This is a genomic window from Saccharopolyspora taberi, from assembly GCF_039534165.1.
In the GTDB taxonomy this organism is placed as follows: Bacteria; Actinomycetota; Actinomycetes; order Mycobacteriales; family Pseudonocardiaceae; genus Saccharopolyspora_D; species Saccharopolyspora_D taberi.
The window spans coordinates 713,663-769,629 of the sequence record NZ_BAAAUX010000014.1; the positions used below are offsets into that span (position 1 = coordinate 713,663).

The window sequence follows — 55,967 nt, forward strand, 5'->3', positions numbered from 1 at the left end:
GGCCGACCGCCATCCCGAGACCAAGCCCGTCGGCGGGCCTTCGGATGTGCTCCCTCGCGATGCACGCCACCGCGACGATCCCGGCGAGCTTGACCGTCTCCTCGCTCGTCGGCGCCACCCAGGCGGCCGACCAGTCGACGGCGTGCGCCCGGCCGCTGATCTTGATCACCACCGAGCCCAGCACCTCGTTGGCCACCGAGGCGACGCTCACCGCGGCCAGCCCGCCCCACACCAGCCCGGCCCAGCGGGCGGTGGCCGGCGGCCGGTCCGGACCCTGCACCAGGGCGAGGACGACCACCATCACCGGCCCGAGGACAACAACCCCGCCCAGCGCGGGAAGCACCGCGCCGGGAGCTATGAACCCGGCGAAGACCTGGGACAGCACGGTCACCAAGCCACCGAGGAACACCATCACCGCGTACACCCAGAAGACCAGCCTGCGCGGCTGCCAGAAAGCGCGGTTCACCGGTACACCTCGACCGAGCCGACGACGTCCTCCAGCAGCTGCCGGGCGTGCGCGCCCTTGGCCTGCACGGACAACGCGACCGAATCCCTGCCCACCACCGCGACTTCCGTCCTCGACGACCCCTCCCCCAGCACTCCGCGCTTCCCGGAAAAGCCGGTGGGAGTCGCGATCGGGCCGGTGCCGGTGAGCCGGTCCGTCCACTCCTCGAAGGACAGCCGCCGGATCTCCCGGTCGAAGTACACGGCGCGGTCCTCCACGTCCTGGTTCAGAATCACGGTGACCTTCTCGTCCCCGTGCGTCGCGCTGACCTTGTTCCGCTCCAGCACGTCGGGATCGAGCACCCAGCCCGCGGGCAACCGCAACCGCGCCTTCCAGTCCTCCGGCGACACCATCAGTTCGTGCACTCCGTCCCGGGAGACAGTGCTGCCCTCGGCAGGCAACTGGCGGTCGACCAGCAGCGGAACGACCAGCACCACGGCCACGAGGAGGACCACGAACAGCGCCGCGCCCTTGGTCCGGACTTTGCCGGAACGGGCCTGAGGTAACAAGAATCTCTCCAGAGTCCGAAAAGGACAGAGCGGGCCGGCGGGATCCGGCCGGGCCGGCGGGGACTGGGCGGGTCAGCCGGGCCTGGGCGGGTCAGCGGGACTGGAGCGCGTCCAGCGCGACCGCCTGGGCGAGCACCAGCCTGCGGTCCAGGGATCCGTCCTCGATCCGGACCAGGTAGTGGTCCCGGAAGCGGGTCTTCTTGTCCACGGTGCCGAGCGTGGCGCCGTCGCGGACGAAGTCGAAGTGGTACTTCAGCGGGAACGGCAGGTCGCCCACCCACGGGATGACGTCCCAGACCCGCCGGAACAGCGCGAGACCCATGCTGCGCTCGGTGATGCTGATGGAAGGCTGGCCCGGCTGGTCGAACTGCCAGGTGGAGCGCAGCAGCGACTTGCCGAACTTCTTGCCGAACACGCCGACCTGCTGGCCGTCGGGGGTCACCACGTCGTAGGCGCTGGCGAGGTCGATCACCTTGCGGGCCTTGAAAGACGCGAGCACGGACCGCTTGTCCTCGTCGGCGTAGAGGGTCACGTGTTCCTTGAACGTCATGCGCTTCTGCTCGACGAAGGCCACGAGCGCACCTGGCTGACCCGCGCCGTCATCGGCGAAGATCCTGTACCGGTTCACCATCATGGTGACCTTCTGGTGCACGTGGAACTGTTGCTGCGCCTGCAATTCCTGGATGTTCACTCGAACCCTCACGCGTGTTTCCGGCACCCCCGGCGCCGCGCCCCTCAAGTCGGCGCCCATCGTACTGACGTTTGACTCCTCCGCGGGTCGATTGCAACAAAGTTCCCTATCGTTCCCCGAGCAAGCTATATTGGGATCGATGAGTGATGAAATGTACTCCGTCGAGCAGGTCGCCGAGCGGCTCGGCCTGCACGTGCGCACCGTGCGCGGCTACATCCGCACCGGCCGGCTCAAGGCGGTGCGGATCGGCAAGCAGTACCGGATCGCCCGCGCCGACCTCGACGAGCTGACCGGGCGTACCGCGCCGCCGCCCGCCGCCTCCGCCGTGGAGGTGTCGAGCATCGTGCAGATCGACGGTGTCGACCGCGCCGCCGCCGACCGGCTGGGCACGCTGGTGCTCAGCGGCGTGAACACCGGCCGCGACGCGGCGCACCCGCTGCGAGTCCAGACCGTCCACGACGCGGTCCGGAACCGGCTCAAGATCGTGGTCCTCGGCGGCGCGGCCGACACCGCGGCGGTGCTGAACATGCTCGACTCGGTGCTGGCGGGCGACAACGGCCTGCTCGGCGGGGAGGGCGGCGATGCCTGACGTGATCGAGGAGCGCGCCGGAGTGCCGGTGCTGGTGTGCGATCCGGCGGGCCCGCCGGTGGCCACCGAGCAGGACGCGCTGGACCTGATCGGCGCGACCTACCTCGGCGCCGAGGTCGTGGCGCTGCCCGCGAACCGGCTCGACGAGCGGTTCTTCTCGCTGGGCACCCGGTTCGCGGGCGAGGTCATGCAGAAGTTCGTCAACTACCGGGTGCGCCTGGCCGTCATCGGCGACATCTCCGGCCACCTCGCGGCGAGTTCCGCCCTGCGGGCCCTGGTCCACGAGTCGAACCGGGCAGGGCACGTGTGGTTCCTCCCCGATCTCGCCGCCCTGGACGACCGCCTGCGCTCGTGACGGCCACCCGCGCCGTCCGACAGCAAGTGGCCCGCCGAGCCTGGGGCTCGACGGGCCACTTCGGTCTGATCCGGGCTCAGCCCACGGTCGCCTCGACCTTCTCCGGTTCCACGGGCGCAGGCGTGCGCTGGAGGAACAGCGACACGACGAACGCCAGCACCCCGATGCCGCCCGCGACGACGAACGCCGTGCGCAGACCCGCCGCGTCGGGCGAGGGCAGCGCACCGGTGCTGCTCAGGGAAGCGATGGTGACGAACACGGCGGTGCCGAACGCACCCGCGACCTGCTGGAGCGTGGCCATGATCGCGCTGCCGTGCGAGTACAGCTGGTCCGGCAGCGAGCTCAGCGCCGAGGTCATCAGCGGCGCCATCATCATCCCCAGCCCGCCCATGAGCAGGACGTGGATGACCACCACGGCGGCCAGCGGCGAGCCCGGCCCGAGCACCGCGAACAGCGACAGCGAGACCGCCATGGCCGCCGCGCCCGGGATCACCAGCGGGCGCGCGCCGTAGCGGTCGAACAGCCGTCCGACCGGCCGCCCGAGCAGGCCGAGGACCAGACCGCCGGGCAGCACGGCCAGGCCGGTGGCGAACGTGCTGGCGTGCAGCACGGTCTGCAGGTACAGCGGCAGCAGGATCGCACCCGCGCCCAGCAGGCACATGAACAGCAGGGCGGTCATGATCAGCGACACGACGAACGAGCGGTGGTTGAACGGCCGCAGGTCGAGCAGCGCGCGGTCCTGGCGCTGGAGGCTGACCTGGCGCAGCACGAAGCCGGCGGTGGCCGCGACGCCGACCGCGATCGGGATCCACGGCGAGACCGCGTGCTCCGCGCCGCCCGACTCACCGATGGACGACAGGCCGTAGAGGATGCCGCCGAAGCCGATGGCCGACAGCGGCACCGAGATCAGGTCCAGCGGCACCGAACGGGTCTCGGTGTCCAGCCGCATCCACACCGCGCCGACGACCAGCGCCACCACGGCCAGCGGAAGCACGATCCAGAACATCCAGCGCCAGCCCAGCGAGGCCAGCACCGCACCGCCGATGGTCGGCCCCACCGCGGGCGCCACCGCGATGACGATGGTGATCGTGCCCATCGTCGCGCCGCGCTTGGCCGGCGGCACCAGGCGCATCACCGAGGTCATCAGCAGCGGCATCATGACCGCGGTGCCGCACGCCTGGACCACCCGCCCGGCCAGCAGCACCTCGAAGCCCGGTGCGAGCCCGCTGAGCAGCGTGCCCGCGCCGAACAGCGTCAGCGAGGCCATGAAGACCTGCCGCGGGGTGAAGCGTTCCAGCAGGTAACCGGTGGTGGGGATGACCACGGCCATGGTCAGCAGGAAGCCGCTGGTCAGCCACTGCACGGTGGTGGTCGGGACCTCGAGGTCGATGCTGAGGTCGCGTAACGCGACGCTCAGGATCGTCTCGTTGAGGATCATCACGAACGCCGAGACGACCAGCACCCAGATCAGCACCGGGGCTCCCGGTGGTGCCTCGTCGCGGTCGGGGCCCGTGGCCTCGGTGGTGGAGTCGATCATGGTTTGGAGCACACCTCGCAGCTGTACGTCGGCGCGTCCGCCGACCCGGCCCCCGGCGGGAGCCGTCTGGTTGAGCAGAAGATCAATGGATCCGGGTCTGCGCGGCGGCGCCGCCACCGGCCCGCCTCGGCGACCGGCCCGGTCCACGCGGGCCGTTCGCTTCCGAGCAGCGGTCGGCGGGCGCTTCGGCGGCCGGGCGCCAATCCCGGGCCGAGCGCGCAGGGGACGTCGATGTCCTGGCCGAGCACCTCCACCGCGGATCGTCCGTACTTCCAGCACCCCGGCACGTGGCCCGGGCCCTGGCAGGCCGGCCGATCACGTCCGGGTCGGAGGCCGACTGCGCCGAGCGGTCGTCCGCCCGGCTGCCTGCCCCCTGCCGGACGGTGTAGCACTGGACCCCGACAAACTGGGGTCCTGGCAAGACTCGGGACCCGTCAGAAACCGGGAACCGACGAGGTCAGCGCTCGGCCTCGACCAGAGTAGCCGAACGCGGGCGGCCACCGCCCGCTGTTTTCCACATGTTCCGGCGCCGGCGGCGGAACGCGTCAGCTGATCGACTCCCCGCCGTCGATCGTCAGATTCGCGCCGTTCATCGACCCGTTGCGCAGCAGGAACTCCACCGCGTCCACGACGTCGCCGAGGGTGACCAGCCGCCCGGTGGGCACCCTGGCCCGGGTGGCGCCGAGCACGTCCTGCCGGTCCGCCCAGTGCGGGCTGTCGCCGATGAGCCCGGGGTGCACGGCGTTGACGCGGATCGGCGCGAGCTCGGCCGCCAGCGAGCGGACCAGCGCCCCGACACCTCCGGTGACGGTGGTCATCGTGGTCGATCCCGGCCGGGGCCGGTCCCGGGCGAGGCCGCCGACCAGCACGATCGAGGCGTCCGCGCGCATCCGGGCGGCCAGCGCGTGCACCACCTCGACGTAGCCGACCAGCTTCATCGTGACCAGCCGGGACGCCGAGGCGATGTCGAACTCGCGCACCGTGTTGGGGTCCCGCTCGACCGCTGTGACCACCAGGTGACGCACAGTGCCCACTGTGGACAACGCGTCAGCGATGCCCGCGGGCCGCGCCAGATCCACCGCCAGCCCCCGCGCCGTTGCGCCGATCGACGCAGCCGCCGCGTCCGCCCGGCCGGCGTCACGGCCGCACACCACGACCTCCTCGCCGCGCTCGGCGAGGGCGGCAGCGACCCGCAGCCCCAGCCCCGCGGTACCGCCCACGACGACGGAACACCCGTTCCCCTCGGACACGACACCCCCAAAAAGACCTATGTGGACAGTGACTTCCAGGCGCGGGCACTGCGCCGTTCGGCCGAACCACGCGCGGAACGGACCGACGCGGCGGCCAAGTCTGGCACGGTCCAGCCCGAATCCGGCCGACCCGGGTTCGAAGGGGAAAACCGATCGCGCAGCGATGCGCATGGGGGGACGCATGTCGGAGACGGACAAGTCGAAGGCGGTCTGGGTCGAGGCGGTCGAGGACGGCGTGAACATCCGGACCCAGCCCAGCACCGACGCCACGATCGTCGCGCAGATGCAGCGGGGAGACCGCATCATCGCCACCGGCGACGCGGTGGACGGCGGCGCCTACGGTCCGGTCTGCGGTCAGGGCGGCGGCAACTGGTGGCTGCCCGTCGACCACTTCGGGACGATCCGCTACGTGACGTGGGTCTGCGTCCGCGACGTCGTCTAGGGCATGATCCGCCCGCGCTCCCGCGTCCGGCGCGGGAGCGCGGGCACCCGCCGGATGATCATCGGCGACCGGTGACCTGGCCGCGAACGCCTGCCTCTACCATTCCGCGGGTGACCGCCTACGACGATCTCGATCCGTTCGACCACCTCGACGCCTCGTCCCTGCCGGAACGCCAGCAGCGGATCCTGGTCGCGATCCGGGACTGGGTGGTCAGACACGGGTACGCGCCGAGCACGCGGCAGATCGGCGACGCCGTCGGCCTGCGGTCCTCGTCGTCGGTGTCCAAGCACCTGGCCAGCCTGGAGGCGAAGGGCTTCCTGCACCGCAGCCCCACCGTGTCGCGGCCGATCGACGTGCGCGCGTTCCTGCGCTCGGCGGCGCCGGAACCGGCCGCCGACTCGGTGCCCGTGCCCGTGGTCGGCGACATCGCCGCGGGCACCCCCATCGCCGCCGACGAGCACGTCGACGACGTGCTGACGCTGCCGCGCGGGATCACCGGCCGCGGCAACGTCTTCGGCCTGCGGGTCCGCGGCGACTCGATGGTCGACGCGGCGATCTGCGACGGCGACATCGTCGTGGTGCGCCAGCAGTCCGAGGCCCACTCCGGTCAGATCGTGGCCGCGATGATCGACGACGAGGCCACCGTCAAGGTCTACCGCCGCCGCAACGGCCACGTCTTCCTCGAACCGCGCAACCCGGACTACGAGGTCATCGACGGCGACCACGCCGTCGTGCTCGGCACCGTCGTCTCGGTGCTGCGCAGCGTCTGAGCCCGGTCAGCCGTTCGGGTATTCGCGGAGCACGGTCCGGTTCCGGGCCCAATACTTGCCTGCGGCCGCGGTTCCGGCTGCCACACCCCGGACGATCTCGCGGCACGCCGACCGTCGCGCCGGTGGACCACCGGCCTGGAACCGTACCGCGGAGATGATCCTCAATGGAGCTGACCGTCCTCGGCTGTTCGGGAAGCGCTCCGGCACCGCAGTCCCCGTCGTCGGGATACCTGCTGCGCTCCGGTGACAGCCTGATCGCGATCGACCTCGGAAACGGCACCATGGGGCCGCTGCAACGCTTCGCCGACCCGTTCGACCTCGACGCGCTGCTGCTGACCCACCTGCACCCGGACCACTGCGCCGACACCTCGCCGCTGGTGGTTTACCTGCGCTTCCGGCCGAACCCGCCTTACGACATCAAGCAGCGGCGGCTCCCGGTGTACGCACCGCCCGAAGCGCCGAGCCGGCTTGCCGCGATCTTCGCGCCCAGCAAGGAAGAACTCGCCGAGACCGATCTGTCGGACACCTTCGAGTTCCGGCCCCCGCCGGTCGAGCCGGTGCGCATCGGCGCGTTCGACATCCGCGCGATTCCGGTCGACCACCTCTGCCCGACCTGGGGCCTGCGGATCGAGGCGGAGGGGCGGGTCTTCGCCTTCACCGGCGACACCGGGCCCAGCGACGGGATCGCCAAGCTCGCCGCCGGGGCCGACGTGCTGCTGGCCGAGGCGTCCTGGCTGGACCACCCGGACCAGCCCGCCGGAATGCACCTGTCCGGGAAGCAGGCGGGTGCCGCCGCGGCCTCGGCGGGCGCCGCCCGGCTGCTGCTGACCCATTACTCACCGTGGACCGACCAGGACGCGCTCCTCAAGGAAGCTTCCGACGCCTTCGGCGGGCCAACCGAACTCGTGAGGGCCGACGCGACCTACCCGATCTGACCACGTCGCGGGCTCCCGGCAGGGCATATCTGGATCGGATCGTTTATTTGACTTGTTCCAGAAAACCTGGTTGGCTGTCGCCATGCCGACCATCGATGCCGCCGCCCTCCTGCGGGGGGCGTCACTGCGGGTGACTCGTCCGCGGGTCGCCGTGCTGGCGATGGTCGCCGACAACCCGCACTCGGACACCGACACCATCGCGAACGCGGTCCGCCGCGAGCTCGGTTCGGTGTCCACCCAGGCGGTCTACGACGTGCTGCGCGCGCTGACCGAGGCCGGCCTGGTCCGTCGCATCGAACCGGCGGGCTCGCCCGCCAGGTTCGAGACCCGGGTGGGCGACAACCACCACCACTTGGTGTGCCGCGCCTGCGGCGCCATCGCGGACGTCAGCTGCGCGGTGGGCGAAGCACCGTGCCTCCACGCCGAGGACCACCACGGATTCGCGCTCGACGAGGCCGAGGTGACCTTCTGGGGCACCTGCCCGGACTGCCTCACCCGCGCCGAGTGATCGCACCACTAACAATCCACTGAGGAGCGAGTTTTGCCCGAGTACAACCAGAAACCGCTGACCACGGTCGCCGGTGCGCCGGTTCCCGACAACCAGAACTCCCTGACCGCCGGGCCGCGCGGCCCGATGCTGCTGCAGGACGTCTGGTTCCTGGAGAAGCTCGCCCACTTCGACCGGGAGGTCATCCCGGAGCGACGGATGCACGCCAAGGGTTCGGGCGCGTACGGCACCTTCACGGTGACCAACGACATCACCCGCTACACCTCGGCGAAGATCTTCTCCGAGGTCGGCAAGAAGACCGAGATGTTCGCCCGGTTCTCCACCGTCGCCGGTGAGCGCGGCGCGGCCGACGCCGAGCGCGACATCCGCGGCTTCGCGCTGAAGTTCTACACCGACGAGGGCAACTGGGACCTGGTCGGCAACAACACGCCGGTGTTCTTCTTCCGCGACCCGCTGAAGTTCCCCGACCTCAACCACGCGGTCAAGCGGGACCCGCGCACCAACCTGCGCAACCCGGAGAACAACTGGGACTTCTGGACCAACCTGCCCGAGGCCCTGCACCAGGTCACCATCGTGATGTCCGAGCGCGGCATCCCGGCGTCCTACCGGCACATGCACGGTTTCGGTTCGCACACCTACAGCCTGATCAACGCCGAGGGCGAGCGGTTCTGGGTCAAGTTCCACCACCGCACCCAGCAGGGCATCAAGAACCTGACCGACGCCGAGGCCGAGGCCCTGGTCGGCAAGGACCGCGAGTCGCACCAGCGCGACCTGTTCGACGCGATCGAGAACGGCGACTTCCCGAAGTGGAAGACCTACATCCAGGTCATGCCGGAGGCCGACGCCGAGACCTACAAGTTCCACCCGTTCGACCTCACCAAGGTGTGGTCGAAGAAGGACTACCCGCTGATCGAGGTCGGTGAGTTCGAGCTCAACCGCAACCCCGACAACTACTTCGCCGACGTGGAGCAGGCCGCCTTCACCCCGGCGAACGTGGTTCCGGGCATCAGCTTCTCGCCCGACAAGATGCTGCAGGGCCGGCTGTTCTCCTACGGCGACGCCCAGCGGTACCGGCTCGGCGTGAACCACCACCAGATCCCGGTCAACAAGCCGAAGAACCCGGTGAACTCCTACCACCGCGACGGCGCCATGCGCGTCGACGGCAACCAGGGCATCACCCCGGGCATCGAGCCGAACTCCTACGGCCGCTGGCAGGAGCAGCCCTCCTACCGCGACCCGGCCCTGGCGGTGGGTGCTGTCGCCGACCGGTTCAACTACCGCGAGGACGACGACAACTACTTCGAGCAGCCCGGCAACCTGTTCCGCAACATGTCCGCGGAGCAGCAGCAGGCGCTGTTCGACAACACCGCGCGGGCCATCGACGGCGCCTCCCAGGCGACCATCGAGCGGCACATCGCCAACTGCACCAAGGCCGACCCCGCCTACGGCGAGGGCGTCCGCAAGGCGATCGAGGCGCTGGCCGCCGGCAAGCTCTGAGGTCGCACGGGCCCCGCTGACCGCCCTCGGGCGTGCGGCGGGGCCCGTTCCCATTCATTTCCCGGAAACGATCAGGAAGTGCTGTTCATGAGCGACGGTGGACTGACCCCCGAGCAGACCCAGCGGATCGTGGCGATCGCCATGGACCTGGCCCGGGACGGCGACACCGTCCAGCTGGCGGAGTTCGTCGACCACGGCCTGCCGGTCGACGTGGCCGACGCGGACGCCAACACCCTGCTCATGCTCGCGGCCTACCACGGCCACGCCGGGACCGTGCGCGCGTTGCTCGACCGCGGCGCCGATCCCGACCTGCGCAACGCCCGAGACCAGTCCCCCATCGCCGGTGCCCTGTTCAAGGGCGCGGACGACGTGGTCGCGGTGCTCCTCGAAGCCGGCGCGGACCTCGACGCGGGAACTCCGACCGCGCGTGCCGCAGCCGCCATGTTCGGCCGCGAACACCTGCTGGCCGACTGAAGATCCTCACTCCGGAGATCCTCACTCCGGCATCACGTCCCGGGTCGACCCGACGAACGCTTCCGCCGCCGCGCTGCGCGCGCAGAGCCTGCCGGGCGTGGTCGACGTAGGTCTCGCCGTTGTCGGTGAGGTGCACGGTGCACCCGGTGCGGTTCAGCAGCTGCACGCCGAGCGCCTTCTCACCGTCGATGCCCACCGGCAGCGGCAGCGGCGAGCGGTTGACGGCGACCGCTGACCAGCGGAACCTGCGTGTCATCGGCCTGGCGGCCAATCCCGTGCTCCGGTCTTGACGAGCTCTGAGACAGGAGTTAACGTTCCGTCTCACAAACGTATACTTTCGCTATTCGGAATTTGCGAGTCGTCTTCCGCGCCATCCGAAGCAGTTCTCCCCAAAGAACCAGCCCGAAGAGCAGTTTGCCCATAGAGCAGTTGCAGAGCCAGAACCAGGAGGCAGCTCGATGACCGCCACGGACAACCAGCCTGCTGCGGACACCACCGGCACGAGCTCCCGCCTCTACAGCTACGACCTCGCCCCCACCAAGAAGGAAGGGCGGCGCTGGGGCGCCTACAACGTCTTCACGCTCTGGGCCAACGACGTGCACAGCCTGGGCAACTACGCCTTCGCGATCGGCCTGTTCGCGCTCGGGCTGAGCGCGTGGGGAATCCTGCTCGCCTTCGTGCTCGCCTCCCTGCTGCTCTTCCTCCTGCTGACGCTGTCCGGCTACATGGGACACAAGGCAGGCGTCCCCTTCCCCGTCATGAGCCGGATCGCGTTCGGCACCAAGGGCGCGCAGATCCCGGCCGCCGTCCGCGGACTGGTCGCCATCGCCTGGTTCGGCATCCAGACCTACCTCGCGTCGGCAGTGCTCAGCGCCCTGCTGGTGGCGCTTTTCCCGTCGCTGCGCGCACTTGAGCAGACCACGGTGCTGGGATTGCCGCCGTTGGGCTGGGTCACGTTCATGTTCCTGTGGGCGGTCCAGGTGCTCATCGTCAGCTACGGCATGCACGTGATCCGCAAGTACATGGCGATCGCCGCGCCGACCACGCTGATCACCATGTGCGCGCTGGCGATCTGGATGTTCGTCCGCGCCGGCGGCTCCATCTCGTGGTCCACCGCGCAGCCGCTCACCGGCGGTGCGATGTGGCTCCAGATCCTCCAGGGAGCCGCGCTGTGGGTCGTGATCTACGGGACGTTCGTGCTGAACTTCTGCGACTTCACGCGCTCGGCCAAGAGCCGCGCGTCGATCGTCCGCGGGAACCTGGTCGGAATCCCGGTGAACATGCTGTTCTTCGCGGCCATCGTCGTCGTGCTCAGCGGCGCGCAGTTCACATTGGACGGAAAGGTGATCACCAGCCCGACCGACATCGTCCAGACGATCCCGAACCTGGTCATGCTGGCGGCCGCCTCGATCGCGCTGCTGGTCCTGACGATCGCGGTGAACCTGCTCGCCAACTTCGTCGCGCCCATCTACGTGCTGGTCAACCTCTTCCCGCGGCGGCTGAACTTCCGCCGCGCCGCGCTGGTCAGCGCGATCATCGGCCTGGTGATCCTGCCGTGGAACCTCTACAACAGCCCGGTGGTGGTCAACTACTTCCTCGGCGGCCTCGGCGCGCTGCTCGGCCCGCTGTTCGGCGTGATCATGGCCGACTACTGGCTGCTGCGGCGGACCCGCGTGAACGTCCCCGCCCTCTACACCGAGGACGAGGAGAGCGACTACCACTACCGGCACGGTTACAACCCCAAGGCGATCGGCGCGTTCGTCCCCGCCGCCGCGATCGCCGTCATCCTGGCGCTGGTGCCCGCCTTCAGCCCGGTCGCCGGGTTCTCCTGGTTCATCGGGGCGCTGCTCGGCGCGGTGATCTACGCCGTGATCGGTGACCGCAGGCCCGACGCAGCGGATGTGGACGGCGAGTCCATCGCCGTCGCGGCCGAGTAGGCCGACCACTTCGAGGAAGGCGAACATGCGCATTCTGGTCGTGAACGTCAACACCACCGCGTCGATCACCGAGTCCATCGGCGAGCAGGCGGCGGGGGCGGCGTCACCCGGCACCGAGATCGTTCCGCTGACGCCGGTGTTCGGCGCGGAATCCGTCGAGGGCAACTACGAGAGCTACCTCGCGGCGATCGCCGTCATGGAAACGGTCCGCGCCCACCGGGAACCGTTCGACGCGATCATCCAGGCCGGGTACGGCGAACACGGCCGGGAGGGCTTGCAGGAGCTGTTCGACGTGCCCGTCGTCGACATCACCGAAGCGGCGGCGAGCACCGCGCAGTTCCTCGGGCGCAGCTACTCGGTGGTGACCACTCTGGACCGGACGGTCCCGCTGATCGAGGACCGGATCGCGGCTGCGGGGCTCAGCGCCCGGTGCGCGTCGGTCCGCGCGAGCGGCATGGCCGTGCTCGACCTCGAACGCGATCCGCAGGCCGCGGTGGACGCCATCGCCGACGAGGCGGCCCGGGCGGTGCAGGACGACCGCGCCGAGGTCATCTGCCTGGGATGCGGTGGCATGTCCGGGCTCACCGAGCGGGTGGTCGAACGCACCGGCGTGCCCGTCGTGGACGGGGTGACCGCGGCGGTCACGATCGCCGAATCCCTCGTCCGCCTCGGGCTGACCACCTCGAAGGTCCGCACCTATGCTCCCCCGCGTCCCAAGAGGATCGCCAACTGGCCGCCGCAGCGGTAGGCGAAACCCCGCGGGGCGGGCGAAATCGATCGCCCCGCGGGGCGCGCGTTGCCGGTTCCGGCCGCGGATCTTCTCTTCTCACGTTCCTGGACGGTGTTGCTCACGGCGGTCGCCGGACTCCGGGCTCGCCGCAAAGCTCCCCTTCGTCGTCGAGTGATCGCTACGGACGGCGCCGGGGCCGACCGCGCCTCGGCGGCTGCCGCTTGGCCGGGGCCGACCGGCGGGCAGCGGTCTTCTTGTCCTCGGAACGCTTGCGCTTCTCCGGAGCCTGCGCGCGGCCGCGCGTGCTGTTGACGGTCCGGCCGCGGACGATCCCGATGAACTGCTCCATCAGGTCGGTGGTCTCGTCCTCCAGCCACGCCAGCACCACGCCCGACTGCGGGACGCCGGTCACCGGCCGGTACGTCAGGTCGCGGCGGTGGTGCAGCCTGGCCAGCGACTGCGGGACGACGAGCACCCCCACCCCGGCGGCCACCAGCTCGACCGCGTCCCCGGTCGTGGCCGGGCGCTCGATCGCGGGCCGACCGGGCGGCCGCTCCCAGCCGAGGGTGTCGTCCAGCGGGTGCAGCACGATCTCGTCGGCCAGGTCATCGGCGGACACCTCGTCGGCCGCGGTCATCACGTGGTCCTTCGGGACCACCACCACGGTCGTCTCGGTGTAGAGCGGGATCGCGTGCAGTCCCTCGCGGTCGATCGGCAGCCGCGCCAGCGCGGCGTCGGCGGACCGGTCCCGGACCGGTTCGACGCCTTCGGCGGCCGGCACCTGCAGCAGGTTCAGCGGGACCTCGGGCAGCCGCTCGTTCCAGGTCCGCACCCATTTGCCGGGTGTCACCCCCGGAACGTACGCGAGGGTGAAGGAGGGATTCCCGGCCGAGCCTGTCACGGGCTCAGGTTACCGGCCGTGACGCCGACGGCCACGGTCCGGACGCCGTCAACGCCGGCGGGCCCGGCGGGCGGGATCGTCTTCGAGGGCCGCGCGGTCCCAGTCGGCGTGGTTCGCGGCGGCTTCGTAGGTGCTCTGCAGGAAGCCCAGCAACGCCTTGTCCGGATCGGACGCGGTGCGCACGGCTTCGTAGGGCAGCAGGAACTGACCGGCCTCGGCACTGTAGAACGCGGCCTCGGGCGTGACCGGATGCGTGGCGAAACCGTCCGGCTCGGGATAGGAGTAGGCGTAGAACGCGCCCTCCTCGCCGCCACCCGGCCAGAAGCCGCAACTGCTGACCTCGTGCGAATAACCTTCGACCATCACCCAGTCACCGCAGTTGGGGGCGCCGCCGGGGTGGGTGGGCGCGGTGCGGCCGGAGAACCGCGTGACCGCGAGGTCGAACCCGCCCCAGAAGAAGTGCACCGGGCTGACCTTGCCGATGAACCGGGACCGGAACTCGGTGAGCACGCGGTGCGCCTGGATCAGCTGGCCCCAGAACCGGTGCACGGCACCCGGGTCGTAGGAGCGGTGCTCGGTGTCCTCCTCGAACGGGATGGCGACCACCACCTCGGTCGGCCTGGTCCACATCGGCAGGTCGATGCCGAGCGCGTGCAGCGCGTCCGTGGTCTCGGCGTGGAACCGGGCGACCGTCTTGGGCTCCAGCGCGACCTCGCGGTGGTCACCGTCGGTGGTGCGCAGGAGCAGCACGTGGTCGCAGAAGTCGAACTCGGCGTCGAACAGCCGGTGCCCGACCGGGATCGCGGAGGTGGTCAGGCCGCGGGCGGTGACGTACAGCGGCACCTGCCACCAGTGGTTGACCATGGGCGCGGCCGCGAGCCGCAGCTTGCCGACGATCTGGGTCCACATGTGCAGCGTGTCGCGGGTGTCGGTCCAGTCCGCCACCCGCAGCGCAGGCCAGTTCTCCATTGGCCCAGGGTGTGGCATCCGCGCTCCGGGCGCCGACCGGACGCGGACCACCACCCGAGGCAACAGACCGGGAGGCGGCGGGTCTTCCGGCCCGCTGGGGAATCCGGAAGACCCGCCGCCGATCCGCTACTCCTCCAGCAGGTCCTCGATCACGATCGGGATGTGCCGGACGCGGACCCCGGTGGCGTTGTAGACGGCGTTGGCCACCGCCGCCGCCATGCCGACCGTGCCGATCTCGCCGATCCCCTTCGCGCCGACGGCGTTGTGCAGGGTGTCCGGGTACTCGACGAAGTGCGCGTCGACCTCCGGGATGTCGGCGTTGACCGGGAGCAGGTAGCTCGCGAAGTCGGCGTTGGCAAACCGGCCGTTCTCCTCGACCTCCAGGCCCTCGTGCAGCGCGGCCGAAACGCCCCAGATCATGCCGCCCATGATCTGGCTGCGCGCGGTCTGGGCGTTGATGATCCGGCCCGCGTCGAACACGCCGAGCATGCGCGACACCCTGATCTCGCGGGTCCAGCGGTGCACCCGGACCTCGCAGAACTGGGCGCCGAACGAGCTGAACGAGTGCTTGGTCAGCTCCTCGCCGGGGGCCGACGAACCGCTCGCGGCGATCGACTCGCGGCCGACCGCCCGCAGGACCTCGCCGAAGCTCATCGACCGGCCGTTGTCGGCGAGCACCCGGCCGCCCTCGTAGGTGACCTCCGCGCCCTCGAACGGCGCGCCCGGCGCGGACGCCAGGGCCAGCAGTTCGTCGATCACCTCGGTGGCGGCGAGCATGGTCGCCGTGCCCGCGCTCGCCGTGGCGGTCGAGCCGCCGGACAGGCCGCCGGGCGGCAGCACCGAGTCCCCCAGCCGCGGCGTGACCCGCTCCGCCGGGATGTCCAGGGATTCGGCGCCCACCAGGGAAAGCACGGTCAGCAGACCGGTTCCCGGGTCCGAACCGCTGGTCGCGACCTCGGCCGTGTCATCGGCCTGGAGCGTGACCCCGACCGTGGCCGGGAACCGCAGGGCCGGGAACATCGCGGTGGCCGTGCCGAGCCCCACCTGCCAGTCGCCCTCGGTGCGGCCCTGCGGCGTGCGCTGGGACCAGCCGAACCGCGCGGCGCCGATCCGGAAGCACTCGTCGAGGTGCTTGCTCGACCACTGCAGGTCCTTGCCCGCCGGTGCCGCGGAGTTGTTCCGCAGGCGCAGCTCGATCGGGTCCATCCGCAGCGCCACCGCCAGCTCGTCGATCGCGCTCTCCAGCGCGAACGACCCGGGCGCCTCGCCCGGCGCCCGCATGAACGTGGTCGGCGGGATGTTCAGCGGCACGATCTTCTGGCTGATGGCCAGGTTCTGCGTCGAGTACCACTCCCGCGACGTGCCGTGCGAGGTCGGCTCGACGAAGGACCGGTCGGCGGGCGTGCCGCACACCGAGTCGTGGCGCACCGCGATCAGCGTGCCGTCGGTGTGCGCGCCGAGCGCGACCGTCTGCACCGTCGCCGCGCGGTTCCCGGTCGCGGTGAAGACCTGCTCCCGGCCGAGGATCGCCTTGACCGGGCGGTCCAGCTCCCTGGCCGCGGCCGCGGCCAGGAACGCGGGCGGCGACGTGCGGGCCTTGCCACCGAAAGCGCCGCCCACGAACGGGTTCACCGCGCGCACCGACGACGGCTCGACGCCCAACGCCCCCGCCAGCTCCGCCGTCTGGAGGTAGGCCGCCTGGTTCCCGCTGTAGACCGTGAGCCCGTCGGAGTCCCACACCGCCACCGCGGAATGCGGTTCCATCGCGGCGTGGTTCTGGAACGCGGTGCTGTAGGTCGCCTCGACGACCACCGGGCTCGCCGCGAACGCGTCCTCGATGGACTCGACGCCCTCGGCCAGGACGCTCAGCGAAGGCGGCGCGCCGTCCCGGTGTTCGGGCCCGTCCTCGGCGGTGGCCAGGCCGTCCTCCAGCGAGGTCGCTGCGGGCCGCTGGTGGTAGGAGACCTCGACGAGCATCGCCGCGTCCCGCGCCTGCTCGTAGGTCTCGGCCACCACGAAGCCGATCGGCTGGCCGTAGTAGGCGACCTCGTTGTCCCGCAGCGGAACCCAGGTCTCGCCGAACAGCGGTGAGGTGGCGGCCTGCATCTTCAGCGGTTCGAACGGCGTGTACACGCCGAGCACGCCCGGGGCGTCCTTGGCCGCCGCGACGTCCATCGCCTCGATCTCGCCGTGGGCGATCGTGCTGAGCAGGACGTAGCCGTGCACCATGCCGGGGAAGTTGTTGTCCGCCCCGTACTTGGCCTGTCCGGTGACCTTCGCCGGACCGTCGAGCCTGCTGACCATCAGCGGCCTCCCTCGGTCAGTTCGAGCAGGGCGCGGACCACGGTCCGCTTCAGCAGCGACACCTTGAAAGCGTTGCCGGACAACGGCTTCGCGCCGTCGGCCGCCGCGGAGGCGGGGGCTTCGAAGGACTCGGCGGTCGCCGGCGCGCCCCGCAGGGCCTCCTCGACGGCCGCCAGCCGCCACGGCACGGTCGCCACACCGCCGACCGCGATCCGGGCGTCGGCGATCCGCGAGTCCTGGACTTCCAGCGCCACCGCGGCCGAGCACAGCGCGAACTCGTACGACTGCCGGTCGCGCACCTTGACGTAGGTGGAGTGCGACGCCCAGTCCAGGCGGGGAACCACGACCTCGGTGATCAGCTCACCGGGGCGCAGGTCGTGCTCCACCTCCGGGGTCTCGCCCGGCAGGCGGTAGAAGTCGGCGAGCTTGACGGTGCGCTCGCCGGAGTCGCCCGCCAGCCGGATCTCGGCGTCCAGCGCGACCAGGGCGACCGCGAGGTCGCTGGCGTGCGTGGCCACGCACGAGTCGCTGGTGCCCAGCACGGCGTGCATCCGGTTGGTGCCGGAGATCGCGGGGCAGCCGCTGCCCGGGTCCCGCCGGTTGCACGGCATGGCCACGTCGCGGAAGTACGAGCAGCGGGTGCGCTGCATGAGGTTCCCGCCGATGCTGGCCATGTTCCGGAGCTGCTGGGACGCGCTGAGCAGCAGGGCCCGGGAGATCACCGGGTACACGCCGGGGTGCGCGGCGACGTCGCTCATCCGCTCCAGCGCGCCCAACCGCAGCCCGTCACCGGTGTCGATGCCCCGCAGCGGCAGCTGGTTGATGTCCGCGACGTGCTGCGGGGTGAGCACGTTGATCTTCATCAGGTCGACGAGGGTGGTGCCGCCCGCGAGGAACGCCCCCGGCGAGGCGACGGCGGCTTCCACGGTGGCCGGTTCGGTGAGCTCAAAGGGACGCATCGGCCTGCCTCGCCTGTTCGATCGCCGCGATGATGTTCGGGTAGGCCGCGCAGCGGCAGAGGTTGCCGGACATGAACTCCCGGACGTCGTCCACGTCCTGCTCGACGGCGGCGACCGCCGACATGAGCTGCCCCGAAGTGCAGAACCCGCACTGCAGCGCGTCCTGGTCGACGAACGCCTGCTGGACCGGGTGCAGTCCGTCCTCGGTCGACAGGCCTTCCACGGTGGTGACCGGCTGCTTGACGCTCGCGGCCAGGGTGAGGCACGACAGCACCGGCCTGCCGCCGACGTGCACCGTGCAGGCGCCGCACTGCCCCCGGTCGCAGCCCTTCTTCGGGCCGGTGATGTCGAGGCGTTCCCGCAACGCGTCCAGCAGGGTCACACCGGGGTCGACGCTCAGCTGTTGTGTCCTGCCGTTGATATCGAGTGAGATGTCCACTGGGTCTCTTTCCCGCGGATCGTCCGCATGGCAAGCCCGGGGGCTTGACTGTGGTGGCGGTGGAGTCGAGTTCGTCGCAGAATGTGAACCGGATAGTCATCCGGCTCACACGATGCGAGACTATCGGATAGAAATCCGCTTCGCAAACAACCCACGGCCCGGCGCGACCCGGCTCCAGCGGGGCGCGTGGTTACATTTTCCAGGCGGACGAACCGGACCGGGAGAGAAGATGTCGACGGGATCAGTCAACCTCCGGCGGGCGGACACCAGGCGCAACCACGAGCGCATCCTCGCCGCCGCCGCCGAGGCGCTGACCAGGTCCGGCGAGGTCCCGTTCAACTCCATCGCCAAGCAGGCGGGCGTCGGGGTGGGCACGGTGTACCGGCACTTCCCCACCCCGGAGGGGCTCGTCCTGGCGGTCTACCAGCGCGAGGTGCGCCAGCTCGTCGACGTCGTCCCGAAGCTGCTGGCCGAGCACAGCCCGGAACGCGCCTTCCGGATCTGGACGACGGATCACCTGGCGCACTACATGATGACCAAGCAGGGGCTCGCCAAGGCCCTCGGCGCCGCGAAGTCGTCGCACGGGCAGCTGTTCGCCAACGCCCACGAGGCGATGGTCGGCGCGATCGGCAGGCTGCTGGAGGCCAACGTCGAGGCCGGAACCGTCCGCGCCGAGCTGGAACCGGCGACGGTGCTGCGCGGCCTGGGCGGGATGCTCTACCTCGACCCGAACGGCGACTGGCGCAAGGAGAGCGCGAGCCTCACCGATCTGCTGTGGCGCGGCATGCGCCAGGACTGCTGCTCCGACTGATCGCGGCCGAAGCCCGGTCCGGACGCCGAAGACCGGGCGGCGCGGCTGCGTCGCCGGAACGGCCGAATGTTTCCTCGGCAACCACTCGTCGTGAACATGGTCGCGCGAACAGATGACAATCAGTCGGCCAGACCGGCAATTGATCTTCCCAGCTATTGCCCGCGACAGGCGGTGAGTCCACTGTGTCCGAGGAATAGCCGACGGATGCGTGATCTGGGAAGGGTGAGGCGATATGCCGCTGAGTTCGTACGGGGTGCTGACGGCCCGGGTGGTGGACGTTCGACGCGAGGGCGCTCCCGACGACACACCGCACTACCAGATCCACCTCACCGACAACGCCGGGACGAACTACCGCGCCGCGGTCAACGTCAAGTCCGCGCAGGCGCCGTCGGAACTGCTGTACTTCGCCGCCGACGACTTCCGGCACCCGCTGACCGCCCGCCTGCCCCAGGCCGGGTCCGGGTGGAACGAGCTGCCGACGGAACCGGGCGGAACGAGCCTGGACTACATCCGGGCGAACGTGGTCGACCGGTCGCAGATGCGGCCCGTGCCGCCCGACGCCGAGGGCCCCAACAACGACCTCGCCGACTTCCTCGACCACTACGTGCGCCGCGCGCAGCAGGACCCCTCGGCGCACGCCTACGTGTTCGGCGAGCCGTGGGGCCCGGAGGACAAGGCGGACAAGATCTTCGGGTTCAAGCCGGGCAACGGCGTGCACAACGTGCACATGAACCAGGGCAACACCGGGAGGTTCCGCGAGGACGACGGCGTGTGGCAGGACGGCGGGCTGCTGCTGCACTTCCCGGGCGAGAACCGCTGGGTCGCCATCTTCCTCGCGTTCCAGAGCCAGTCCTGGCACACCGACGACCGGACCGGGCACGCGATCGAGGGCGAGGCGCCGCCGGAGCAGGTCCCCGCGCCGGAGCCGGCCGCGATCCCGCTCCAGGTGATCGCCGCCGCGGTCAACCCGGTGGGCGGTGGCCGGGAGAACGAGACCGTCACGCTGATCAACGCCTCCGCCGCGGCCGTCGACCTGCGCGGGTGGAAGCTCGCCGACGGGCGGAAGAACACGATGGAGCTGCCCGCCTCCGAGATCGCCGCCGGGCAGACCGTGCAGGTGCCGGTCTCCGACGGTTTCCAGCTGGGCAACCGGGGCGGCGCGATCACCCTGCTCAACCCCGAGGGGCTCAAGGTCCACGGCGTGAGCTACACCGACGCGCAGGCCCGCACCGAGGGCTGGACGATCGTCTTCTGAACCGACGGACGCGGCAGCGGCGCCCGGCCCGGCGCCGCTCCCGCCCGGTCAGTCGGTCGCGAGGGTCCGTGCGACGTCCTGCAGCACGGCCTCGTCCTCCAGGATGCCCAGGTGCGTCTCTCCCTGGACCTCGGTGTTGCGCGCGCCCTCGACAGCGGTGCTGGTGTGCGGGATCACGATCCCGTCGGTGGGCGAGTACCAGGTGCTGTACTTGACATCACCGGGCGTCTCGTCCCCGGAGTTCAGCCGCTGGAGGAACGCGGAGCCGGGCGCCATCTCCCGGCAGGACTCGAACGCCAGGCAGCCGAAGGCCCAGGTGGTGCCGTGGTTGGCGCCCGCGATCGAGGCCCAGTGGTCGACGACCTGCTGCCCGCCCAGTTCCTTGACGTACCAGCGGCTGACCATGCCGCCCATGGAGTGGTTGACGATGTCGACCTTGTCCGCGCCCGTCCTGGCGCGCACCTGCTCGACGAACGCGCCCAGCTCCGCCGCGCTCTTCTCGTTCGACTGCCTGAAGTCGTAGTTGAACTGGAAGAGCTCCTGGTCGGTGTAGCCGGCCTGGCGGAGCGTCGTCTGCGGCGTGATCCAGTTCCACGCGCCACCCAGGTAGCCGTGCACGAACACGACCGGGGTGTTCGCCTCCGCGTGGGCGACACCTGCCGAACCGGCCGTCGCCAGCACCAGCCCGGTGATGAGAGCGCCGAGTGTCCTTCGCATTGAGCCTCCTTGCTCTACTCGGAAACCCCGGCAGTCTTGCGACCGTGAGAGCGCCGCCACATCGGCGAAATCGCCGGTTTCGGCCCCGCAGCACGCCCTTGTCCTGTTCGCAACACCAAGGTCACACTGTTGCGATGCCGTTGAGGACTCGTGATCGGACCGTGCTGCGCGGCCGGGACAGGGAGCTGGCCGCACTGCACGACCTGGTCGCCCGGGCCCGTGGCGGCGCGGGCGGAGCTCTCGTGATCACCGGTGGAACGGGGCTGGGCAGGACCGCGCTGCTCGCCGCGGCGCGGGCGGAGGCGCCCGGTTTCCAGGTGTTCGACCTGCGCGGGGTCAGGGCCGAGTCCGGGATCCCGTCCGCCGGGCTGCACCGCATGCTCCCCAAGGCCGGCCCCGGCCGTGCGCACCAGACCCTCGTCTCGGAGTCCCACCGCCGCCCGGTGCTGTGCTGCGTCGACGACGCCCAGCACCTGGACCCCGATTCGCTGAGCGCGCTCGCGTTCACCGCCCGCCGGGCGGAGGCGGAGCGGATGCTCCTGCTGTTCGCGGTCCGCCAAGACGCCGGTGGCGGTGCGGTGCCGGAGGTGCTCGCCGACCTGCCTTCGGTGTCGCTGAGCGAACTCCCGGTCACCGACAGCGTTCGCGTTCTCCAAGACCGGGTCCCGTACGGGATCAGCCGCGGCCTCGGCACCGAGCTCGCCGCGCTCGCCTGCGGCAACCCGCTCGCGCTGACCGAACTCGCGGCCGAGCTGACACCGGAACAGCTCGGCGGTACGGCACCACCGCCCGAAGCGCTCCCCGCGCGCAGCCGGTTGCGCGCCGAGCTGCGCGCCCGCCTGCACGCGCTGTCCGGCAGCGCTCAGCAGCTCGTCCTGCTCGCGGTGGCCGACGAACGCCTCGACCTGGAAACGCTGCTGCGCGCGGCGGACCGCGTCGAGCTGACCGCGCTCGACGAGGCCGTGGCGGCGGGCCTGCTGGTGGTCGAGGGCGATGCCGTGCGGCTGCCCGACGAGCTGACCCGGTCGTGCCTGCGCGCCGAGACGTCACCGGCTCGGCGGCAGGCCGCGCACCGGCTGCTGGTGGAGGTGCTCGACCCTCGGCTGCACCGGGCTCGCTGGCTGTGGCACCAGGCCGTGGTGGCGGCGCAGCCCGGCCTGGCCGACGCGCTCGGCGAGGCGGCCGACGAGACCGGGCGGGACGGCGACTACGCGTTCTCGGCGCTGATCCACCAGCGCGCCGCCGATCTCACCGCGCTTCCGGCGGTCAGAGGTCTCCGGCTGATCCGGGCCGGGCGGGACTCGTGGCTGGCCGGGCGGCCGGAGCGGGCCCGGGCACTGCTGCGGCGGGCCCGCGGGCTGGCGGCTCCCGGCGAGCCGCGCGGCACGGCCGACCTGCTGCGCGGCTGGATCGAACTGGCCGAGGGCAACCCGACCACCGCGAACGGGATGCTCATGACCGCGGCCGACGAGCTGGCGGGCGGCAACCGCGAGGTCGCGGTCGCGGCGCTGAAGCTCGCCGGTGCGGCGGCCTTCAACGCCGGCGACTTCTCCCGCTACCACCTGGCGGCAAAGCGCACCGAGGACCTGCGACGGGACGACGACCCGCCCGCGACCAGGCTCCAGCTCGACCACCTCGCGGGCATGGACGCCACCTTCCGCGGCGACCACCGGCAGGCGGTCCCGCTGCTCCGGGAGGTCGTCCGGCTCGCCGAGACCGCCGACGACTGCGGATCGAGCCTGTGGGCCAGCCAGGCGTCCTTCGTGCTCGGCGACGCGGCGCGGGCCCACGACCTCGCCAACCGGGCGCTTACCGCGCCGCCGGACCGCAACGTCCCGCTGCTGGGGCCGTGGGCGTCGGTCTACCGGTCGCTGTCGGCGCTCATGCTCGACCAGTACGTCTCCGCCGAGGCCGGCTCGCTCGAAGGGCTCCGGGCCGCACGCGCGACCGGCCTGCACGGCGTCACGATCAGCCACCTCGGCATCCTCACCCTGGTGTCGGCGCTGCAGGGCGACCGGGAGAACGCTCGGCAGCGCTTCGCAGCCATGACCGACGAGGTCACCGCGCAGGGCCTGGACCGGTCCTGCGTGCTGACGTCCTGGGCGTTCGCCTGCGCCGATCTCGCCCACGGCCGCCCGACCGACGCGCTCGACCGGTTCCGGCTCACCACGGCGGAGGCGGGCCCGGCGATCCGCGTGATCTCCGCACCGCACTACGTCGAAGCGGCGGCGCACTGCGGGCAGCGGGAGAACGCGGGCCGGGCGCTCCGGATCTTCGACGCCTGGGCGCGCACCACCGGCAGCGTCGCGCGGATCGCGCTGTCCCACCGCTGCCACGCCCTGCTCGCGCTGCGCGGCGCGGACGCCGAGGAGCACTTCCGCGCGGCGATCCGGCTGCACGAGCAGGCGTCCACCCCGATCGAGCTCGCCAAGACCGGGCTGCTCTACGCCCACTGGCTGCGCCGCGAACGCAAACCCCGCGCCGCCAGGAAGCTGCTCGGCGACGCGCTGTCGGCCTTCGAGCAGTTCCGGATGCCGCACTGGATCGAACGCACGCGGTCGGAACTGCGCGCGGCGGGCGGTCCGTCCGACACCGGTAACCGGGGTGCGCAGGACCTCAGCCCGAGGGAGGCCGAGATCGCCCAGCTGGTCGCGGAAGGCGCCAGGAACAAGGAGATCGCCGCGCGCCTGTTCATCAGCCAGCGCACGGTCGACCACCACCTGCGCAACGCCTTCGCCAAGCTCGGCGTCCGGTCCCGGGTGGAGCTGAGCAGGCTGTTGCGCTGACGCCGCCTGGCGAGCCTCCGCGCGCGAGCACACGATGGGGGCGGCACTCCCGCTAGGAGGCAGCGATGCGCCAGACCAACCTCACCGGCGAGACCGCCGAGTACGAAGGCGCCCGCGAGGAGCTGCGCCAGGCCGAGATCGAGCTGATGCGCCACCGCGAACGGGTCGCCGAGCTCCGCCGCCGGCTCCCGCTGGGGCCCGTCGTCGACGACTACGCCTTCGAGGAAGGCCCCGCGGACCTGGACGCCGGTGACGAGCCGGTGCGGACCGTGCGCCTGAGCGAGCTGTTCACCGGGCCCGGCCGCGATCTGGTCGTCTACCACTTCATGTACGGCAAGCAGCAGACCGAACCGTGCCCGATGTGCACGATGTGGATCGACGGGTTCAACGGCGTCGCCCACCACGTGGCGCAGAACGCCGACCTCGCGATCGTCGCCGCGGCCGACCTGCCCGCGCTCCGCGCGCACGCCCGGGACCGGGGCTGGACGAACCTCCGCCTGCTCAGCGCCGGGACGAGCAGCTTCAAGCGCGACCTGGGCAGCGAGGACGCCGAGGGCAACCAGGACTCGACGGTGTCGGTGTTCACCCGGGACGGCAACGGGGCGGTGCACCACTTCTACTCGGCGCATCCCCGGATGTCCGACGACATCGACGAACGCGGCATCGACCTGCTCAGCCCGGTGTGGCACCTCCTCGACCTCACCCGCCGCGGTCGCGGTGAGTGGAACGCCGCGCTCGGCTACTAGCCGCGACCTCGTGGCGCGGAGGTCACTCCGTCTCGTTCAACCGGTCGAGGACGCAGTCCGCGATCGCGGCCAGCGCGTCGACCTGGTCTTCGGTGAGCTGGTCGAACACCAGGTCGCGGACGGTTTCCACGTGCGCGGGGGCGGCCTGCTCGATGGCCGTCCTCCCCTTGCCGGTCAGCGCGATGAAAGCGCCGCGCGCGTCTTCCGGGCACTCCTGGCGGACCACCAGCCCGCGCCGCTGCATCCGGGCCAGGTGGTGCGACAGCCGGCTCTTCTCCCATTGCAGCGCCTGGGCCAGCTCGCCGACCCGCAGCCGCGGCTCGTCCTGGTCGGTGAGGCGGACCAGGACCTCGAAGTCGGTCAGCGACAGCCCCGAGTCGGCCTGCATCTCGCGGTGCAGGCGGGCGGCGAGCTGGGTGTACATGGCCAGGTAGCCGCGCCAGGCCGCGCTCTCGCGCTCGTCGAGCCAGCGTGTTTCGGTCACGGGCACCACCCTACCGGAATAGTTGACGCATCACCTATGTTGGGTGCAGTATTCGGATGACACGTCAACCACTTGGAGGTCCGAGATGACCAGCACGACCGACTACAGCAGGCTGACCGGCGAGTACACCCTCGACACCGCCCACAGCCGGATCGGGTTCGTGGCCCGGCACGCGATGGTGACCAAGGTGCGCGGCGCCTTCAACGAGTTCAACGGCACCGCCCGCCTCGACGGCGAGAACCCGGCGCGCTCCACCGTCGAGGTTCAGATCAAGGTCGACAGCATCGACACCCGCAACGCCGACCGCGACGCGCACCTGCGCAGCAACGACTTCCTGGCGATGGAAGAGCACCCGGAGATCACCTTCCGGTCCACCGAGATCACCTGGACCGGCGAGGACTCCTTCGACGTCACCGGCGACCTGACCATCAAGGGCAACACCCGCCAGGTCACCGTGCCGTTCAGCTTCGAGGGCCAGGCCACCGACCCGTTCGGCAACGTCCGGGTGGGCTTCGAGGGCTCGACCACGATCAACCGCAAGGACTTCGGGGTCACCTGGAACGCCGCGCTGGAGACCGGTGGTGTCCTGGTCAGCGACAAGATCGTCCTGGAGTTCGAGATCTCGGCCGTCAAGCAGGGCTGACCCGTCCCGTCCGCACCGGCAAGGAGGCTGTCATGACGCTGGCGACCAGCGGGTTGCACCACGTCACCGCGATCGCGGGCAACCCGCGGCGCAACGCGGAGTTCTACCTGCGCACCCTGGGGTTGCGCCTGGTCAAGACGACCGTCAACTTCGACGCCCCGGACGTCTACCACCTCTACTTCGGGGACGAGGCCGGCCGTCCGGGCACGCTGCTGACGTTCTTCCCGTTCGACGGGGTCGCTCCGGGCCGGCGCGGGAACGGTCAGGCGACCACCACGGCGTTCAGCGTCCCGGCCGCCTCCATCGGCTGGTGGCAGCGGCACCTGCGGGCTGCCGGGACCGACGTCGGGGAGGTCGCCGAACGCGACGGCGAGCAGGCCCTGACCTTCCACGACCCGGACGGGCTCGAACTGTCGCTGGTCGCCCACCCGCAGGGCGACCCTCGGGACCCGTGGGACGGCGGGACCATCCCGGCCGAGCACGGCATCCGCGGGCTGCACTCGGTCACGCTGTCCACGGCGGACGAGGCCGGAACGGTCGGGATGCTGGAGGAGCTGGGCCTGCGCTCCGCGTGGCAGGACGGCAACCGGCTGCGGTTCGCCGCAGGCGACGGCGGGCCGGGCGCGCTGGTGGACGTGGCCGTCGACCCGAGGGGAACCCACGGGCTGGTCGCGGGCGGGACCGTGCACCACGTCGCGTGGCGGGTGCCGGACGAGGCGACCCAGGAGCGGTGGCGCGCCGAGCTGGTCGAGCGCGGCGCGGAGGTGACCGCGATCCTGGACCGCCAGTACTTCCGGTCGATCTACTTCCGCGAGCCCGGCGGCACGCTGCTGGAGATCGCCACCGACCGGCCCGGGTTCGACGTCGACGAGCCGCTGCTGGAGCTGGGCCGGGCGCTCAAGCTCCCGCCGTGGCTGGAACCCGACCGCGAGCAGATCGAGGCGGCGCTGCCGAAGCTCCCGCTGCCCGCGGAGAACGACCCCGAGCGGACCACGGCATGACCGCCGCACTGGACCGGCCGCACGTGTGGCTGCCGGGCAACGGCGAGCCGCCCTTGCTGCTGCTGCACGGCACCGGCGGGGACGAGCACGACCTGCTGCCGCTGCGGGAGCACCTCGCTCCCGCGGCCCCGGTCCTGTCCGTGCGCGGCGCGGTGCTGGAGAACGGCATGCCGCGCTTCTTCCGGCGGCTACGCGAGGGCGTTTTCGACGAGGACGACCTCCGCTTCCGCGTGGACGAGCTCGCCGGCTTCCTCCGCGCCGCGGAGGAGGAGTACGGGGTCGAACCCGGTTCGTGGCGCGCGATCGGGTTCTCCAACGGCGCCAACATCGCCTCCGCCCTGCTCCTCAGGCGTCCGGAGGCGCTGGAGGCGGCGGTGCTTCTCGCGGCGATGGTGCCCTTCCGCGAGCCTCCGGACGCGGATCTGACCGGGAAGCGGGCCGCGATCGTCAACGGCCTCGCCGACCCCATGGCCACTCCGGAGCACACCTCCACCCTCACCGAACAGCTGCGCGGCGCGGGTGCCGAGGTGACCGTGTTGCCGCACGACGGCGGGCACACCGTCGATCCGCGGTCGCTCCCGCCCGTGGCCGAGTTCCTGCGTCGCTGAAGTCGGGACGGCGCTGTTGGTTTCCAGTCAATAGCGCCGATCTCCTTCTTCCACGTGGTATGGCGTCAGCATCGGAAGCCTCCATCCGCTCTTATTGACAGGGTGGCAACAACACGCGCACACTTGGCTCGTTTCCGGCATCCATGCATGGAGGAACGCACGTCATGCCAAGAGTCCTGAGCGATGAGCGCCGCGACTTCGTCAACGCGATCGGCGAGTTCTGCCGCCGGGAATGCGGCACCAAGGAGCAGCGGGACAAGCTGACCGCCCACGGCGCGGAGTCGCACAACCAGGAGCTCTACACCAAGATGGCCGAACTCGGCTGGCTGGGCATCGCCGTCCCCGAGGAGTACGGCGGCGCGGGCCGGGGCATGACCGACCTGTGCCTGTTCCTGGAGGAGACGGCCTACGGCCGGGCCCCGATCAGCGGCTTCAGCACCACGGTCGTCGCGGCGGCGGCCTACGAGAAGTTCGCCGACGAAGAGCAGAAGCGGGTCGTGCTCGAAGGGGTCGTCAACGGCCGGGTCGAGGCCATCTCGATGTCCGAGCCCGGCGCCGGTTCCGACGTGGGCGCGCTGACCTGCCGCGCGGAGCGCACCGAAGGCGGATACCTGATCAACGGGCAGAAGACCTGGTGCTCCAACGCCCACATCGCCGACCACGTCCTGCTCGTCGCCCGGACCTCGCAGGAGGAGTCCAAGCACCAGGGGCTCACCCAGTTCATGGTTCCCACCGGCGTCGAGGGGCTGCAGATCACCGGCATCGACACCATGGGCGGCCGGGAGGTCAACGACCTGTACTTCACCGATTGCTTCCTGCCCGACTCCGCCGTGGTCGGAGTGGTCGGCCAGGCGTGGACGCAGCTGATGGCCGGGCTGAACCTGGAACGGATGATCCTCGCCGCGCTGATGCTGGGCACCGCGCGGCGCGCCTTCGACGACACCCTCGACTACGTGCGGCAGCGGGAGCAGTTCGGCAGGCCGATCGGCTCGTTCCAGGCGCTCAAGCACCGGATCGCCGACATGGCCACCGAGCTCGAATGCGCCCGGCTGCTGGTGGACGACGTCGCCGCGGCCATCGACGCCGAGCCCGGCCGGGTCTTCGCCCGCGAGGCGTCGATGGCCAAGCTCAAGTGCACCGAGCTGGCCAAGCACGTGGCGCTGGAGGGGATGCAGATGATGGGCGGCTACGGCTACGCCACCGAGTACGGGATGGAGTCCCTGCTGCGCTCCACCGTCGTGTCCACTGTGTACGGCGGGACGAGCGAGATCCAGCGGGACATCATCGGCCGGACCTACGGGCTGTGAGGCGCGGCGTAGGTCGTCGAGATCCTCGCCTCCGGCACCGCGGGGAAAACCTAATCCTCCCGCACGGCGGGAAAGACGGAGTTCACCAGGTGCAGCACGGTCCGCGTGAGCATCACGTGCAGGTCGCTGCGGCTGAGCGTGCCGCGCACCAGCCACTCCCGCGAAGCGGCCCGGAGCATGCTCCCGTGCGCGCGGACCATCGCCCGCAGCTTCTCCCGCCCCTCGGTGACATCGGCCAGCATCGCGGCTTCCAGGACCCGATCGGTCGCGATCTCGTCGGATTCGAGCATGATCTGGTCGATCTCCGGGTCGTGGCCGAAGACCTCCGGGCCGATCGCCGACAGCCACATCTCCCGGTTGCGCTCCACCACGTCGAGCCACCGGTCCAGGCAGATCGACAGCCGCTCCTCGGCCGTCGTCGGGGGCAGCCGCTGCGAGACGGACTCCGGGACGACCACCATCTGCCGCACCACTTCGAGGTAGAGCTGCCGCTTGCTGCCGAAGTAGTGGTTGATCAGCGCCCTGGCCACCCCGGCCTCGGCAGCGATGTCCGACGTGGACACCGTCGAGTAGCTGCCCGCCCCGAACAGCCTGCGCGCGACGCTGAGGATCTCGGATCGCCGCGCGTCCGGTTCCATCCTGCGCCGTCGCACCTCGCGGTGCGCACCCATTCCGCCGCCCCCCGCAGTCGATTGCCATCACGCCAACAAGAATTCTAACCGCTCTGCTTCGATCCCGTTCCCTTCACCGAGCCGAGGACGAAGCCGTGTTGACCCATCGCCAACTCCGGCTCTACGAGTACATCGACTCGATCTCGTCCGCGTACCGCTCGTCGATCACCTTCCGCCGCAGGCTCAGCTTCGGCGTCAGCTCACCGGACTCCGCCGTCCACGGCCCGGCGAGCACCCGGTACTTCTTCACCTGTTCCGCCCTGGCAAGCGCCGAGTTGGCCTGCGCGACCGCTTCGTCGAGCGCGGCGCGCACCTCCGGGTGCCGCGAGAGCTCGTCCAGGTCGGTCGTGCCGATCCCCTCGGCCTGCGCCCAGGCCGGCGCCGCGTCCTCGTCGAGCACCAGCAGCGCGGTGACGTAGCGGCGCCTGTCCCCGATCGCGACGGCCTGCGCGACCAGCGGGTGCGACCGCAGCAGCGACTCGATCCTGGTCGGCGGGATGTTCTTGCCACCGGCGGTGATGATGATTTCCTTCTTGCGGTCGGTGATCGCGAAGATGCCCCGGTCGTCGACCGTTCCGATGTCGCCGGTGGGCAGCCAGCCGTCCTCGCCGGTCGCGTCCTCGATTTCGCCGTCGGAGCGCAGATATCCGGCCAGCACGGCCTCCCCGCGCACGAACAGCTCGCCGTCCTCGCCGATGGCGACCTCGATTCCCGGACCCGGCCGCCCGACCGCCCCCAGGGAGAACGCGTCCGGTGTGCTCACCGTCGCGGCACCGGAGGTCTCGCTCAGGCCCCACACCTCGTAAACGGGAAGTCCCAGGCTCGCCAGGAACTCCAGGACGTCCACGGGGATGGGCGCCGCCCCGCTGAACGCCCGGCGGCAGTCGTCGAACCCGATGGCCGCCCGGATCGGGCGCAGGACGCGGTCGTCGAGTTGCCGCTGCCGCGCGAGGAGATCCGCCGGGACCTCTTTCCCGGACGACCGCAGGCGGAACACCTCAACAGCGGCGTCACGCGCTTGCGCGACCGCCGCGGCCTCCGCTCCGGACAGCGCGCCGAGCTTCGCCCGCAGACCGCCGGCGAGCTTCTCCCACACCCGCGGGACACCGAAGAAACCGTGCGGCCGTGCCGCGATGAGCGTCGGCAGCAGCTGCGCCTGCTCCCGGCAGATCGTGACGTGCCCGGCGTTGCAGATCGGCATGTAGATCCCCAGCACCCGCTCCGCGATGTGCGCCATCGGCAGGTACGCCACCGACCGCGGGTTCTCGGGGACCGCGACGAGGTGGTCCTGCATCACGGACTCGTGGATCACGTTGCGGTGCGAGAGCACCACGCCCTTGGGATCACCGGTCGTGCCCGAGGTGTAGACGACGGTCAGCGGCTGGTCCGGCGTCGCCTCGTCGGTCAGCCGCTCGAAAGCCGCGCCGACCTCGCCGGGCAGCTCCGCACCGCGCAGGTCCGCGTAGCTGACGAACCGCGGGTCGTGGTCCGGGACGGCCTCGGGATCGACGACGACAACGGCGCGCAGGTGCGGCAGCTCCCCCAGCACCGGCCGCCACTGCCGCAGCTGCTCCCGGCCCTCCAGGACGAGGACGCTCGCCGCGCTGTGCTTTGCCACGAACCGGATCTGCTCGGTGCTCAGCGTGTCGTAGGTGGTGCACGGCAGCGCGCCGATGTGGGTCGCGGCCAGATCGACGATCCAGTGCTCCGGCCGCTTGGACATCGCGATCAGCATCCGGTCGCGCCGGCGGAGCCCGAGCGCGGCGAGCGCGCCTGCCAGCACGGCGACCTCCGAGCGCAACCGCGACCACGTCAGCGTCGTCGCGTCCGGTCCGATCCCGCTGGTGAGCGCGGGGTGGTCGGGGTACCGCCGTGCGTTGCGGCGCAGCAACCCGGTGATCGTCAGTCCCTCGACGGCTCGGCGTACCTGATCTGCTGTCGTCACGGCCTGTTCCCTTCGTCGCGAACCCGTGGGCGCACCTTCCGCGTGGAACAACGCTGGACCGCTGTTGCCTTGTTGTCAATATCAGCTCCGGATCGATCCACCCGCAACGCGAGGTAGCCGCCACTGCTGGCAGCCATCAACGAATTTCCGCCGGATGGCTGCACAGGACTCTATTGGCAATGCGCCAGTAGTCGAGGTCGCGGGCACCACACCGCGGCGATCACTTCCGGGGCGGCTCCAGCATCGGCACGAGGAACCGCCGGGCCACGTCTCGCACCTGCTCGTCGTCGTCGAGGTCGACGAGGTGGCTGGGGGTCACCAGGAACGAGGCCGAGATCCGGACCATCAGCTCGGCCACGAGTTCGACGTCGATCTCACCGGACACGTTGCCCGCGCTCTGCTCGCTGCGGAGCTGGCCCGCGACGAACCGCCGCACGACGGCCATGGTCCGGCCGCCGTCGCTGATCATGGAGGGCACGAGCACCTCGGGCTCCACCGCCATCAGGCCGCCGATCAGCGGATTGCCCCGGATCGCCCGCAACGCGCTCGCGAAGCCCAGCACCACCCGGTCCTCGACCGTCCGAGCCTGCTTGATGTCGCTGAAGAACTGGTCGAAGTAGCGGCGGAACTCGCGCCGCACCACGTGTTCGACCAACGCGTCCTTGGTGGCGAACCGGCGGTAGACGGTGATCCGGGAGACCCCGGCCAGCCGGGCCACGTCCTCCATTGTGGACCGCCGGATCCCCATGCGGCAGAACTGCTCGTACGCGGCGTCGAGCACGCGCGTGGCCATCTCGTCGTTGTCGTCGACGCGTTCGACCGCCTCGGCGAACGCGCGCTCCAGCAACGACTCCGAGTCTGGACGCGTCATGATGACGGACAGTACAGGTTCCACAGTCGCCTTTCCCCGCACTCCGGGCGATGCCCGGTGCTTTCGTCAACTTCGCCGATCTTCAGCGAATCAGGCCTGGTGTTTCCGCCTTCCTTGTGCTCTCCTGATGATACGCAGATTCAAGATTTGTATCACGATATCAACCAATGCTTTCCGGACTCAAGGAGGAGTTCAAGGCATGGAGGGACTCAGCAGACGCAGAATTCTGCTCACGGGTGGAGCGATGGGAGCGCTGGGGGCGGTGAGCATGGCCGCGCCCGCGCAGGCTCTGACGGCGTGGACGTGGTCCCCGAGCGGTTCGGTCGCGGGCAGCGGCTCCGGCATCGACCCGAGATGGGTGTGGGACGAGGCGGCCGACCCGCTGCTGTCGTCGCTGCTGGACCGCGGCGCGGTGCCCGAGGTCAACCGGCTGCTGTGGGACTGGACTCGCAACGACCAGGACCTGCCCGCGGGCCTGCCCGAGGACCTTCGGGAGTTCATGGCGGAAGCGCGCCGGCTGCCGCCCTGGGCGGACCGGAACAAGCTGGAGGTCGCGGCGGAGTTCAACAAGGGCCGGGGTCTGTACCTGAACCTGCTCAACGGCGTGGGCGGCGGCATGCTCAGCACGGCCATCCCGAAGGAAGCCCGCTCGGTCTACTACTCGCAGGGCGGCGCGGACATGGAGGACCGCGTCGCCAAGACCAGCATGCTGGGATTCGCCGTCGGCGACCTCAACGCCTACCGGCCCGGCGGAACCGTCGTGGTGGAGGCGGTGAAGACCCGGCTGGTGCACGCGGCGGTGCGGCACCTGCTGCCGCGGTCCCCCGGCTGGTCGCACACCGGCAGTGGCCAGGAAATCCCGATCAGCCAGGAGGACATGCTCGTCACCTGGCACACGCTGCCCACCTTCGCCATGCGCAGGATGCTCGAATGGGAGGTCCCGATCACCCGGGACGAATCCGAGGCCTACCTGCACCTGTGGCAGGTGACCGCCTACCTGCTCGGCATCCGCGAGGAATACATCCCCGCCACCTGGGAAGCCGCTTACGCCCAGTCCGACCAGATCCTGGGCCGGGCCATGGGGCCGACCTCCGAAGGCGTCGAGCTGACCGACGTCCTGCTGAACCAGCTCGCCGAGCAGACCAGCCCTCCCCTCGGCGTCAGCAGGCCGCTGTGCAACGCGCTGGCCCGCCACCTGGTCGGCGACCAGGTGGCCGACTGGGACGCGATCCCCCGGGAGCCGGTCTGGGATCCGCTGGTCGCCGAGGCGTGGCCGCTCCTGGTGAAGTTCCGGGAGAAGCTGATCCCACTGCCGATGGTGCCGGAGGTCGCATGGACCATCGACGAAGCCGCCCGGCAGTACATCCTGTTCTACCTGACCAAGGGAAAAGAGACCAGGATCCAGATTCCGGTGGCCAACCGTCCCTGACTGAAATCGTCCTTTGCTCAACGGGAAATGGAACTCGACGAGGAGTTGCAGGACATGAGCGGACTCAGCAGACGCAGAATTCTGACCTCGGGCGGCGCGCTGGGCGCGATCGGTGCGATGGCCATGACCTCGCCCGCGCAGGCGCGATCCCTGGTGAAGTGGACCTGGCCGGTGAGCGGTTCGGTCGCGGGCACCGGCGCGGGCACCGACCCGCGGTGGGTGTGGGACGAGGAAGCCGACGCGCTGGTCGCCTCGCTGCTCGACCGCGGTGCCGTGCCGGAGGTCAACCGCCTGTTGCGGACCTGGACCAGGAACGACCAGCCGCTGCCGGACGGGCTTCCCGGGGACCTGCGGGACTTCGTGGAGCGGGCCCGCAGGCTGCCGCCGTGGGCTGATCGCGGCAAGCTCGGCACCGCGGTCTCGTTCAACGAGAAGCGGGGGCTCTACCTCGGCGTCCTGTACGGGCTGGCCAGCGGCATGATGAGCACGGTCATCCCCAAGGAGGCGCGCGCGGTCTACTACTCCTACGGCGGCGCCAACATGAAGGACCGGATCTCCAAGACCGCCAAGCTCGGCTACGACATCGGCGCCCGCGACGCCTACCGGCCGGACGGCGAGATGGTCGTGACCTGCGTCAAGACGCGGCTGGTGCACGCGGCGGTGCGGCACCTGCTGCCGAAGTCCCCGCACTGGACCGGGGTCGCGCCGGAGGACGTCCCGATCAGCCAGGCCGACATGATGGTCACCTGGCACAGCCTGCCCACCACGGTCTGGCGGAAGCTGGCGGCGTGGCAGGTGCCGATCCCGGCCGAGGAGTCCAGCGCGTTCCTGCACTCCTGGCAGGTGAGCGCGCACATGCTCGGCATCAAGGACGAGTACATCCCCGCGACCTGGGAAGCCGCCTACGACCAGGCCGGGCAGGTGCTCGACCCGGTGCTTTCCCCCACGCCCGAAGGCATCGAACTGGCCGACATCCTCCTCGGACTCGGCGGCGGAATCGACGGTGGCGTCCTCAGCAGGCCCGTCCTCGGCTCGTTCACCCGGTTCATGCTCGGCGACCAGATCGCCGAGTGGCTGAAGATCCCCAGGGAACCGCTCTGGGACCGGCTCCTCACCACGTTCTGGGGACCGTTCGTGGCCGTCCGCGAAGGTGTGCTCGACGCGTTCCCCGGCGCGGACAACATCTACTGGATGTTCGACGAGTTCCTGCGCCAGGCGGCCCTGGTGTACCTGTCCGAGGCAAGGCCGATCAGCATTGAAATCCCCACGGGCAACCGGCCATCTTGAGTCCACATCGGACACAATTCTGGGAGAACCACCGATGACCAGTACCGATCCCTCCCGGCCGGAGCCCGGGCCGCACGGTGTCGGGCGACGGCGCTTCCTCGGCTACCTGCTGGCGGCTCCGACCCTGGTCGCCGCCGCCGAGCTCGGCCTGCCGCGAACGGCGGGCGCGCAGCTGCCCTCGCCCGGGGCGGCGGAGCTGCTCGACGTCAACGACATGCTGACCGCGGCGGCGCTGCCGACCTCGGGCCTGATCTCGGTCGAGGTGCACCGCGACGGCTCGGTGTCGTTCGCGCTGCCGCGGGCCGAGGTCGGGCAGGGCATCACCACCTCGACGGCGATGCTGATCGCCGAGGAGCTGGCGGTCCCGGTGGAGCGGGTGCGCGTGACGCTCGCCGACGCCCGGCCGGAGCTGGTGTTCAACCAGCTCACCGGGTCGTCGAACACGACCATCGCGACCTGCGCCCCGATCCGGGTCGCCGCCGCCATCGCCAGGGGCCGGTTGCTGGAGGTGGCGGCGGGCGAACTCGGCTCGGCGGTCGCCGATCTGACGCCGGCGGCCGGTGTGATCAGCGATCGCACCGGCCGTGGCATCGACATCGGTGCACTCGCCGAGAAGGCCGCGAGCACGCAGACCCGGCAGGTTCCAGTGGAGCTAAAGCCGCGTGAGGCGTTCACGGTCATCGGCAAGCCGCAAAACCGCGTCGACGCGCTGGACGCGGTGACAGGCCGCAAGAAGTTCACGCTGGACCTGGATGTCCCGGACGCCATGCCGACGATGGTGTGCCGTCCGCCCACGATCAACGGTGAGGTCGGGCCGGTGGCGAATCTCGCCGAGGTCCGGGGAATGCCGGGAGTCACCGATGTCGCGGTGGTTTCGACCGGGGTGGCGGTGCGGGCCGAGACCTTCGGCCAGTGCGTCGACGCCGTGCGGGCGCTTCGGGTGTCGTGGAAACCTGGTAGTGCGGAGGGGAAATCCGATGAGACCGTGCTGCGAGGGCTGGAATCCGCAGAGCTGCCGATGACCCCGGCGCCGCCGACGGTGGTCGAGGGCAGGTTCACCTTCCGGTTCCGCAGCAACAGCGCGCTGGAGCCCAACTGCGCGATCGCCGACGTGCGGCCGGACCGCGCCGAGATCTGGTCCGCGCTGAAGTCGCCGATCACCGCGCAGCAGGAGATCGCCGCGAGGCTGGGCTTGTTGCCGAGCGCGGTGAAGGTGCATGTCGTCGAGGGAGGAGGTTCGTTCGGCCGCAGGTTGTTCTTCGACGCCGCTTTGGAAGCGGCGGAGATCTCGCAGCGGTTGGGCAAGCCGGTCAAGCTGATGTGGCATCGAGCCGACGACTCCCGGCAGGGCCGCACGCATCCGATGGCGACCTCGCGCGTGCGGGTGGCCCACGCCGGTGGCAGGGTGCTCGGCTACGAGCAGCGGCACACCAGCGTGGTCACCGACTTCGGCCACGGCGTCGGGGAGATCATCACCGCCATGGCCGCGAGGCTGCCGGTGGGCGACATAGGTTTCTCCCAAACGATTTTCCACCTCACCCAGGCGATGCCCTACGACTTCGGCGTCTCCACGCAGCTGCTCAGCGAAACGGACAAGAGTTTCAACACCGGCAGCATGCGCAACGTCTACTCCCCCGACGTCACCACCGCGCGGGAACTCATCGTCGACCGGCTCGCGGCGAAGCTGAGCAAGGACCCCTACCGCTTCCGCCGCGACTTCCTCCAGGACGAGCGCTCACGTGCGGTGCTGGACAAGGTCGCGGAAGTCGCCGAGTGGGGCCGACCGATGTCCGCGAACACCGCACAAGGCATCGCCTTTCACGCCGAATACCACGGCATGACCGCTGCTTTGGTGGAGATCGACTGCCGACCGGAGACCATCAACCGCCCCATCCGCGACGGCGTGACCGGACCACGCGTCACCAAAGCCGTCTTCGCCGTCGACGTCGGACTCCCGGTCAACCCGCGCGGCCTGGAAGCACAGATGATGGGCGGCATCAGCGACGGCATCGCACTCGCGCTGACCTCCAGCCTCCACTTACGCGACGGATACTTCCTGGAAGCCAGCTGGGACAACTACTTCTACACCCGCCAATGGAACACGCCCTTCGAACTCGACATCATCGTCATGCCGCCGACCACCGGCGAGCCCGGCGGCGCCGGCGAACTCGGGGTCGCGGCAGCCATGTCCGCGGTCGCCTGCGCCTACGGCCGCGCCACCGGAACCACACCCACCGAGTTCCCCATCAACCACGGCACGCTGTCGTTCGAACCCAAACCGACCATTCCCCCAATCCCGCCGTCCCCCACTGACGGCCTGCGCTACGCCTTCTAGGAGCCCCTATGCCCGAACACACCTTCCGGCTCAACGGCGAACAGGTCACCGTCAACGTCGCAGACGACGTGCGACTGCTGTGGGTCTTGCGCGACATTCTCGGCGTCACCGGGCCGAAATACGGCTGCGGCATCAATGTCTGCAAAGCCTGCACGAGCCACTACAACGGCAAAGCGTTCAACCCGTGCGCCGTGCCGATCAAGGACATCCAGCCCACCGACGAGATCACCACCATCGAAGGTCTTCCCGACACCGTTGGTGAAGACCTGCATCCGATGCAACGAGCATGGCTGGACCACGACGTGGCCCAGTGCGGCTACTGCCAGCCCGGCCAGATCATGACCGCCGTCGCGCTCGTCCGAAAGGCCAAGGCCGAAGGACGCGAGATCACCGACGACGACCTCGACGGCATCCGCAACATCTGCCGCTGCGGCACCTACCACCGCGTCCGCCAAGCCATCAGGACCGGCGCCGAGAGGATGTGAGGGAGTCCAGCGCGGCGGCGACTTCTTCCTTTGCTGCGGCGGGAATCCCGCGCAACGGCCGAGGAAGGTTCGGGCTGCCGACCAGCCCCAGGTGTTCAGCGGCGGCGGAGGTGACGCGCAGGCTGCCGTAGCGGCGGAACAGCTCCCACAACGGCTCCATCCGCGCGGAGAGAGCCTCGGCCCGCGCGGTGTCGCCAGCAGCCGCTGCACGGGTGATCGCCAGGCACTCCTCGGGCAGCAAGCCACCGATGACGCTGAACCACAGGTCCGCGCCCGCGTTGAGGCCACCGGCCGCGAACTGGTCACCGCTGACGCCGAGCGCCACTCCTTCGGCCAGCCTGCCGCGCAACGCGGTGATCCGGTCCGGCGCCTGGTCGGCGGGAATCCCGGGGATCTTGACCGCGCCGACGTTCGGCAGGGCCGCGATGCGTTCGTGCAGCTCGTCGCTGAAGGTGAAGTGCGTGGTGCCGGGGTTGTCGTACACGCACAGCGGAACGGACAGTTCCCCGGTCACGTCCTCGTAGAGCCCGAAGACCTCTTCGTCGGTCAGGGGCTGGTAGGAGACCGGGGCGAGCAGCACCGCGGACGCGCCCGCGTTCTGGGCGTCCTCCGCCACCGCCAGGACTTCGGAGGTGCGCAGGGCACCGATGCCGACCATGACCGGAACGTCACCTGCTGCTTCGACCGCGAGCCGTGCGGCGCGGGCGCGCTGGTCACGGGTCAGGTAGGCGTAGCCACCGGTGGAGCCGAGTGCGCCGATCGAATCGACGCCCGCCGTGGCCAGGCGCGTGACGAGGTCGGCGAAACTCCGCTCGTCGACACCCTTCTCGTCGGTGGGCGTGAGGGGAAAAGCGCTCAGGCCGGTGAACATGGGCTTCCTTCCAACGTGGCTTCGCTCGACCGATTCTCCCCTCCCGTCCGCTCGGCGGCTCACTCCGGGGTGCAGGCAGCACCGGAAATGCGCGGAAATGCCTTTCCGGCAACGGGAATTGATTTCACCGAGAAAGTTTCTCCACCGCCGGAACCGGTATGTGGGACACCTTTGACGGTACCTCGGCCCGGTGCGAGGCTGACCGCGAATCGCATCCGACGCACTCCGCACCGGCCTTTCCCGCCGCAACTCTTCCCGGCTTTTCGCGAAAGGGGCGTTCATGACCGTCGTCGATCTGACCGCGGACGTTTTCGTCGCGGGTGGTGGACCCGCGGCGACCTGGGCCGCGCTCAAGGCGGCCGAGGCCGGCGCGGACGTCGTCCTCGCCGACAAGGGCTACTGCGGCACCAGCGGTGCCACCGCGTCCTCCGGGACCGGAGTCTGGTACGTGCCACCGGAATCCGCCGCCCGGGACGCGGCGATGGCCGAGCGGGAAGCGCTGGGCGGGTACCTGTCCGACCGGCGCTGGATGCGCCGCGTGCTCGACCGGACCTACACGGCGATCAACGAGCTCGCCGGTACCGGGCGCTACCCCTTCCCCGTCGGGCCGGACGGCGCCGAGCTGCGGACAGGCTTGCAGGGCCCCGAATACATGCGGCGGATGCGCGCCTGGATCCGGCGGGCAGGGGTGCGGATCCTCGACCACAGCCCGGTGACCGAACTGCTCACCGACGGCCAGGGCGCGGTCGCCGGTGCCGCCGGGTACCGGCGGCAGGCCGAACAGCGCTACCGGGTTCGCGCCGGTGCGGTGGTGCTGGCCACCGGCGGTTGCGCGTTCCTGTCCAAGGCGCTCGGCTGCGACGTCAACACCGGTGACGGCGCGCTGTTCGCGGCCGAGGTGGGCGCGGAACTGTCCGGCATGGAGTTCTCCAACGCCTACGGAATCGCGCCGGAACACACCTCGGTCACCAAGACCGCCTTCTACAACTACGCGACGTTCTACCGCGGCGACGGAACCGTACTCGAAGGAGCGGGCAGCCAGCGCGGCCGCTCCGTGATCGCGAAAACGCTGCTGCACGAGAAGGTGTACTGCCGGCTCGACCTGGCCGACGAGGCAGCCCGCCGGGCGATGCGGCTCGCGCAGCCGAACTTCTTCCTCACCTTCGACCGCATGGGCGTCGACCCGTTCACCGACCTGTTCGCGGTGACCCTGCTCGCCGAGGGAACCGTTCGCGGCACCGGCGGAATCCGGATCACCGATGACGACTGCTCGACCACCGTGCCGGGGCTCTACGCGGCGGGCGACGCCGCCACCCGCGAGCTGATCTGCGGCGGCTTCACCGGCGGCGGCAGCCGCAACGCAGCATGGGCGATCTCCTCGGGCACCTGGGCCGGTTCGGCTGCGGCTGCCCACGCGCGCTCGCTCGGCCGCAGGGCCGACGGCCGCCGCCTGCGGGCTGCGGGGCGGGCCGGACTGCGGCCGACCGGGAAACCGGCGCGCGCGGACGAGATCGGCGAGATCGTCGCCGAAGTGCAGGACGAAGTCCTCCCCTACGACAAGAACTACCTGCGCAGCGGCGACAAGCTGCGCGAATCGCTGACCGTCCTGGACTCCGCCTGGTCGCGGCTGCGGACCTCGCTCCACGGCGAGGGGGTGCACGAGGTGCGGGCGCGCCAGGCGGCGGCGATGGTCGCGCACGCCCGGTGGATGTACACCTCGGCGCTGGCGCGAACCGAGACCCGCGGGATGGCCAAGCGGCTGGACTTCCCCGGGCAGGACCCCGCCCAGCGGCACCGCACCGTCTCCGGCGGGCTCGACACCGTGTGGACGCGCGCCGAAGCGCGGGAGGACGCGGAGGTGGCGGTGTGATCGAGCTGGTCTCCGCGCAGCGCTGCATCGCCTGCGACAAGTGCATCAAGGTCTGCCCGACCAACGTCTTCGATCGCGGCCCGGACGGTGTTCCGGTCGTGGCCCGCCACGACGACTGCCAGACCTGCTTCCAGTGCGAGGCCAACTGCCCCGTCGACGCGCTGTTCGTGGCGCCCTACACCCATCCCGTTCCGGACAACACCACCGCGCACGACGCCGATGCCCTCGCCGAGACCGGGCTGCTGGGCAGCTACCGCGAGCGAATCGGCTGGGGCCGGGGGCGCACGCCCGGTTCCCGGTCCGCCATCGGGCCCGCGCTGGACCCGGCCGGGGCGAACGTCATCACCTCCTGACACGACCGGACGCCGACGTCGCCGCCCGTCGTGAGTGATCCGATTGGACAGCGAAGGGAAACCTCCATGTCAGACGGAACGACCGGACGGCACGCCGAGGTCAGCCGCCGCGGCGTGCTCAAGGGGTCCGCGGTGATCACGACCGCGGCCGCGCTGCCGGGAGTCCTCGGCTCCGCCCAGGCCGCTGCGGCCGGGAACCGCCCGAACGTCCTGGTGATCGTCACCGACGACCAGCCGAAGGAAACCGACTGGGCCACGAAGAAGACCCGCGACTGGCTGGCCGGTCGCGGCGTGGAGTTCACCCAGGCCCACTCCACCACTCCCCTGTGCGCGCCGTCCCGCTCGTCGATCTTCTCCGGCCGGTACGCGCACAACCACGGCGTCCGCGACAACGGCCACGCCTACAACCTCGACCAGAACACCACCGTGCAGCGCCACCTCAAGCAGGCCGGGTACCGGACCGGCCTGTTCGGCAAGTACCTGAACTCCTGGCAGATCGCGGACAACCCGCCGCACTTCGAGGAGTGGGCGCTGCTCCAGCCCGGCTACGTCGACGGCACCTACAACGACAACGGCACCGTGCGGCAGATCCCCGGTTACACCACCGACGTGATCGCCGAGCGGACGCTGGCGTTCCTGGACAAGTCGGCCACCGACGACCGCCCGTGGTTCGCCTACGTCTCCCCGTACGCGCCGCACGGGCCGAACACCCCCGAGGCCGACTACGCCGAAACCCCGGTTCCGGAGTGGGAGGGCAGGCCCTCGGTCCCCGAACCCGACAGGGCCGACAAACCGGTCTACGTGCAGAACGCCGCCAACACGCCCGCCGACGGACAGGCGGTGCGCCAGCGGCAGCTGCGCACGCTGCTCAGCGTCGACGACGCGGTCAAGGCGTTCCACGACAAGCTGGCCCAGCTCGGCCAGCTGGAGAACACGCTGGTGATCTACGTCGCCGACAACGGTTTCCACTGGGCCGACCACGGTCTGCTGGGCAAGGCCGCGCCCTACCGGCCCGCGCACGAGATCCCGCTGTACGTGTCCTGGCCCGCCGGTGGTCTGGGCTCCGGTGCTTCCGACGACCGGATCGTGGGCAACATCGACATCGCCCCGACCATCCTGCACGCCGCGGGCGTCCAGCCGGACACCCCGCAGGACGGCAGGTCGCTGCTCTCGGACTTCAGGCGCGACCACATCCTGACCGAGTGGTGGAAGGCCGGGACCAACGGGCCCAAGGACACGTGGGCGTCCTACGTGGGCACCGACAAGCAGTACGTCGAGTACTACGATCTGCACACCGACGAGAGCGGTCAGGAGGTCGGCACCGGGCGCGTGACGTTCCGGGAGTACTACGACCTGGCCGCCGACCCGTACCAGCTGACCAACAAGCTCTACCAGGCCACGCCGGAGGACGAGCAGCGGCTGGGGATCCCCCAGCTCGCGAGCAGGCTCGCGGCCGACCGCAGGAGCTGAAACCGCACCGTCCCGGGCCGCCCTCGTGCCGAACCGGCATGGGGGGCGGTCCCCTGCTGGAGGAGTTCGCGCATGACCGGGTCGTGCTGCACCCCCGGCCGCGACGCGCACGGCGTCGCGGCCTCCCCGGCGATCCGCTCGCCGAAGCCTCGCCACAACCGGATGGCGGCCCTGCCGGGCGGCCGGTTCCGGATGGGCACCGAGGACGACGTGGGGTATCCGGCCGACGGCGAGGGGCCGGTCCGGGAGGTCGAGCTGGCCCCCTTCGCCATCGAGACCACCACGGTGACCAACGCGCAGTTCGCCACCTTCGTCAAGGACTCCGGGTACGTCACGGAGGCGGAGCGCTTCGAGTTCTCCTTCGTGTTCGCCGGTTTCCTCGATCCGCGGCTGGAACGCGCCTCCGCGGTGGTGCACGCGGCGCCCTGGTGGCGCGCGGTCGCCGGGGCGTTCTGGAAGGCGCCCGAAGGGCCGGGGTCCGACATCACCAAGCGCCAGAACCATCCCGTCGTGCACGTCTCCTGGAACGACGCGACCGCCTACTGCGAGTGGGCCGGCGTCCGCCTTCCCACCGAGGCGGAATGGGAGTACGCCGCACGAGGCGGCCTCGACCAGCGCCGCTACCCCTGGGGCGACGAGTTCACGCCCGGTGGCCGCTACCAGGCCAACACCTGGCAGGGCGACTTCCCCGGCGTGAACACCGGCGAGGACGGCTACCTGGGCACGGCACCGGTGAAGTCCTTCCGCCCCAACGGTTTCGGCCTGCACAACGTCGTCGGCAACGTCTGGGAGTGGTGCGCCGACTGGTTCAGCCGGGACTTCCACGTCACCGGCCCGCGCAGCAACCCGACCGGTCCGGAGGACGGCACCGCGCGCGTGATGCGCGGCGGTTCGCACCTGTGCCACGACTCCTACTGCAACCGCTACCGCGTCGCCGCCCGGAGCTCCAACACGCCCGACAGTTCGGCGGGCAACATCGGCTTTCGCGTGGCGCGGTGAAAACGCGGTTGCTTGGAGCGACTGACGCCACTCCAAGCAACCGCGCACGGCAACTTCAGCTTTAGGCCCGCCACCGGGACAAGCGCCGCTCGGCCAGAACCAGCGCCTGGTTGAAACCGAGCCCCAGCAACGAGATCGTGATGATCCCGGCGTACATCTCGGGCACCTGGAAGTTGAACTGCGAAGCGTTGATCAGGTACCCGAGCCCCGCCCTCGCCCCGACCATCTCCGCGGCGACCAGCACCAGGATCGAGTTCGCCCCCGCCAGCCGGATCCCGGTGAACACCGTGGGCACCACGGCGGGCAGCACCACCTTGTAGAACAAGGGGAACGGCGTGAAGCCCATCGACCGGGCCGACTTGATCAGCAACGGATCCACGGTGCGCACGCCGCTGATCGTGTTCAGCAGGATCGGCCAGGTGCACGCGAACACGATCAGCGACACCTTCGAGGTCTCGCCGAGGCCGAGCAGCAGCACGAACACCGGCAGCAGCGCCAGAGCGGCGGTGTTGCGGAACAGTTCCAGCAGCGGGTTGAGCAGATCGCTGACCACCCGGTACCAGCCGATCACCACCCCGAGGGGAACCGCGACGGCCACGGCGATCAGGAATCCCGCCAGCGACCGCGCGAGGCTGGCGCCGAGGTGTTCCCACAGCTGACCGTCCGCGGCCAGCTCCCACCAGGTCCCGACCACCTCGCTGAACGGCGGCAGGAAGATGCTGTCGACCAGCCCGATCCGCGGCGCGAGCTCCCAGACGAGCAGGAACAGCACGATCCCGGCCGTCGCCTTGAACACTCGGCCCGCTCCCGCGCGGGTGCGCGGAACGGCCCGCGCGACTCCATCGCGCCGCACCGGGGCGCCGGCCGACTCCGGAGTATTGGAGAGCTCCGGAGCACTGGCGGACTTCGGGGTGTCGGCGAACTTCGTGGTGTCAGCCAACTTCGGCCACCTCCTCGGCGCGGGCCCGCCCCGTCTCGGAGCGCAGCAGGTTCCAGATCTCGTGCCGGTAGTGCGCGAACTCCGGCTCCGACCGCAGGTCCTCGCGTTCGCGGCGGTTCCCCAGGTCGACCTCGACGACGTCCTTGACCGTGCCCGGCCGGGACGTCAGCACCGCCACCCGCTGCCCGAGGAACACGGCCTCGTCGATGCCGTGGGTGATGAACACGATCGTCTTGCCGGTGCGTTCCCAGATCCGCAGCAGTTCCTCCTGCAGCAGGTCCCGGGTCTGGGCGTCGAGCGCGGCGAACGGTTCGTCCATGAGCAGCACCTCCGGGTCGAAGGCCAGGCTGCGCGCGATGGCCACGCGCTGCTTCATCCCGCCGGAGAGCTGGTGCGGGTAGTGGTTCTCGAAGCCGGACAGTCCGACCAGCTCCAGGTACTCGCGAGCACGTTCGCGGCGCTGCGACTTGGGAACCTGCTTGGCCTCCAGTCCGAACTCGACGTTGCCCTGCGCCGTGCGCCAGGGCAGCAGCGCGTACTGCTGGAACACCACGCCCCGGTCCAGCCCGGGCCCGGTGATGGGCTGCCCGTCGAGCCGGATCTCACCGCTGGTCGGCAGGTCCAGCCCGGCCAGCAGGTCCAGCATGGTCGACTTCCCCGAACCGCTCGGGCCGACGATCACCGCCAGCTCGCCGGACCCGATCCGCAGGTCGATCCCGCTCAGCGCGGTGACCTCGCCGTCGTTCCCGCCGCGCACCGGGAACTTCTTGGTCACTTGGTCGAAGGTGATGGTGGTCATGGATCTCCGATCCCCCCGCTCGCCGCTCAGAAGGGGTTGAACTCGTTGGTGTAGAGCCGGGCGACGTCGAGCCGGCCGGGCGGCACCCGGCCGTCCTTGACCGAGCGCTCCAGCCAGGTGCCGAACTCGCGGTCGGCGATCCGCCCGCCCGGCCCGGCCACGCCGGTGGACCTCCAGTACGGCACCGACGAGGTGTCCTCGTTGCGCCCGCGCCGCCGGATGATCTCGGTGAAGCGGGCGGCGACCTCCTCGCGCGGGCGGGTCTGCGCCCAGTGCACCGCCCGGGCCACCCCCGCGACCAGGGTCCTGGTCGTGGTCGGGTTGGCCGCGATGAACTCCTCCCGCAGGACGTAGCAGCCCGCGGTGAACGCGCCCAGCAGGTCGAAGTCGGTGAACACGGGCTGGATCCCGCCGCGCGCGATGGCCTTCTCCCGCCGGATGTCCGACAGCACGGACACGTCGAGCTGGCCGGAGCGCAACGCCTGCTCGGCGCTGACCGGCGGGACCACGACCAGCTGCACGGAGCGGATCTCCTCCTCGCTGAGGCCGCCCTGCTCCAGGTAGATGGCCAGCACGTCCTCGTGGTGCGCGCCGAGGGTGTTGACCCCGACCTTCTTGCCGATGAAGTCGCGGGGCCCGCGGATCGGGCTTCCCTCCAGCGCGTAGTAGCCGGCCAGGGTGTCGGCGTCGGCGCCGTAGTAGCCGACCACCGCCCGGATCGGCGCGCCCGCCGCGATCAGCCGGACGATCGCCCCGTTGAAGGCGCCGCCGATGTCGATGTCACCGGTCACCGTGGCCTGGATGTCCTGCGGCCCGCTGGTGGTGTTGCCGATCCACTCCAGCCGCAGGTCGCCGAGCAGCCCCAGATCGGCCGCCAGCTCCGGGTACAGCACGTCCCCCGACCAGCCCTGGTAGCGGACGACCTTCGTCTCACCGGCCGGGCTCGCGGCACCGGCCGAACAGCCGCTCAGCACGGTTCCGGTCGCGGTGGCGGCGAGTCCCCAGCGCAGCAGGCTCCGTCTGCTGACCGGTTTCAGGCGTGCGGTGTTGGCCATCGGATTCATCACTCTCGTGCGTGTTGCGGGTGAACGCGTCGTCAGCCGACGGACTTGGGCAGGCCGGGCGGGTTGATCTGCGACGCGGGCAGGGCCTCGTTGCCGAGGTTCCACCGGCCGAGGACCTCGGCGTAGCGTCCGCCCGCGATCTCGTGGTCGATCGCCCTGGCCAGCGCGGTGACCAGGCCGTTGCCCTTCCTGGTGGTCGCGGCGATCTGGGCGGGGAACTCGCCGCCGCCCGGCACCGTGCCCACGACCCTGCTCTCGCCGCTGACCGTCGCGTGGTACGACAGCGTCGGGTTCGGCCCGACGTAGAGGTCGATGCGGCCGGACCGCAGGGCCAGGTAGTAGTCGGCGGAGTTCTCGCCGTAGTACTGGAACTTCACCGGGGCGAGCCCGGCTGCCCTGTTCCGGGCGTCCCAGTCCAGCAGGATCTTCTCCTGGTTGGTGCCGGAGCTGACCGACACCGTCCTTCCCGCGATGTCCGGCGGGCCCTTGACCACCAGCGGGCTGTCCGCCCTGGCCAGGAACGCGACGGTGTCGGTGCGGTAGGTGGCGAAGTCGTAGATCTCCTTGCGCTCCTCGGTCACCGTGATGTTGGAGAACCCCACGTCGTGCTGACCGCTGCGCACCGACAGGAAGATGTTCTCCCAGGAGGTCGGCTGGAGTTCGAGCCGCAGGCCGAGCACGTCGGCGACGAGCTGGGCGACGTCGATCTCGACGCCGATCACGGTCCTGTCGTCGTCGGCGCGGAAGCTCAGCGGCGGCGAGCCCTGCCCGCTCACGCTGACCACCAGCGTTCCCCGGTTCCGGATCTCCGGCGGCACCAGGTTCGCGATCTCCTCGACCTTCTGCGCGCGGACGCGGTTCTGCTCGGGGCTGGTGTTGACGCGGCCGGGCTGGTTGGGGTTCTCGGCGGTTTTCGGCGCCACTTCCGCGGTGCAGGAGGAAAGCACGGCGGTGGCAGCGGCGAAGACGGCCGGGAGCAGCAGTGTCCTTCTTCGGATCGGCATCGGATCGGTCTCCTCGGTTGTGCCGGGGTTCAGAGCACCCTGCTCAGGAAGCTGCGGGTGCGTTCGTGCGCTGGGTGGTCGAGGACCTGGTCCGGCGGTCCCTGCTCGACGATCCGCCCGGCGTCGAGGAACACCACGTTGTCGGCGATCTCGCGGGCGAGCCCGATCTCGTGGGTGACCACGATCATCGTGGTGCCGTCGCGGGCCAGGCCGCGGATGACGTCGAGCACCTCGTCGACCAGTTCCGGGTCCAGCGCCGAGGTCGGTTCGTCGAACAGCACGAGCTTCGGCCGCAGGGCCAGCGCCCGCGCGATCGCGACCCGCTGCTGCTGCCCGCCGGAGAGCTGGCGCGGGTAGGAGTCCTTCCGGTCCGCCAGGCCCACCCGGTCGAGCAGCCGGGCGGCCAGCTCGACGGCCTCCCTGCGCGGCCGTCCCTGCGCCGACACCGGAGCCTCGCTGACGTTGTCCAGCGCGGTCAGGTGCGGGAAGAGGTTGAAGTTCTGGAAGACGAAGCCGATGCGGGTGCGCTGCCGCAGGATGTCGCGTTCCTTCAGCTCGTGCAGCCTGCGCCCGGACCTGCGGTAGCCGAGCAGTTCGCCGTCGATGCTGATGTGCCCGCGGTCGACCTTCTCCAGGTGGTTGATGGTGCGCAGCAGCGTCGACTTCCCGGATCCGGACGGGCCGATCACCACCGTCACCTCCCCGGCACGCACCTGGAGGTGGACCCCGCGCAGTACCTCGGACTGGCCGAAGCTCTTGTGCACCGCGCGCACGTCGACCATCACGTCGCTCATGACGCCTCCCCGGTTCGTGCCCGTCGCCGGTCCGCGAGCAATCCGCGCAGCCGTCGCAGCGGCGTCGGCGCGAGATTCCTGGCCGCTCCCTTGGAGAAGTGGCGCTCCACGTAGTACTGGCCCACCGAGAGCACCGTGGTCATCAGCACGTACCAGATCGTTGCGACGACCAGCATCGGGATGATCCGCCCGGTGCGCTGGTAGATCACCTGCACCTGGTAGAAGAGCTCGGGCAGCGCCATGATGTAGACGACCGAGGTCCCCTTGACCATGCCGATGATCTCGTTGCCCGCGGCCGGGATGATCGTGCGCATGGCCTGCGGCAGGATGATCCGGCTCAGCTGCCTGCGCCGCGGGATGCCCAGCGCCGCGGCGGCTTCGAGCTGCCCGTGGTCGATGGACAGCAGCCCGGAGCGGACGATCTCCGCCGAGTAGGCCGCCTGGTGCAGGGTCAGCCCCAGCGTCGCGGCGCCCAGCGGCGGGATGAGCGACATGGTGCTGACGGACAACAACGTCGGCCCGAACGGGATCCCCAGTTCGATCCGGTTGTAGAGGATCGCGATGTTGTACCAGAACAGCAGCTGGAGGATCAGCGGGACGGACCGGAAGATCCACACGTAGGTCCAGCTGACTCCCCGCAGCAGCGGGCTCGCGGACAACCGCATGAGCGCGAGCACGGTTCCGAGCAGGAAACCGAGGACGATGCCCAGGAACGTCAGGGTCAGCGTCAGGACGACCGATTCCAGGATCGCCACGTTGAACACGTAGATCGCGACCGTGCTCCACTCCCAGGCGGGATTGGTGATCAGCCCGTGCACGACGGTCGCGACGACGATCAGCGTGACCGCCCCGGCCACCCAGCGCCACGGATAGCGCGCGGGCACCACGGTGAGCAGGTCGAGGTCGTCGTCCTCAGGTGCCCGCCGGACGCCTTCCTGCGTGGTGGTCATGGTCCCTCCAGGCGCTTCTCGAAGGGCAGCGGGGCGGCGATCTCGGCGGGATCGCGGGTGATGTCGAACAGCGGCGAATACCCGGCCGCCAGGTAGAGGGCCTTGGCCTCCGGCTGCCGCCAGCCGGTGGTCAGGTAGGCGCGCCGGTACCCCCGGAGCCGTGCGACCCGTTCCAGCTCCTCGACGACCCGGCGCCCCAGCCCGCGCCTGCGGTGGCCGGACCGGGTCCACATCCGCTTCAGCTCGGCGGTTTCGGCGTCGTAGCGCCGGAACGCGCCGCCGGCCACCGGCAGCCCGTCCCGCAGCAGGACCACGACCGCGCCGCCCGGCGGGGAGAACTCCTCCGGCGGGTATTCCTCGGCCAGCACGCGCACCTGTTCGTCCAGCGCGCGGCCGTACCGGCTCGAATACTCGTGGGCCAGCTCGTCGAGCAGCGGCACCACCAGTTCGTCGCTGATGTGCACGTGCCGGAACTCGAATCGGATCGATTCCGCCGGAACGGCGGTGGGGGAAGTGTCAGTAGCCAATTTCTTCTGCTTCGATCGGCTGATTCATGCCTTGTGACCAGGTTCGAAAGCAGAAGCTACGGCTCGCCGCATGACCGGGCAACCATTCCCGCGATGTGAGTCAGATGATACGTTTAGTCCGCTGTGGACAGACATTTCGCGCCGTCACGGAATTGTTTTCAGCGTGAAATTATCCCGCTCGCCCGCGCGGGCCGAACGCCAGTTCCGGCACGGCCGTCCCAAGCGGCTGTCAGCGCTTTGTCAGCGGGCTCCGGCAGTCTTGGGCGTGCGCGTCGTGGCCCCGGCTGGTGGGGGTCAGCCGAGGCCACGACGACCGGCCCGGGAAGGCGTCGAACTCGTTGTCCATGATCTCGCGGGGATCGCCGACGCCGTGGAGCACATAGTCGTTGAGCCGCAGTCCGGTGCTCCAGCTCAGCTCCCTGCGCGTGCGCGGCCGGGACGGCGACCAGGACACCGGTCACGGTCATCGCGAGGATCAATCGGTGTCGCGGTGTCGAATCATGACTTCGACGATCGCGTTCTCCGCTGACCAACCGCTGACAGGCGGCGGGCCCATCAGGATCTCTATGGCCAGGCATGCGTTCGGCTATTGGCGATCGTGCGGGCACCGCTCCTACCGTCGGAACCGTCCCGCTGACGAGACCGTCAGCCCACCGAGCTTGGAAAGCTGATCTACACATGGCGAAGATCCTGTTCGTGATGACCGGCGCCGACCACTGGACGCTGGCCGACGGCACCCAGCACCCCACCGGGTACTGGGCCGAGGAGTTCGCGGCTCCGTACCAGGCGTTCACCGCGGCCGGGCACGAGATCGTCGTGGCCACTCCCGGCGGCGTGCTGCCCACCGTCGACCGGGCCAGCCTGGCCCCGGAGGTCAACGGCGGCCAGGAGGCCGCGGACCGCGTCGCCGCGGTGCTGGAGTCGGCGTCCGAGCTGCGCGGCCCGATCAAGGTGGAGGAGGTCGACCTGGCCGACTACGCGGCGGTGTTCTACCCCGGCGGGCACGGCCCGATGGAGGACCTGGCGGTCAACGCCGACTCCGGGCGGCTGCTGACCGGCGCCCTGGCCTCCGGCAAGCCGCTCGCCGTGGTCTGCCACGCCCCCGCCGCGCTGCTGGCCACCGAGTCCGGCGGCACCTCGCCGTTCCGCGGCTACCGGCTGACCGGCTTCACCAACGCCGAGGAGGCCCAGGCCGGGTTCGCCGACAAGGCGAAGTGGCTGCTGCAGGACCGGCTGGTCGCGCTGGGCGCCGAGTTCTCCGAGGCCGAGCCGTGGACGCCGAACGTGGTCGTCGACCGCAACCTGTTCACCGGGCAGAACCCCGCCTCCTCCGCCCCGCTGGCCGCCGAGGTCGTCAAGGTGCTGGGCTGAGCGGTCACCATCCGCGGCCGGCTTCCAGGAGCCGGTCGCGGACTCGGACGGCATCGGGGTTCTCGATCTTTCCCGGCCGCTGCACGAGGTAGCCGGTGTTGATCGGCGGATCGTCCGGCTCGTGCAACGGCACGAGGGCGCCGGAGGCCAGTTCACCGGCGCACAGGTAGCGCGGCAGGACGGTGAAGCCCGCGCCCGCGGTGACCGCGGCGAGCACGCCGCGCAGGTCGGGCACGGTGACGGCGGCGGGGCAGGACAGGCGTGCGCCGAAGACGTGCCGCCAGTACCGGCGGGCGATGGGCAGGTCCTCGGCGTAGGTGATCAGCGGGACGGCGTGCAGCGCCGCCGGACCGTCGACGGCCAGCCGCTCCTTCACGCGGTCCGCCCAGGAAGGCGCGGCGACCAGGACGAACTCCTCGTCCATCAGCGGGACCGCGGTCAGCGTCCGGCCGCGCGGGCGGAAGGTGGCGATCACCAGGTCGTGGCGCCCGGCCCGCAGTTCCTCCAGCAGCGGGCCGGTCAGGCCGGTGGTCACGCGCAGCCGCACGCCGTCGGCGGCCAGCGGGGCGAGTGCGGGCAGGACGCGGGTGCACAGCAGCTCGGCGGGCCCGGCCAGGTGGACCGGGACGCCCGGCGCGCCCCGCGCGGTGCCGTGCCCGGCGGCCGAAGCGAGCGCGTCGAGCGGCCCGGCCACCCGGGTCGCGACCTCGTGGGCGGCCGACGTCGGCTCGACTCCGCGCGGCAGGCGCTGGAAGAGCTCGCGTTCCAGCTGCCGCTCCAGGGACCGGATCTGGGTCGTCACCGTGGGCTGCGACAACCCCAGGAGTCCGGCCGCGGCGGTGAAGGAGCCCGAGCGGTACACGGCCAGGAAGGTGCGGAGCAGGTTGAGGTCCGGAGCCTGCGGCGCCGGGACATCGAGATCCCTATGGCCCATGGCCGAACACTATATGCACCCCTATGGCAGCCGGTAGTCGTCGACGACCTGGCACAGCACCTTGACCGCGTACGCCCAGCGCTCGTCGTCGAGTCCGACGTGGGTGGTGATCCGCAGCCGGGAGACCCCGTCGGGCACCGACGGCGGCCGGAAGCACCCCACCCGGACTCCGTCCGCGAGCGCCGCGGCCTGCGCGGCGAGGGCGACCCGCGGGGACGGCATCGGCACCGACAGCACGGCACCCGCCGACCCCGGCACCCCGAGCCGTTCCGCCAGCTCACCGCCGCGCCGGTGGATCGAGGACGGCAGGGCCGGTCGCTCGCGCAGCAGGCGGAGGGCGGCCTGCGCGCCGGCGGTGGGAGCCGGCGCGAGACCGGTGTCGAAGATGAACGGCCGCGCGCGGTTGACGAGGTGGTCGATCAACGCGGCGGAGCCGAGGACCGCACCTCCCATCGCGCCAAGGGATTTCGACAGCGTCGCGGTCATCACCACGTGCGGGTGGCCCGCCAGACCGCGGGCGTGCACCAGCCCCCGGCCGCCTTCGCCGACCACACCGAGCCCGTGCGCCTCGTCCACGACCAGCAGCGCGTCGTGGTCGGCGCAGACCGCGGCCAGGTCCGCGAGCGGCGCGGCGTCGCCGAGCACCGAGAAGATCGACTCGGTGAGCACGATCGCCCGCCGGTCGCCGGCCTCGGCCAGCGCGGCCCGCACCGCGGACACGTCGTTGTGCGGGACCACCTCGATCGCCGCGCGGGACAGCCGTGCGGCGTCGATCAGCGAGGCGTGCACGTGCGCGTCGGAGATGATCAGCGAGTGCTTGTCCGCCAGCACGGTCACCGCGGACAGGTTGGCGTGGTAGCCGGTCGAGAAGACCAGCGCCGCCTCTCGGCCGGTGAAGTCGGCGAGTTCGCGCTCCAGCTCGGCGTGCAGCGTGGTCGTGCCGGTCACCAGCCTGGAAGCAGCCGCTCCCGCTCCCCAGCGGAGAGCGGCGTCAGAGGCCGCTCTGCGGACCTCGGGGTGGCCGCTCAAGCCCAGGTAGTCGTTGTTGGCGAGGTCGATGACGTCGTCGTCGGCCGCCCGCGGGCGCAGCGCGCGCTGCAGTCCGGCGTCCTCACGCGCGGTCCGCTGCTCGGCGAACCACGCCGCCCAGCCGCTCATGCGACCTCCGCGGCTGCCGCGATCCCGGCGCAGATGGTGGCGATGTCGGCATCGCCGCACACGTACGGCGGCATGGTGTAGATCAGGTCGCGGAACGGGCGCAGCCACACGCCCTCGGCCAGCGCCGCTTCGGTCGCCTTGGCCACGTCGACCGGGTGGTCCAGCTGCACCACCCCGACCGCTCCGAGCACGCGCACGTCGACGGCGTCGATCCCGTGCAGCGCCTGCAAACCGGTGTTGATCCGCCGCACGTCGGCCGCCCAGTCCCCAGTGGACAGCAGATCCAGGCTTGCTGATGCGACCGCGCACGCCAGCGGGTTGCCCATGAACGTGGGGCCGTGCATGAGAACGCCGGAATCGCTGGCCGACAGGCCCCGCGCGACCTCGGCCGTGCACAGTGTCGCGGCCATCGTCAGGTAACCGCCCGTGAGCGCCTTGCCGACGCACAGCACGTCCGGCGTCACCCCGGCGGCCTCGGCCGCGAAGAACGTGCCGGTGCGGCCGAAACCCGTGGCGATCTCGTCGAAGACCAGCACCAGCCCGTGTTCGTCGGCGACCTCGCGGAAGACCTCCAGGCACTCCGCCGGATACGGGTGCATGCCGCCCGCACCCTGGAGCAACGGCTCCACGATCAGACCGGCCAGCCGGCCGGAGTGCTCGGCCGCGAGCGCGCGGAAGCCCGCGGCCCAGGCGTCCACGTTTCCGCCGAGCGGCGGCGGGCGCTCGCCGAACACCTGCTCCGGCAGCACCCCGGACCACATCGCGTGCATGCCGCCGTCCGGGTCGCACACGCTCATGCAGTCGAAGGTGTCGCCGTGGTAGCCGCCGCGGACGGTCAGGAACCTGGTCCGCTCCGGCCTGCCCGCACCGCGCTGGTACTGCAACGCCATCTTCATCGCGACCTCGACGCTCACCGAGCCGGAGTCCGCGAGGAAGACGCGGTCGAGTCCGGCGGGCGCGACGTCGATCAGCCGCCGCGCCAGCTCGACCGCGGGCTCGTGGGTGAGCCCGCCGAACATCACGTGCGACATCCGGTCGAGCTGGTGGCGCACGGCCTCGTCGAGCACCGGGTGCCGGTAGCCGTGGATGGCCGACCACCACGACGCCATCCCGTCGACCACCGGCCCGACCCCGTCAAGCGTGATCCGGCTGCCCGAGGCGCCGGTGACCAGCCGGGTCGGCGCCGGGTCGGTCATCGAGGTGTACGGGTGCCACAGGTGCTCGCGGTCGAACCCGAGCAGCGCTTCCGGACCCATCGGTCAGGCGTTGGGCAGGACGTCGGTGCCCGCCCCGCGCTGCCGGATCGCCGGGTCGATCGGCTCGGCGCGCTGGGCCAGGTCCTCGTCGGAGCCCAGCACGACGAACCCGTTGTCCCGGATCATCTCCAGGTCGGCCTTGGCGTCCTGGCCCTCCGACGTGAGGTAGTCGCCGAGGAAGATCGAGTTCGCCACCTGGAGCGCGATCGACTGCAACGAGCGCAGGTGCATCTCGCGCCCCCCGGCGATGCGGATCTCCTTGTCCGGGCAGACGAACCGCGCCATCGCGAGGATCTTCACGCACCGCGTCGGGGACAGCTCCCAGGTGTTCTCGAACGGGGTGCCGTCGAAGGGCATCAGGAAGTTCACCGGGATCGAGTCGGAGTCCAGCGCCCGCAGCGCGAACAGCGCCTCCACCAGCTGCTCGTCGGTCTCCCCCAGCCCGGCGATCAGCCCGGAGCACGGGGACAGCCCGCCGGTCTTCGCCTTCTCCACGGTGTCGACCCGGTCGGCGTAGGTGTGGGTCTGGACGATGTTCTCGTGGTGGCTCTCGGCGGTGTTGATGTTGTGGTTGTACGCGTCCACACCGGCGTCCCTGAGCCGCTCGGCCTGGCCGTCCTTGAGCAGTCCCAGGCAGGCGCAGACCTCGACGCCGGGGTACTCCTCCTTGAGCGCGGTCACCATGTCGGTGACCTTGTCGATGTCGCGTGTGGACGGTCCGCGGCCGGAGGAGACCAGGCACACCCGGCTGGCGCCGCCCCTGAGCCCGGCACCGGCCTGCTGGAGGGCGGCGTCCTTGGACAGCCACGAGTACTTCAGGATCGGGGCGTCGGAGCCGAGCGCCTGCGAGCAGTAGTTGCAGTTCTCCGGGCAGAGCCCCGACTTGAGGTTCACCAGGTAGTTCACCTTCACCGTGTTGCCGAAGTGCGCGCGGCGCAGCGTTCCCGCGGCGGCCACGACGGACATCAGCTCGGCGTCGTCGGCGCGCAGCACGGCGAGGGCGTCTTCTGGCGTGGCCGGAACCCCGGCGAGGATCGCTTCGGCGAGCTGGTGGAAGGGGGCGCTCATCGCTTCTCCCGGTGTCGGCTGGTGCGGCGACCTGAACAGCGTTCAACTGAACGGCGTTCAGGTTAGACTGGGGGTGTCGATCGGTCAAACAGGAGGGTCCTGCGTGCGCTACCACCGGAGCGACGTCGTGAACCGCGCGATCGCGGTCCTCGACGAGTACGGGCTGGAGTCGCTGACGATGCGCCGGCTGGCTGCCGAACTCGGCGTGCAGCCGAGCGCGCTCTACCACCACGTGCCGAACAAGCAGACGCTGCTGGCCGCGGTCGCCGACGAGATCCTGGCCAGGGGCAGGCGCCCTCGCGCGGCCCGGGAGTGGGACCGGCGGGTGGTCGAGGTGTGCGGCGAGCTGCGGGACGCGATGCTCACCTACCGCGACGGCGCCGAGGTGGTCGTCACCGCCCACACCTTCGGCCTCGGCGCGAGCGAGCCCGCCCGCCGGTTGCGGGAGGCACTGCGGGACGGCGGCCTGCCCGAGGACCTGGTCGGCGTCGGCACCCGCGCTCTCCTGCACCTGGTCTTCGGCCACACCGTGGAGGAGCAGACCGCGTTGCAGGCCGCGAGCGCGGGTGCGATCGACAAGGAACCGGGCGGTCCGGCGGACTTCGAGCAGGGGCTCGAACTCGTGCTGGACGGCCTCCGGTCCCGGGTCAGCGGTTAATTGGGTCCCGGTCAGCAGCACGCGCCGCTAGGGTGTGGCGGTGGCGTCGATCAAGCAGTTCCAAGTGACCTTCGACTGCGCGGAACCCGAGCGCGTCGCTCGTTTCTGGTGCGAGGTGTTGGGGTACGTCGTACCGCCGCCTCCGGATGGGTTTGCCAGCTGGGACGATTTCGACCGCTCGCTGCCGCCTGAGCGCCAG

Annotated in this window: 57 protein-coding genes (2 of these 57 running past the window's edge); 29 read left to right on the plus strand and 28 right to left on the minus strand. The window is 70.6% G+C overall.

The annotated features are described in order from the left end of the window. The 3 genes from ABD691_RS17550 to ABD691_RS17560 form a co-directional block, all read right to left on the minus strand. Positions 1-466, minus strand: the start of a protein-coding gene (locus ABD691_RS17550) for a PrsW family intramembrane metalloprotease (protein ID WP_344680960.1). Its footprint begins 611 nt before the window's first position; only the first 466 of its 1,077 coding nucleotides appear in the window; it begins with the start codon at positions 464-466; its stop codon lies off the left edge, out of view. Next, a complete protein-coding gene (locus tag ABD691_RS17555; RefSeq protein ID WP_344680962.1) occupies positions 463-1,014 on the minus strand; it encodes a hypothetical protein in 552 nt (183 codons plus the stop codon). The genes ABD691_RS17550 and ABD691_RS17555 overlap by 4 nt, the downstream gene beginning before the upstream one ends. Before the next feature lie 91 nt (positions 1,015-1,105). Next, positions 1,106-1,717, minus strand: coding sequence for an LURP-one-related family protein (locus ABD691_RS17560; protein WP_344680964.1), 612 nt, complete (start codon positions 1,715-1,717; stop codon positions 1,106-1,108). 127 nt (positions 1,718-1,844) lie between these two features. On the opposite strand from ABD691_RS17560, the gene ABD691_RS17565 reads away from it, so the two are divergent. Next, a complete protein-coding gene (locus tag ABD691_RS17565; RefSeq protein ID WP_344680966.1) occupies positions 1,845-2,294 on the plus strand; it encodes a helix-turn-helix domain-containing protein in 450 nt (149 codons plus the stop codon). Further along, positions 2,287-2,649 carry a DUF4180 domain-containing protein gene (locus ABD691_RS17570; RefSeq protein WP_344680968.1) on the plus strand — a complete coding sequence of 121 codons (363 nt, stop codon included), beginning with the start codon at positions 2,287-2,289 and terminating at the stop codon, positions 2,647-2,649. The genes ABD691_RS17565 and ABD691_RS17570 overlap by 8 nt, the downstream gene beginning before the upstream one ends. Before the next feature lie 76 nt (positions 2,650-2,725). On the opposite strand, the gene ABD691_RS17575 is transcribed toward ABD691_RS17570, so the two are convergent. Further along, positions 2,726-4,186 (minus strand): DHA2 family efflux MFS transporter permease subunit, encoded by a 1,461-nt coding sequence (locus tag ABD691_RS17575; RefSeq protein WP_344680970.1) that lies wholly within the window; start codon positions 4,184-4,186, stop codon positions 2,726-2,728. A 545-nt stretch (positions 4,187-4,731) separates the two neighbouring features. Continuing rightward, complete coding sequence (locus tag ABD691_RS17580) at positions 4,732-5,436, minus strand: SDR family oxidoreductase (protein WP_344680972.1); 705 nt, start codon at positions 5,434-5,436, stop codon at positions 4,732-4,734. A gap of 181 nt (positions 5,437-5,617) precedes the next feature. Here ABD691_RS17580 and ABD691_RS17585 point away from each other — a divergent pair, with 181 nt between their 5' ends. From ABD691_RS17585 to ABD691_RS17620, 8 genes are all read left to right on the plus strand, one after another. Further along, positions 5,618-5,878 (plus strand): SH3 domain-containing protein, encoded by a 261-nt coding sequence (locus tag ABD691_RS17585; RefSeq protein ID WP_344680974.1) that lies wholly within the window; start codon positions 5,618-5,620, stop codon positions 5,876-5,878. Positions 5,879-5,988: 110 nt separating this feature from the next. Further along, positions 5,989-6,648 carry a transcriptional repressor LexA gene (gene lexA, locus ABD691_RS17590; protein WP_344680976.1) on the plus strand — a complete coding sequence of 220 codons (660 nt, stop codon included), beginning with the start codon at positions 5,989-5,991 and terminating at the stop codon, positions 6,646-6,648. A gap of 164 nt (positions 6,649-6,812) precedes the next feature. Beyond that, complete coding sequence (locus ABD691_RS17595; RefSeq protein ID WP_344680978.1) at positions 6,813-7,583, plus strand: MBL fold metallo-hydrolase; 771 nt, start codon at positions 6,813-6,815, stop codon at positions 7,581-7,583. An 82-nt stretch (positions 7,584-7,665) separates the two neighbouring features. Next, a complete protein-coding gene (locus ABD691_RS17600) occupies positions 7,666-8,091 on the plus strand; it encodes a Fur family transcriptional regulator (protein ID WP_344680980.1) in 426 nt (141 codons plus the stop codon). Positions 8,092-8,124: 33 nt separating this feature from the next. Then, positions 8,125-9,588 carry a catalase gene (locus ABD691_RS17605; RefSeq protein WP_344680982.1) on the plus strand — a complete coding sequence of 488 codons (1,464 nt, stop codon included), beginning with the start codon at positions 8,125-8,127 and terminating at the stop codon, positions 9,586-9,588. Between the two features lie 87 nt (positions 9,589-9,675). Continuing rightward, on the plus strand, positions 9,676-10,062 hold the full coding sequence (locus tag ABD691_RS17610) for an ankyrin repeat domain-containing protein (protein WP_344680984.1): 387 nt from the start codon (positions 9,676-9,678) through the stop codon (positions 10,060-10,062). A gap of 458 nt (positions 10,063-10,520) precedes the next feature. After that, a complete protein-coding gene (locus ABD691_RS17615; RefSeq protein ID WP_344680986.1) occupies positions 10,521-11,999 on the plus strand; it encodes an NCS1 family nucleobase:cation symporter-1 in 1,479 nt (492 codons plus the stop codon). 25 nt (positions 12,000-12,024) lie between these two features. Beyond that, entirely contained in the window at positions 12,025-12,747 is a 723-nt protein-coding gene (locus ABD691_RS17620) for an aspartate/glutamate racemase family protein (protein WP_344680987.1), read from the plus strand. Between the two features lie 160 nt (positions 12,748-12,907). On the opposite strand, the gene ABD691_RS17625 is transcribed toward ABD691_RS17620, so the two are convergent. The 5 genes from ABD691_RS17625 to ABD691_RS17645 all read right to left on the minus strand — a co-directional run bounded on the left by ABD691_RS17625 (position 12,908) and on the right by ABD691_RS17645 (position 18,301). Beyond that, positions 12,908-13,630 carry a LysR substrate-binding domain-containing protein gene (locus ABD691_RS17625; protein ID WP_344680989.1) on the minus strand — a complete coding sequence of 241 codons (723 nt, stop codon included), beginning with the start codon at positions 13,628-13,630 and terminating at the stop codon, positions 12,908-12,910. A 48-nt stretch (positions 13,631-13,678) separates the two neighbouring features. Continuing rightward, the gene (locus ABD691_RS17630; protein WP_344680991.1) at positions 13,679-14,599 is read right to left on the minus strand and encodes a DUF5996 family protein; all 921 of its coding nucleotides are present in this window, start codon (positions 14,597-14,599) and stop codon (positions 13,679-13,681) included. A gap of 126 nt (positions 14,600-14,725) precedes the next feature. Then, complete coding sequence (locus tag ABD691_RS17635) at positions 14,726-16,903, minus strand: xanthine dehydrogenase family protein molybdopterin-binding subunit (RefSeq protein ID WP_344680993.1); 2,178 nt, start codon at positions 16,901-16,903, stop codon at positions 14,726-14,728. Beyond that, positions 16,903-17,862 (minus strand): FAD binding domain-containing protein, encoded by a 960-nt coding sequence (locus ABD691_RS17640; protein WP_344680995.1) that lies wholly within the window; start codon positions 17,860-17,862, stop codon positions 16,903-16,905. Before ABD691_RS17640 ends, ABD691_RS17635 begins: the two co-directional genes overlap by 1 nt. Next, a complete protein-coding gene (locus tag ABD691_RS17645) occupies positions 17,849-18,301 on the minus strand; it encodes a (2Fe-2S)-binding protein (RefSeq protein ID WP_344680997.1) in 453 nt (150 codons plus the stop codon). Before ABD691_RS17645 ends, ABD691_RS17640 begins: the two co-directional genes overlap by 14 nt. A gap of 229 nt (positions 18,302-18,530) precedes the next feature. On the opposite strand from ABD691_RS17645, the gene ABD691_RS17650 reads away from it, so the two are divergent. Then, a complete protein-coding gene (locus tag ABD691_RS17650) occupies positions 18,531-19,112 on the plus strand; it encodes a TetR/AcrR family transcriptional regulator (RefSeq protein ID WP_344680998.1) in 582 nt (193 codons plus the stop codon). 232 nt (positions 19,113-19,344) lie between these two features. After that, positions 19,345-20,367: a DUF2278 family protein gene (locus ABD691_RS17655; RefSeq protein WP_344680999.1), complete on the plus strand. Its 1,023-nt coding sequence runs from the start codon at positions 19,345-19,347 to the stop codon at positions 20,365-20,367. Positions 20,368-20,415: 48 nt separating this feature from the next. Here ABD691_RS17655 and ABD691_RS17660 read toward each other — a convergent pair whose 3' ends face one another. After that, a complete protein-coding gene (locus ABD691_RS17660; RefSeq protein WP_344681001.1) occupies positions 20,416-21,084 on the minus strand; it encodes an esterase/lipase family protein in 669 nt (222 codons plus the stop codon). A 134-nt stretch (positions 21,085-21,218) separates the two neighbouring features. On the opposite strand from ABD691_RS17660, the gene ABD691_RS17665 reads away from it, so the two are divergent. Beyond that, positions 21,219-23,870 carry a helix-turn-helix transcriptional regulator gene (locus ABD691_RS17665; RefSeq protein ID WP_344681002.1) on the plus strand — a complete coding sequence of 884 codons (2,652 nt, stop codon included), beginning with the start codon at positions 21,219-21,221 and terminating at the stop codon, positions 23,868-23,870. Between the two features lie 65 nt (positions 23,871-23,935). Beyond that, positions 23,936-24,616 (plus strand): DUF899 family protein, encoded by a 681-nt coding sequence (locus ABD691_RS17670; RefSeq protein WP_344681004.1) that lies wholly within the window; start codon positions 23,936-23,938, stop codon positions 24,614-24,616. A gap of 22 nt (positions 24,617-24,638) precedes the next feature. On the opposite strand, the gene ABD691_RS17675 is transcribed toward ABD691_RS17670, so the two are convergent. Beyond that, positions 24,639-25,040 (minus strand): MarR family winged helix-turn-helix transcriptional regulator, encoded by a 402-nt coding sequence (locus ABD691_RS17675; RefSeq protein ID WP_344681328.1) that lies wholly within the window; start codon positions 25,038-25,040, stop codon positions 24,639-24,641. Positions 25,041-25,185: 145 nt separating this feature from the next. Between ABD691_RS17675 and ABD691_RS17680 the strand changes: the two genes are divergently transcribed. The 4 genes from ABD691_RS17680 (at position 25,186) to ABD691_RS17695 (ending at position 28,659) form a co-directional block, all read left to right on the plus strand. Beyond that, the gene (locus tag ABD691_RS17680) at positions 25,186-25,743 is read left to right on the plus strand and encodes a YceI family protein (RefSeq protein ID WP_344681005.1); all 558 of its coding nucleotides are present in this window, start codon (positions 25,186-25,188) and stop codon (positions 25,741-25,743) included. A 32-nt stretch (positions 25,744-25,775) separates the two neighbouring features. After that, positions 25,776-26,744: a ring-cleaving dioxygenase gene (locus ABD691_RS17685; protein ID WP_344681006.1), complete on the plus strand. Its 969-nt coding sequence runs from the start codon at positions 25,776-25,778 to the stop codon at positions 26,742-26,744. Beyond that, entirely contained in the window at positions 26,741-27,352 is a 612-nt protein-coding gene (locus tag ABD691_RS17690; protein WP_344681008.1) for an alpha/beta hydrolase, read from the plus strand. The genes ABD691_RS17685 and ABD691_RS17690 overlap by 4 nt, the downstream gene beginning before the upstream one ends. A gap of 164 nt (positions 27,353-27,516) precedes the next feature. Next, on the plus strand, positions 27,517-28,659 hold the full coding sequence (locus ABD691_RS17695; RefSeq protein ID WP_344681010.1) for an acyl-CoA dehydrogenase family protein: 1,143 nt from the start codon (positions 27,517-27,519) through the stop codon (positions 28,657-28,659). Positions 28,660-28,709: 50 nt separating this feature from the next. Here the strand turns inward: ABD691_RS17695 and ABD691_RS17700 are convergent, their stop codons facing one another. The 3 genes from ABD691_RS17700 to ABD691_RS17710 form a co-directional block, all read right to left on the minus strand. Further along, positions 28,710-29,297 (minus strand): TetR/AcrR family transcriptional regulator, encoded by a 588-nt coding sequence (locus ABD691_RS17700; RefSeq protein WP_344681012.1) that lies wholly within the window; start codon positions 29,295-29,297, stop codon positions 28,710-28,712. Positions 29,298-29,451: 154 nt separating this feature from the next. Next, positions 29,452-31,275 carry an AMP-dependent synthetase/ligase gene (locus ABD691_RS17705; protein WP_344681013.1) on the minus strand — a complete coding sequence of 608 codons (1,824 nt, stop codon included), beginning with the start codon at positions 31,273-31,275 and terminating at the stop codon, positions 29,452-29,454. Positions 31,276-31,495: 220 nt separating this feature from the next. Beyond that, positions 31,496-32,146: a TetR/AcrR family transcriptional regulator gene (locus ABD691_RS17710; RefSeq protein ID WP_344681014.1), complete on the minus strand. Its 651-nt coding sequence runs from the start codon at positions 32,144-32,146 to the stop codon at positions 31,496-31,498. 199 nt (positions 32,147-32,345) lie between these two features. Between ABD691_RS17710 and ABD691_RS17715 the strand changes: the two genes are divergently transcribed. The 4 genes from ABD691_RS17715 to ABD691_RS17730 are packed head-to-tail and all read left to right on the plus strand — an operon-like array spanning position 32,346 to position 37,682. Beyond that, positions 32,346-33,575 carry an oxygenase MpaB family protein gene (locus ABD691_RS17715; RefSeq protein ID WP_344681015.1) on the plus strand — a complete coding sequence of 410 codons (1,230 nt, stop codon included), beginning with the start codon at positions 32,346-32,348 and terminating at the stop codon, positions 33,573-33,575. Positions 33,576-33,629: 54 nt separating this feature from the next. Next, a complete protein-coding gene (locus ABD691_RS17720) occupies positions 33,630-34,862 on the plus strand; it encodes an oxygenase MpaB family protein (protein ID WP_344681016.1) in 1,233 nt (410 codons plus the stop codon). 34 nt (positions 34,863-34,896) lie between these two features. Beyond that, the gene (locus ABD691_RS17725; RefSeq protein WP_344681018.1) at positions 34,897-37,197 is read left to right on the plus strand and encodes a molybdopterin cofactor-binding domain-containing protein; all 2,301 of its coding nucleotides are present in this window, start codon (positions 34,897-34,899) and stop codon (positions 37,195-37,197) included. A gap of 8 nt (positions 37,198-37,205) precedes the next feature. Further along, on the plus strand, positions 37,206-37,682 hold the full coding sequence (locus ABD691_RS17730) for a (2Fe-2S)-binding protein (protein ID WP_344681020.1): 477 nt from the start codon (positions 37,206-37,208) through the stop codon (positions 37,680-37,682). Here the strand turns inward: ABD691_RS17730 and ABD691_RS17735 are convergent. Continuing rightward, entirely contained in the window at positions 37,657-38,553 is an 897-nt protein-coding gene (locus tag ABD691_RS17735) for a dihydrodipicolinate synthase family protein (RefSeq protein WP_344681022.1), read from the minus strand. The two genes, ABD691_RS17730 and ABD691_RS17735, sit on opposite strands and share 26 nt — an antisense overlap. Before the next feature lie 280 nt (positions 38,554-38,833). Here ABD691_RS17735 and ABD691_RS17740 point away from each other — a divergent pair, with 280 nt between their 5' ends. The 4 genes from ABD691_RS17740 to ABD691_RS17755 all read left to right on the plus strand — a co-directional run bounded on the left by ABD691_RS17740 (position 38,834) and on the right by ABD691_RS17755 (position 43,245). Next, positions 38,834-40,423, plus strand: a complete 1,590-nt coding sequence (locus tag ABD691_RS17740) for an FAD-binding protein (protein WP_344681024.1) — start codon at positions 38,834-38,836, stop codon at positions 40,421-40,423. Beyond that, entirely contained in the window at positions 40,420-40,776 is a 357-nt protein-coding gene (locus ABD691_RS17745) for a 4Fe-4S dicluster domain-containing protein (protein ID WP_344681026.1), read from the plus strand. Before ABD691_RS17740 ends, ABD691_RS17745 begins: the two co-directional genes overlap by 4 nt. A 66-nt stretch (positions 40,777-40,842) precedes the next feature. Continuing rightward, a complete protein-coding gene (locus ABD691_RS17750) occupies positions 40,843-42,246 on the plus strand; it encodes a sulfatase family protein (protein ID WP_344681028.1) in 1,404 nt (467 codons plus the stop codon). A gap of 72 nt (positions 42,247-42,318) precedes the next feature. Continuing rightward, entirely contained in the window at positions 42,319-43,245 is a 927-nt protein-coding gene (locus ABD691_RS17755; protein ID WP_425565098.1) for a formylglycine-generating enzyme family protein, read from the plus strand. A gap of 61 nt (positions 43,246-43,306) precedes the next feature. On the opposite strand, the gene ABD691_RS17760 is transcribed toward ABD691_RS17755, so the two are convergent. From ABD691_RS17760 to ABD691_RS17795, 8 genes are all read right to left on the minus strand, one after another. After that, positions 43,307-44,098: an ABC transporter permease gene (locus tag ABD691_RS17760; RefSeq protein ID WP_344681332.1), complete on the minus strand. Its 792-nt coding sequence runs from the start codon at positions 44,096-44,098 to the stop codon at positions 43,307-43,309. A gap of 79 nt (positions 44,099-44,177) precedes the next feature. Continuing rightward, the gene (locus ABD691_RS17765) at positions 44,178-44,984 is read right to left on the minus strand and encodes an ABC transporter ATP-binding protein (protein WP_344681030.1); all 807 of its coding nucleotides are present in this window, start codon (positions 44,982-44,984) and stop codon (positions 44,178-44,180) included. Positions 44,985-45,010: 26 nt separating this feature from the next. Further along, entirely contained in the window at positions 45,011-46,039 is a 1,029-nt protein-coding gene (locus ABD691_RS17770) for an ABC transporter substrate-binding protein (protein ID WP_344681032.1), read from the minus strand. A 41-nt stretch (positions 46,040-46,080) separates the two neighbouring features. Then, positions 46,081-47,052 (minus strand): ABC transporter substrate-binding protein, encoded by a 972-nt coding sequence (locus tag ABD691_RS17775; protein ID WP_344681034.1) that lies wholly within the window; start codon positions 47,050-47,052, stop codon positions 46,081-46,083. Positions 47,053-47,081: 29 nt separating this feature from the next. Further along, positions 47,082-47,846: an amino acid ABC transporter ATP-binding protein gene (locus ABD691_RS17780; protein WP_344681036.1), complete on the minus strand. Its 765-nt coding sequence runs from the start codon at positions 47,844-47,846 to the stop codon at positions 47,082-47,084. Then, complete coding sequence (locus tag ABD691_RS17785) at positions 47,843-48,796, minus strand: amino acid ABC transporter permease (RefSeq protein ID WP_344681037.1); 954 nt, start codon at positions 48,794-48,796, stop codon at positions 47,843-47,845. Before ABD691_RS17785 ends, ABD691_RS17780 begins: the two co-directional genes overlap by 4 nt. Next, the gene (locus ABD691_RS17790; protein ID WP_344681039.1) at positions 48,793-49,323 is read right to left on the minus strand and encodes a GNAT family N-acetyltransferase; all 531 of its coding nucleotides are present in this window, start codon (positions 49,321-49,323) and stop codon (positions 48,793-48,795) included. Before ABD691_RS17790 ends, ABD691_RS17785 begins: the two co-directional genes overlap by 4 nt. Positions 49,324-49,552: 229 nt before the next feature. Continuing rightward, positions 49,553-49,777, minus strand: coding sequence for a hypothetical protein (locus ABD691_RS17795; RefSeq protein ID WP_344681041.1), 225 nt, complete (start codon positions 49,775-49,777; stop codon positions 49,553-49,555). 224 nt (positions 49,778-50,001) lie between these two features. Between ABD691_RS17795 and ABD691_RS17800 the strand changes: the two genes are divergently transcribed. Continuing rightward, the gene (locus ABD691_RS17800) at positions 50,002-50,694 is read left to right on the plus strand and encodes a type 1 glutamine amidotransferase domain-containing protein (RefSeq protein WP_344681043.1); all 693 of its coding nucleotides are present in this window, start codon (positions 50,002-50,004) and stop codon (positions 50,692-50,694) included. 4 nt (positions 50,695-50,698) lie between these two features. Here ABD691_RS17800 and ABD691_RS17805 read toward each other — a convergent pair whose 3' ends face one another. The 4 genes from ABD691_RS17805 to bioB are packed head-to-tail and all read right to left on the minus strand — an operon-like array spanning position 50,699 to position 55,110. Beyond that, positions 50,699-51,628 (minus strand): LysR family transcriptional regulator, encoded by a 930-nt coding sequence (locus ABD691_RS17805; protein ID WP_344681045.1) that lies wholly within the window; start codon positions 51,626-51,628, stop codon positions 50,699-50,701. A gap of 21 nt (positions 51,629-51,649) precedes the next feature. Continuing rightward, complete coding sequence (locus tag ABD691_RS17810; RefSeq protein ID WP_344681047.1) at positions 51,650-52,786, minus strand: 8-amino-7-oxononanoate synthase; 1,137 nt, start codon at positions 52,784-52,786, stop codon at positions 51,650-51,652. Continuing rightward, positions 52,783-54,042: an adenosylmethionine--8-amino-7-oxononanoate transaminase gene (locus ABD691_RS17815; protein ID WP_344681049.1), complete on the minus strand. Its 1,260-nt coding sequence runs from the start codon at positions 54,040-54,042 to the stop codon at positions 52,783-52,785. The genes ABD691_RS17810 and ABD691_RS17815 overlap by 4 nt, the downstream gene beginning before the upstream one ends. A 3-nt stretch (positions 54,043-54,045) precedes the next feature. Further along, positions 54,046-55,110, minus strand: coding sequence for a biotin synthase BioB (gene bioB / locus ABD691_RS17820; RefSeq protein WP_344681051.1), 1,065 nt, complete (start codon positions 55,108-55,110; stop codon positions 54,046-54,048). Between the two features lie 103 nt (positions 55,111-55,213). Here bioB and ABD691_RS17825 point away from each other — a divergent pair, with 103 nt between their 5' ends. Together ABD691_RS17825 and ABD691_RS17830 are read left to right on the plus strand one after the other, a co-directional pair. After that, a complete protein-coding gene (locus ABD691_RS17825) occupies positions 55,214-55,768 on the plus strand; it encodes a TetR/AcrR family transcriptional regulator C-terminal domain-containing protein (RefSeq protein ID WP_344681053.1) in 555 nt (184 codons plus the stop codon). Between the two features lie 40 nt (positions 55,769-55,808). Further along, positions 55,809-55,967 carry the start of a VOC family protein gene (locus ABD691_RS17830; protein WP_344681056.1) on the plus strand. The gene runs 276 nt beyond the window's last position, so 159 of the gene's 435 nt are visible here — the first part of the coding sequence; the start codon lies at positions 55,809-55,811; its stop codon lies beyond the right edge, outside the window.

Coding starts and splice junctions, on each gene's coding strand:
- ABD691_RS17720 (WP_344681016.1), top strand. CDS start 33,630: ATGAGCGGACTCAGCAGACGCAGAATTCTGACCTCGGGCGGCGCGCTG.
- ABD691_RS17610 (WP_344680984.1), top strand. CDS start 9,676: ATGAGCGACGGTGGACTGACCCCCGAGCAGACCCAGCGGATCGTGGCG.
- ABD691_RS17815 (WP_344681049.1), bottom strand. CDS start 54,042: ATGGGTCCGGAAGCGCTGCTCGGGTTCGACCGCGAGCACCTGTGGCAC.
- ABD691_RS17640 (WP_344680995.1), bottom strand. CDS start 17,862: ATGCGTCCCTTTGAGCTCACCGAACCGGCCACCGTGGAAGCCGCCGTC.
- ABD691_RS17755 (WP_425565098.1), top strand. CDS start 42,319: ATGACCGGGTCGTGCTGCACCCCCGGCCGCGACGCGCACGGCGTCGCG.
- ABD691_RS17725 (WP_344681018.1), top strand. CDS start 34,897: ATGACCAGTACCGATCCCTCCCGGCCGGAGCCCGGGCCGCACGGTGTC.
- ABD691_RS17785 (WP_344681037.1), bottom strand. CDS start 48,796: ATGACCACCACGCAGGAAGGCGTCCGGCGGGCACCTGAGGACGACGAC.
- ABD691_RS17735 (WP_344681022.1), bottom strand. CDS start 38,553: ATGTTCACCGGCCTGAGCGCTTTTCCCCTCACGCCCACCGACGAGAAG.
- ABD691_RS17750 (WP_344681028.1), top strand. CDS start 40,843: ATGTCAGACGGAACGACCGGACGGCACGCCGAGGTCAGCCGCCGCGGC.
- ABD691_RS17775 (WP_344681034.1), bottom strand. CDS start 47,052: ATGCCGATCCGAAGAAGGACACTGCTGCTCCCGGCCGTCTTCGCCGCT.
- ABD691_RS17635 (WP_344680993.1), bottom strand. CDS start 16,903: ATGGTCAGCAGGCTCGACGGTCCGGCGAAGGTCACCGGACAGGCCAAG.
- ABD691_RS17715 (WP_344681015.1), top strand. CDS start 32,346: ATGGAGGGACTCAGCAGACGCAGAATTCTGCTCACGGGTGGAGCGATG.
- ABD691_RS17770 (WP_344681032.1), bottom strand. CDS start 46,039: ATGGCCAACACCGCACGCCTGAAACCGGTCAGCAGACGGAGCCTGCTG.
- ABD691_RS17710 (WP_344681014.1), bottom strand. CDS start 32,146: ATGACGCGTCCAGACTCGGAGTCGTTGCTGGAGCGCGCGTTCGCCGAG.
- ABD691_RS17670 (WP_344681004.1), top strand. CDS start 23,936: ATGCGCCAGACCAACCTCACCGGCGAGACCGCCGAGTACGAAGGCGCC.
- ABD691_RS17650 (WP_344680998.1), top strand. CDS start 18,531: ATGTCGACGGGATCAGTCAACCTCCGGCGGGCGGACACCAGGCGCAAC.
- ABD691_RS17675 (WP_344681328.1), bottom strand. CDS start 25,040: ATGTACACCCAGCTCGCCGCCCGCCTGCACCGCGAGATGCAGGCCGAC.
- ABD691_RS17740 (WP_344681024.1), top strand. CDS start 38,834: ATGACCGTCGTCGATCTGACCGCGGACGTTTTCGTCGCGGGTGGTGGA.
- ABD691_RS17615 (WP_344680986.1), top strand. CDS start 10,521: ATGACCGCCACGGACAACCAGCCTGCTGCGGACACCACCGGCACGAGC.
- ABD691_RS17685 (WP_344681006.1), top strand. CDS start 25,776: ATGACGCTGGCGACCAGCGGGTTGCACCACGTCACCGCGATCGCGGGC.
- bioB (WP_344681051.1), bottom strand. CDS start 55,110: ATGAGCGCCCCCTTCCACCAGCTCGCCGAAGCGATCCTCGCCGGGGTT.
- ABD691_RS17800 (WP_344681043.1), top strand. CDS start 50,002: ATGGCGAAGATCCTGTTCGTGATGACCGGCGCCGACCACTGGACGCTG.
- ABD691_RS17810 (WP_344681047.1), bottom strand. CDS start 52,786: ATGAGCGGCTGGGCGGCGTGGTTCGCCGAGCAGCGGACCGCGCGTGAG.
- ABD691_RS17730 (WP_344681020.1), top strand. CDS start 37,206: ATGCCCGAACACACCTTCCGGCTCAACGGCGAACAGGTCACCGTCAAC.
- ABD691_RS17780 (WP_344681036.1), bottom strand. CDS start 47,846: ATGAGCGACGTGATGGTCGACGTGCGCGCGGTGCACAAGAGCTTCGGC.
- ABD691_RS17600 (WP_344680980.1), top strand. CDS start 7,666: ATGCCGACCATCGATGCCGCCGCCCTCCTGCGGGGGGCGTCACTGCGG.
- ABD691_RS17575 (WP_344680970.1), bottom strand. CDS start 4,186: ATGATCGACTCCACCACCGAGGCCACGGGCCCCGACCGCGACGAGGCA.
- ABD691_RS17655 (WP_344680999.1), top strand. CDS start 19,345: ATGCCGCTGAGTTCGTACGGGGTGCTGACGGCCCGGGTGGTGGACGTT.
- ABD691_RS17570 (WP_344680968.1), top strand. CDS start 2,287: ATGCCTGACGTGATCGAGGAGCGCGCCGGAGTGCCGGTGCTGGTGTGC.
- ABD691_RS17620 (WP_344680987.1), top strand. CDS start 12,025: ATGCGCATTCTGGTCGTGAACGTCAACACCACCGCGTCGATCACCGAG.
- ABD691_RS17765 (WP_344681030.1), bottom strand. CDS start 44,984: ATGACCACCATCACCTTCGACCAAGTGACCAAGAAGTTCCCGGTGCGC.
- ABD691_RS17585 (WP_344680974.1), top strand. CDS start 5,618: ATGTCGGAGACGGACAAGTCGAAGGCGGTCTGGGTCGAGGCGGTCGAG.
- ABD691_RS17680 (WP_344681005.1), top strand. CDS start 25,186: ATGACCAGCACGACCGACTACAGCAGGCTGACCGGCGAGTACACCCTC.
- ABD691_RS17595 (WP_344680978.1), top strand. CDS start 6,813: ATGGAGCTGACCGTCCTCGGCTGTTCGGGAAGCGCTCCGGCACCGCAG.
- ABD691_RS17695 (WP_344681010.1), top strand. CDS start 27,517: ATGCCAAGAGTCCTGAGCGATGAGCGCCGCGACTTCGTCAACGCGATC.
- ABD691_RS17805 (WP_344681045.1), bottom strand. CDS start 51,628: ATGGGCCATAGGGATCTCGATGTCCCGGCGCCGCAGGCTCCGGACCTC.
- ABD691_RS17665 (WP_344681002.1), top strand. CDS start 21,219: ATGCCGTTGAGGACTCGTGATCGGACCGTGCTGCGCGGCCGGGACAGG.
- ABD691_RS17690 (WP_344681008.1), top strand. CDS start 26,741: ATGACCGCCGCACTGGACCGGCCGCACGTGTGGCTGCCGGGCAACGGC.
- ABD691_RS17660 (WP_344681001.1), bottom strand. CDS start 21,084: ATGCGAAGGACACTCGGCGCTCTCATCACCGGGCTGGTGCTGGCGACG.
- ABD691_RS17630 (WP_344680991.1), bottom strand. CDS start 14,599: ATGGAGAACTGGCCTGCGCTGCGGGTGGCGGACTGGACCGACACCCGC.
- ABD691_RS17565 (WP_344680966.1), top strand. CDS start 1,845: ATGAGTGATGAAATGTACTCCGTCGAGCAGGTCGCCGAGCGGCTCGGC.
- ABD691_RS17700 (WP_344681012.1), bottom strand. CDS start 29,297: ATGGAACCGGACGCGCGGCGATCCGAGATCCTCAGCGTCGCGCGCAGG.